Here is a 56,579-nt window from a genome sequence, read left to right as displayed (position 1 = left end):
CGCGGTGCCCGGTACGGCGTACGGGCGGGGCACGAGGTCGGGGCGCGCGTCGAGGCCGTCCTCGGTGAAGCGGGTGCGCAACGCCTTGGCCGCCTCGGGGTCGGCGCCGGTGAACAGCAGGCCGACGGTGGTGACGTTGCTCTGCGTGGCGTCGGTGTAGGTGGCCCGCAGCAGGCGCAGGCAGCCTGCGGGGCGCAGTGCCTCGTACAGGAGGGGGTCCAGGGCCTTGCGGCAGCCGCTGTCGGGGGCGACGCCGATCCGGGTCCAGGTGCGGTCGGCGCCGCCGGGTCCGGCGCCCTCGCCGTCGAGGGTGCGGGGGAAGAGCTGGTCCACGGGGATGCCGTGCCAGAGTTCGGCGGCGTCGCGGTAGGCGCTCCGCGCGGACACGGTGCCCTCGCCGTCGTCGCCGGTGAGCAGGGTGCCGGTGGCGGCGCCGCCGATCAGTCCGAGGCCGAGCACGAGGCAGGCCGCGGCAGCGGCGGCGCGCGGGCGCAGGCGGGCGCCGACGGGGCGCAGCCGGGTGGTGCTGTCGTCGTAGTGCTCGGGGCGCGCGAACCGCACGAAGGGCCGGCCGGCCGTGCCCGGCAGGGGGGTGAGGTCGACCGTGCCGGGGGCCCTGCGGGGGGCCAGGGGTGTCCTCGGCGGGGCCGGTGGGACGGGGCGCAGGCGGGTGGTGGTCTCGCTCGGGTGCGCGGGGGCGCCGTGGCCGCTCGCGCCGGTTCCCGTGCCGTGTGCGGGGCCGGTCTCGGGCGGCAGGGGCCGCCGGGACGGCGGCGGTGGGGTGTCCGGGAGGCGGGACGAGGGGGCCGGCGGGGGCGGGGTCGCGGGCAACGGCGGTGTCCCGGCCGGGGGTTGCGGGCCCGGCGCCTGCGCCGGGCGGGGCGGGACGGCCGGCGGCGGGGGCGTCGTGGGACGCGGCGGGACACGTCGGGCTTCCGTGCTCATGCCTCCCCGTTTCCTCAGCCTGCGTGCGCGTCACTCTAACGGGCGTGTCCACGGACCTGCCCCGGCGGTCCACGGGCTCGGCCGATCTGCCCGGAACGTCCCTCTACCCTGCGGTAATCGGGTCTGGCAGTCTTCGCTCATGACACCGCGCGCCGCCGACCGGGCCCGCTTCGACCGGGCCACCGCACACCTCGACGCCCCGCTGGCGATCGTGGATCTGGACGCCTTCGACGCCAACGCCGACGACCTTCTGCGCCGTGCCGCGGGGAAGCCGATCCGGGTGGCCAGCAAGTCCGTCCGGTGCCGGGCCCTGCTGGAACGGGTGCTGGCCAGGGACGGGTTCGCCGGGATCATGTCGTTCACGCTGGCGGAGTCCGTCTGGCTCGCGCGGTCCGGGTTCGAGGACGTGCTGCTGGCCTATCCGTCCGCGGACCGGGCCGGTTACGCCGAGCTGGCGCACGACCCCAAGCTGGCACGTGCGGTGACCGTGATGATCGACGACCCGGCCCAGTTGCGGCTGATCGACGACGCCAGGGACGGGGGCGGCGAGGAGATCCGGGTCTGTCTGGAGCTCGACACGTCGTGGCAGGTCCTCGGCGGGCGGGTGCGGATCGGCGCCCTGCGCTCCCCGCTGCGCACCCCGGCCCAACTGGCCGAGCTGGCACGGACGGTGGCGCGCAGGCCCGGGTTCCGGCTGGTCGGGATCATGGCGTACGAGGGGCACGTGGCCGGGGTCGGCGACGCGGTCGCGGGGCGTCCGGTGCGGTCGCGGGCGATCCGGCTGATGCAGGCCGCGGCCCGCAAGGAGCTGGCCGTGCGGCGCGGCGAGGTGGTGCGGGCCGTGCGTGCGGTGGCGCCCGACCTGGAGTTCGTCAACGGCGGCGGGACCGGCAGCGTGCAGCACACCGCCGCCGAGGAGGCGGTCACGGAGATCGCCGCCGGGTCCGGTCTGTACGTGCCGCGTCTCTTCGACAACTACACGTCGTTCAGCGGGCGTCCGGCCGCGCTGTTCGCCCAGCCGGTGGTGCGCAGGCCGGGGGTCGGGATCGTCACGGTCCTGGGCGGCGGGTATCCGGCGTCGGGCGCCGCGGGCCCGGACCGGCTCCCTGTCCCGTATCTGCCGGAGGGGTTGCGGTACGACGCCCAGGAGGGGCCCGGGGAGGTGCAGACGCCGCTGCTCGGGGCCGCGGCCGACGATCTGCTGCTCGGCGACAAGGTGTGGTTCCGGCACGCGAAGGCCGGTGAGCTGTGCGAGCGGTTCGAGGTGCTGCATCTCGTGTCGGGCGACACGGTGACCGGGACCGTGCCGACGTATCGCGGCGAGGGCTACACGTTCCTGTAGGCAGCGGTCGGCCGGTGATCAGGTCGGGCCGACGCTGCTGCCCACTCCCCCGCCGCCTGCCGTGGCGCCGACCGGTCGGATGCCCTTGACGATCGTGTCGAGGTCGGAGAGCGGTGGGGCCCCGGCGCTCGCGTCGAGGGTGCAGCGTACGGCGACGAGCGACTGGGAGCCGACGCTGGAGGGGAACACCACGGACTGCACGTAGCCGCCGGGCCCCTCGGCGGTCGTGACCTTCCAGCGCACGAGGTAGCCCGCGCGCCCGGCGACCGCGATCTGCCGCGCGACGAGGACCTTGTGGTCCGTCATGCCGCCGAACGGCCGCTGTCCGACGGCGTCGGTGTCGTACGCGAGGTCGGCGGCGTCGGCGACGTCCTGGGCGGCCAGGGTGCGTGTACTGGCTCCGGCCGCCACGCCCGTGAGGGTGCGCGTGGCGACGGTGCCGCTGCGGCACAGGCCGTCGTCGTACGGGCAGGTGTAGGTGCCCGGTGTGGTCAGGGCGATGTCGGCGGAGGCGACGTTCTCGGCCTTCTGCCAGCCGTCGACGACGGGCAGGGTGATGCCGTTGAGCTGGTCGGTGACGCGGGAGGGGTCCTCGGACGGTCTTGGCGCCACCGCGGTCGGGTCGGGGCCGGACGTGGTGGTGGGGGGTGCGGAGGGGCCGCCCCGCGCCTCGGTCCCCGCCGCGCTGTCGGTGTCTTCGCCCAGGACGACGACGGCACCGGTGACGGCGGCGGCCACGAGCGCGACCCCGGCCGCGGCGACGGCAACGGCCCTGGTGCGCCGGCCGCCCGGCTCGCGGGCCGGGCGCGCGGCAGCCGCCGGGACCGGCCTGCGGTCCTGCGTCCACGTGGTCCCGTCCCACCAGCGTTCGGTGGCCGGGGCGTGCGGGTCCGGGTACCAGCCCGGCGGCGTCATGCTCATCCCGGCACCGTAGGGCGGGCCCGGAAGCTCAGTACACCGCGTCGGTCTGGTCGGGCACGACCGAGCGGTCCCGCCTCAGCAGTGGTCCGAATCCGCCCTCGGGGAGGTTGTAGGCGGCGGTCGAGCACGGGTAGGTACCGGGCTTCTTCGGCAGCGGCTCGATGAACATCGGGTTGGCGACCCAGCGTCCGTCGGCGTTGTCGTAGGCGCGGCACATGATCTCGTTCTTGTTCCGGTTGAGCACGAGGTGGGCGCCCGTCGCGTCGCCGACGAACGTCACGTCGGTGTCGGCGTCACCGCCGCCGAGCGCGATGCGCCTGTCCCGGCTCTGCTTCTGCCAGGCCGCCTTTCCCTTGACGTGGAAGATCTCCTGGTTGATCCAGCAGCGCTTGCCGTCGATGTACGGGATGGCCTCGCCCTGGCTGGTCGGGACACCGCCGCAGCCCGTGTTGAAGGAGGTGATGCGGCCCTCGCGGTCGAGGACCGAGCGGATCGCGACGGTGTGGGCGCGGTCGATGCCGACGCCGCGCGACCAGACCTCGGTCACGGGCTCGGAACCGGCGGACACGATGTAGACGTCGAAGCCGGCCTTCTGGAGCGTACGGATCAGGTCGCGCTGCTGGGCGTAGTAGCGGACGTAGCCGGGGATGGTGTGCGTGCCCAGCTTCTGGGTGGCGCCGACGGGCGCGGCAAGAGCCTCCTTGCGGGCCGCGGCTGCGTACGACTCCAGTTCGGGGACGGTGTGCCCGGCGAACAACTGCGGCACCCAGGCGTACTGGGGCACGGTGCGCCGGTGGTTCCAGTGGCCCGCGAAGGCGGCGGCGCCGCTCATGGTCTTCCCGGACTCACGGATGTTGAAGATCTCGTCCGTGCAGTCGGTGTCCTTGGCGGTGGGCAGCGGGGCGCCGACGGGCACGGTCGTTCCGCAGGCGGCGGTGAGCGCCTTGTCGGCGTCGTCGGTCAGCCACTTGCTGGTCTTCTTCCAGCTCGCGGGGCGCAGGATCTTGTCGTGCTTGAGGGACCAGGCGATGGTCGCGTCGGTGACGTCGTTCTTGGAGACGGTGTTGTCCCAGTCGAACGCGGCGACGGGGCGCGGGCCGCGGTGGCCCGCGCAGCTTCCCCGTTCGTCGATCATCCGCTGGAGCCGGGCCCGGTTCTCGCCGTACCACGGCAGCTTCTTCGACAACTGCGGGCAGGCGCGGGCGGTGGGGGACGCGGACGTGGCGGCGGCCGCGGGGGAGACGAGAGCCGCGGCCACCAGGGTGGTGACCACGGCCGAGGTCAGCGCGGCAACATGACTGTTACGCATGTCAGGGGACCGTACACCGCCCTGGGGCGTCCCCTACAGAGGCGTGACGTAGGCGCCCGAGATGCCGCCGTCCACGAGGAAGTCGGTGGCGTTGACGAAGGCGGCGTCGTCGCTGGCGAGGAAGGCGACGGCGGCCGCGATCTCCTCGGCCTCGGCGAACCGGCCCACCGGGATGTGCACGAGGCGCCGGGCGGCCCGCTCCGGGTCCTTGGCGAACAGCTCCTGGAGCAGCGGGGTGTTCACCGGTCCCGGACACAGGGCGTTGACCCGGATCCCCTCCCGGGCGAACTGCACGCCCAGCTCACGGGACATGGCGAGGACGCCGCCCTTGGACGCGGTGTACGAGATCTGCGAGGTCGCGGCGCCCATCCGCGCGACGAACGACGCCGTGTTGATGATGGAGCCCCTGCCCTGGCGCCGCATGTACGGGATCGCTGCCTTGCAGCACAGGTACACGGAGGTGAGGTTGACGTCCTGGACGCGCTGCCAGGCCTCCAGGCCCGTGGTGAGGATGGAGTCGTCGTCCGGCGGCGAGATGCCCGCGTTGTTGAAGGCGATGTCGACGGAGCCGTACGTGTCGTGGGCCGTCCGGAACAGCGCCTCGACCTGTTCGGCGTCGACGACGTCGACCTGGACGAAGACCCCGCCGACCTCCTCGGCCGCCTTCTTGCCGGAGGCCGCGTCGAGGTCGCCGCACACGACGTTCGCGCCCTCCGAGGCGAGGCGGCGCGCGGTGGCGAGGCCGATGCCGCTGCCCGCGCCGGTGATGACGGCGGTGCGGCCGACGAGGCGGCGGCAGATGATGTCCGATGTCACTGGGATGGCCCCTCCGTGCTGAGGAAGACGTTCTTGGTCTCGGTGAAGGCGGTCAGGGCGTCGGGGCCCAGTTCACGGCCGAGGCCGGACTGTTTGCAGCCGCCGAACGGGGTGAAGTAGCGGACGGCGGAATGGGAGTTGACGGACAGGTTCCCGGCGCGGACGGCACCCGACACGCGCAGGGCGCGGCCCAGGTCCCGGGTCCAGATGGAGCCGGCGAGGCCGTACGGGGTGGCGTCGGCGAGGCGGATCGCGTCCTGCTCGTCGGTGAACGGCAGCAGGACCGCGACGGGCCCGAAGATCTCTTCCGTGGCCGCGGCGGAGTCGGCCGCCTCGCCGGTGAGGACGGTCGGCGGGAACCAGAAACCGGGGCCGGTGGGCGCGTGGCCCCGGATGCCGGGGGCGGTGGCGGGCACGAAGTCCCGTACGCGGTCGAGCTGTCGACGGGAGATGAGCGGGCCCATCTGGGTCTTCTCGTCCAGCGGGTCGCCCACGACGACGGCGCCGAGCGCCTCCGTGAGCCGCGCTACGCACTCCTCGTACACGGATTCCTGGACGAGGACGCGGGTGCGGGCGCAGCAGTCCTGGCCGGAGTTGTCGAGGAAGGAGAACGGGTCGAGGGCGCCGGACAGGTCCGCGTCGGCGAAGACGATGTTGGGGCTCTTGCCGCCGAGTTCGAGCGTGACGGGTTTGATCCGGGCGGCGCAGCGCTCCATGATCTCGCGGCCGGTCCGCGTGGAGCCGGTGAAGACGATCTTCGCGACGTCCGGGTGGTCGACGAGGGCGCGGCCCGCGACGCTCCCGTGCCCCGGCACGACCTGGAGAAGGCCCTCGGGAAGGCCTGCCTCCAGGGCGAGTTCGGCGAGGCGCAGCGCGGTGAGCGGGGTCGTCTCCGCGGGCTTGAGGACGACGGCGTTGCCGGCCGCGAGCGCGGGGGCCGCGCCCCAGGCGGCGATCGGCATGGGGAAGTTCCAGGGGGCGATGACGCCGACGACGCCGAGGGGTGCGTGGAAGGTGATGTTCCAGCCGCCGGGGGCCGGGATCTGCGCGCCGTTGAGGCGTTCGGCGCCGCCGGCCGCGTAGAGCAGGAGGTCGCGTACGTTGCCGGCCTCCCAGCGCGCGTTGCCGATGAGGTGTCCGGCCTCGCGTACCTCCAGGCGGGCCAGCTCCTCGATGTGCTGGTCGACGGTGTCGGCGAAGCGGCGCAGGAGCCGGGCGCGGTCGGCGGGGGCCGCGGCGGCCCAGGGGCGCTGGGCGCGTGCGGCGCGTACGACGGCGGCGTCGACGTCCTCGGCGGTGGCGGCGGGGACGGTCGCGACGACCTCTTCGGTCGCCGGGTTCAGTACCTGCAGGGACGGGTGCAACGGCGGGTCCTCACATCCGTTCGAAGGAGCGGCGCAGCTCCCAGTCGGTCACCGCGGCGTCGAACGCGTCGAGTTCGACCCGCGCCATGTTGCGGTAGTGGGCGACGACCTCGGCCCCGAACGCGGCCTCGGCGACGGGGCTGCTGCCCCACAGCTCGGCGGCCTCGCGCAGGGTGGTGGGGACGTGCGCGTACCCGGCGTCGTAGGCGTTGCCGGCGCAGGCGTCGGGCAGGTCCAGCTTGTGCTCGACGCCGTACAGGCCGGCGGCGATCAGGCCCGCGACGGCCAGATGCGGGTTGACGTCGCCGCCGGGGAGGCGGTTCTCGAAGCGGAGCGAGCGGCCGTGGCCGACGACGCGCAGGGCGCAGGTGCGGTTGTCGTGGCCCCAGGCGACGGCGGTCGGGGCGAAGGAGCCGCGCTGGAACCGCTTGTAGGAGTTGATGTGCGGGGCGTACAGGAGGGAGAAGTCGCGCAGGGCGGTGAGTTGTCCGGCGAGGAAGTGGCGCATGAGTTCGGACATGCTGCCGTCGGGTCCGGCCATCACGTTCGTGCCGTCGGTGTCGGTGAGCGAGAGGTGGATGTGGCAGGAGTTGCCCTCGCGCTCGTTGTACTTGGCCATGAAGGTGAGGGAGACGCCTTCCTGCGCGGCGATCTCCTTGGCGCCGGTCTTGTAGACGGCGTGCTGGTCGCAGGTGACGAGGGCCTCGTCGTAGCGGAAGACGATCTCGTGCTGGCCGGGGTTGCACTCGCCCTTGGCGGACTCGACGGTGAGGCCCGCGCCCGCCATCTCGTTGCGGATGCGGCGCAGGAGGGGTTCGATGCGGCCGGTGCCGAGGACGGAGTAGTCGATGTTGTACTGGTTGGCCGGGGTCAGGCCCCGGTAGTTCGCGTCCCAGGCCTGCTCGTAGGTGTCCTTGAAGACGATGAACTCCAGCTCGGTGCCGACCTGGGCGGTCAGTCCGAGCGCGGCGAGCCGGTCGAGCTGGCGGCGCAGGATCTGGCGGGGGGCGGCGACCACGGGTGAGCCGTCCTCCCAGGCGAGGTCGGCGATCATCATGGCCGTGCCCTCGTTCCACGGGACGCGGCGCAGGGTGGCCGGGTCGGGGCGCATGGCGAAGTCGCCGTAGCCGCGGTCCCAGGAGGACATCGCGTAGCCGTCGACGGTGTTCATCTCGGTGTCGACGGCGAGCAGGTAGTTGCAGCCCTCGGTGCCGTGGTGGAGGACTTCGTCGAGGAAGAAGCGGGCGGCGAACCGCTTGCCCTGGAGCCGCCCCTGCATGTCGGGGAAGGCCAGGACGACCGTGTCGATGTCGCCGCCCGCGACGAGTGCGTGCAGCTCCTCCACGGTGAGCGGGGGTGTGCGGTCTGCCACGGGAAAACCTCCTTGGGCCCCTGGGGTCCCTTGGGTCGGCCGAGAGCCTTAAGGTAGCGAGCCATAAGGTATTGCGGCGAACCATTGCTTGGGAAGGGGGCGGGGCCTCATGTCGCGGACGGACGCCGACGGCGGCCTCGGGACGGTGCTGCGTCCGGTCCGGGCGGGGAACGGTTTCGAGGAGGCGCTGGAGCAGATCCTCCAGGTCGTCCGGCTCGGCCTGGTGCCGGGGGGCGAACGGCTGCCGTCGGAGCGGGAGTTGGCGGACCGGCTCGGCATCAGCCGGGTCACGCTGCGCGAGGTCCTGAAGGTCCTCCAGGAGCAGGGTCTGGTGGAGTCGCGGCGCGGGCGCTACGGCGGCACGTTCGTGCTGCCGCGCCCCGGTGCGGCGGGCGAGGACGAGCTGCGCCGCCGCATCAGGGGCGTGGACGTCGAGGACGTGCTGCGCTTCCGCGAGGTCCTGGAGGTGGGCGCCGCCGGGCTCTGCGCGGCGCACGGGCTCGACGCGGAGCGGGCGGGGCGGCTGCGCACGGCGCTCGCCGGCACCCACGACGCACCGCTCGCCGACTACCGGCGCCGGGACACGCTCCTGCACCTGACCCTCGCCGAACTGTGCGGCTCCCCCTCCCTCGCCGCCCAGTACGCGGCGGTCCGCGCCACCGTGAACGACCTCCTCGACTGCATCCCGCTGCTCGTGCGCAACCTGGAGCACTCGCAGCGTCAGCACACCGCGCTGGTGGAGGCCGTGCTCGACGGGGACGCCGACGGCGCGCGGGAGATGATGCGCGAGCACTGCGGCGGCACGGCGGCGCTGCTGCGCGGCTTCCTCACCTGACACCCACCGCTCCCCCGGCTCCCGGCGGTTTCACCCCGATGTAACGCAGGGGTCTTGCGTTCCGCCCCCGCGCACCGCAAAGGTGTGGATCCATTCCATTGGACCGGAGCCGGGGAGCGGCCGCGCCATGACCATGGACACCGGAAACACCCGTACACCGGCGGAGGGCGACGACTACCTGGAGCGCCGGGCCCTGCGCCGCGGCAGCGCGGGCTGGCTGCTGCTGACCGGGCTCGGCGTCGCCTACGTCGTCTCCGGTGACTACTCGGGCTGGAACTTCGGCCTGGCGGAGGGCGGTTTCGGCGGTCTCGGCATCGCGATGGCCCTGATGGGCGTGATGTACGCCTGCATGGTGTTCTCGCTCGCCGAACTGTCGTCGGTACTGCCCACGGCGGGCGGCGGCTACGGATTCGCGCGCCGCGCGCTCGGCCCGTGGGGCGGCTTCCTGACCGGCACCGCCATCCTCATCGAGTACATCCTCGCGCCCGCCGCGATCGCCCTGTTCATCGGTGACTACGTCGAATCGCTCGGCCTGTTCGGGCTCACCTCCGGCCGGCCCGTCTATCTGGCCTGCTTCGTCGTCTTCCTCGGCATCCACCTGTGGGGCGTGGGCGAGGCGCTGCGCTTCAGCTTCGTCGTGACGGGCATCGCGGTGGCGGCGCTGCTGGTCTTCGCGGTGGTGGCGTTCACCGACTTCGACGCCGCGCGCCTCGACGACATCCCGGTGGACGCGGACGCGTTCGGCTCCAGCTCCTGGCTGCCGATGGGGGTGCTGGGTATCTGGGCGGCGTTCCCGTTCGGGATGTGGTTCTTCCTCGGCGTGGAGGGCGTTCCGCTGGCCGCGGAGGAGACGAAGGACCCGGCGCGCACCCTGCCGCGCGCAATCCGGTGGTCCATGGCCATCCTCGTCGTCCTGGCCGTGGTCACCTTCTTCGCGGCGGCGGGCGCGCGCGGCTCGGCGGCGATCCAGGACGCGGGCAACCCGCTGGTGGCGGCCCTCCAGCCGGACGGGAGGGCCACGGTGTGGAGCCGCATCGTCAACTACGCGGGCCTGGCCGGGCTCGTGGCCTCCTTCTTCTCCCTGATCTACGCGGGCTCGCGCCAGTTGTTCGCCCTGTCCCGGGCGGGTTACCTGCCCCGCTTCCTGTCCCTGACGAGCCGGCGCAAAGCCCCGTACCTGGGGCTGCTCGTACCGGGCGCGATCGGGTTCACGCTGGCCGCCGCGACCGGGGACGGTGCCCGCATGCTGAACGTCGCGGTGTTCGGCGCGACGATCTCGTACGCTCTGATGTCGCTGTCGCACATCGTGCTGCGGCGCCGGGAGCCCGGGCTCGCGCGGCCGTACCGCACGCCGGGCGGCGTGGCGACGTCGTCGGTGGCGCTGGTGCTGGCGTGCGCGGCGCTCGTGGCGACCTTCCTCGTCGACGTGACGGCGGCGCTCATCGCGCTCGGCGTGTACGCCGTCGCCGTCGGCTACTTCGGGGTCTACAGCCGCCACCGGCTCGTGGCGCGGGCCCCGGAGGAGGAGTTCGCGGCGCTGGCCGCGGCGGAGGCGGAGCTGGACCGGGACTGACCGCAGGAGCACGACCGAGGCTGGGGAGCACGGCACCATGGTGAGCAGGCCGCTGATCGGCATCAGCACCTATCTGGAGCGGCAGGCCAGGTGGGGCGTGTGGGAGCTGCCCGCGGCGCTCCTGCCGGTCGGCTACCACCGGCTCGTGCAGGAGTCCGGCGGGCTCGCCATGATGCTGCCGCCCGACGACGCGAGACACGCCCCGTCGGTGGTGGCCCGGCTCGACGGGGTGATCGTCGCGGGCGGCCCCGACGTGGAGCCCGCGCGGTACGGCGCCGAACGCGATCCGCGGACGGGACCGGCGGCCGTGGAGCGGGACACATGGGAACTGGCCCTGATCCGGGCCGCGATGACCTCCGGTACGCCGCTGCTCGGCATCTGCCGCGGCATGCAACTGCTGAACGTGGCGCTCGGCGGGACGCTGACGCAGCACCTCGACGGCCACCTCAAGGAGGTCGGCACCTTCGGGCAGCACACCGTGACGCCGGTACCGGGGACCCGGTACGGGAACCTGGTGCCCGAGGTGACCGAGGTCCCCACCTACCACCACCAGGCCGTCGACCGCCTGGGCAGGGGTCTGGTGGCCTCGGCCCACGCGACGGACGGCACCGTCGAGGCCGTCGAACTGCCGGGCATGACCTGGGTGATGGGCGTGCAGTGGCACCCCGAGATGGGCGAGGACGCGCGCGTCACGCGGGGCTTGGTGCGGGCCGCCGCCGACCCGCACGGTTTCTGACCCCGGTACGGGGAGCCGATCAGGCTCAGGCCGCCGAGCGGGTCAGCCCCAGCAGGTCCCGGGCGGGCCCGACCGGAAGATGTCCCGTGGGCCAGACCGCCCGCAGGTCCCGGGCGAGCCGCACCTCCTCCAGCGGGATCCGGACCAGGCGCCGCCCGGACAGTTCCTCGCCGACCGCCAGCTCGCTCAGGACCGAGGGCCCGGCGCCGCTCACGACGGCCGCCTTCACCGCGGTCGTCGAGGACAGTTCGATCAGCGGGCGGGCCAGGCCGCCGAGCGCCGCGTCCAGGACCTGCCGGGTGCCGGAGCCCTCCTCGCGGAGGATGAGCGGCGTCGCCGACAGCTCCGCCGCCGTGAGCGGCCGGCGCCTGCGGGCCCACGGGTGGGCCGGGGCCGTCACCACGATCAGGCGGTCGTGGGCGATGACGGTCGCGTCCAGGCCCGCGGGCACGGACAGGCCCTCCACGAACCCCAGGTCGGCCTCGCCCGCGAGCAGCCGCTCCGCGACGGCCGCCGAGTTCCCCGCGAGCAGCGACACCGCCGTGTCGGGCCGGGCCGCCCGCAGCGCGATCAGCCAGCGCGGCAGCAGGTACTCGGCGATCGTCATGCTCGCCGCCACCCGCAGCCGTGAGTCGCGCCGGTCGCGCAGCGCCTGCGTACCGGCGTCGAACTCCTCGGCCGCCTCCACGACGCGCCGCGCCCAGTCGGTGACCAGGGCGCCCGTGCCGGTGAGCCGGGAGCCGCGCGGCGAACGGTCGACGAGGGCGAGGCCGAGCTGCCGCTCCATCGAACGGATCCGGCTGCTCGCCGCCGGCTGGGTGATGCCCAGTTCGCGCGCGGCCCCGCCGAGGCTGCCCAGCCGGGCCACGGCCAGCAGCAGTTCGAGCGCGCCGAGGTCGGGGACACGGTGCGCGAGCATGCCGGGGGGCGGTTCCGCCGGGTTCGGGCCCCCCTTGGAACCTGTCGGCTCCGTCGACCCTGTCGGCTCCTTCGGCTCTCCCCGCTCCTCGCTCATAAATCCAGCTTATGCCCCCATAGTGACAACGTCCCTGGTGGGGGGCCAGGCCGCCCGCGACGCTGGAGCCATGGTCACCGCCGTCCCCTCCTCCCCAGCCCGCCCCGTTGCGGCGGTCCGAGCCGCCGCCGTGCGCCGTCTCGGCCCGAACTGGTACGCCTGCGTCATGGGCACCGCCGTCGTCGCGACCGCCGGTGCGACCCTGCCGGTGCGCGTCCCGGGCCTGCGGACGGCCTGCACGGCGGTGTGGGCGCTGTCGTGCGCGGCGCTGCTGGTGCTCCTCGTGGCGCGGGCCCTGCACTGGGCGCACCACCGCGACCAGGCGCGGGCGCATCTGCTGGACCCGGCGGTGGCCCCGTTCTACGGCTGCCTGTCGATGGCGCTGCTCTCGGTCGGCGGCGGCACGCTGCTGGTGGGCCGGGACTGGATCGGGCCCGGCGCGGCGCTCGCCCTCGACGCGGTGCTCTACGGCGCGGGCACCCTGACCGGGCTCGCCGCGGCCGTCGCCGTCCCGTACCTGATGGTGGTCCGGCACCGGATCGAGCCGGGTCAGGCGTCCCCGGTGTGGCTGCTGCCGGTCGTGGCGCCGATGGTGTCGGCCGCCGTCGGCCCCTCGCTCGTCCCTCATCTGCCGCCCGGGGCGTGGCAGCGGACGCTGCTCCTCGCCTGTCTCGCCATGTTCGGCATGAGCCTGCTCGCGACGCTCGTCATGCTGCCGCTGATCTTCTCGCGGCTCGTCACGGCGGGCCCGCTCCCCCTGGCGCTGACGCCGACCCTGTTCCTCGTCCTCGGCCCGCTGGGCCAGTCGACGACCGCCGTCAACAAGTTCGCCGACGTCGCGGACGGCGTCCTGCCCGCGACGTACGCCCACGGTTCCACGGCGTTCGCCGTCCTGTACGGCGTGCCGGTGATGGGATTCGCCCTGCTGTGGCTGGCGCTCGCCGCGGCCCTGGTGGCGCGGGCCCGGCGCCGGGGCATGGGTTTCGCGATGACCTGGTGGGCGTTCACGTTCCCCGTCGGCACCTGCGTCACCGGCGCGGAGGGCCTGGGCGCCCACACGGGCCTGCCCGCCTTCGACGTCCTGGCCGTCGCGCTCTACGTCGTGCTGGTCGCGGCCTGGGCGGTGGCCGCGGCGCACACGGCACGCGGCCTGGCCCGGCACGGCGCGGGCGGTTTCTAGGGCCTGTCCTGCGATGCCCTAGCGGTGCGCGGCGCGCAGTGCCGCCCCGAGCACCCCCGCCGCCTCCCCGAGCGACGGCCCGTACCAGGTGAGGTGGCGCCCGCTCACCAGGGCCGCGGGGATGTCGAACGCCTCCGGTCCGTCGTCGGCCGTGAACCGGTACGGCTCGTCGGGCAGCACCACCAGGTCCGCGCGGGCGGCGCGCAGGTCGTCGAGGGGGATGCGCGGGTAGCGCTCGGCGTGGCCCGCGTACACGTTCTCGACGCCGAGTCGTGCCAGCAGGTCCCCGGCGAACGTGGCGCGGCCGAGCACCATCCAGGGGCGCCGCCAGATCGGCACGAGCGCCCGCGACCGGCGCCGCGGCACGGCCAGTCCGGTCCACGCCGCCTCGGCCTCGTCCAGCCACCGGGGCCGCCAGGTCGCCCCGCACGCGCGCAGCACCCGGTCCAATTCGCTCAGCGCCTGGGGCAGTCGGCGGACCTCGGTGACCAGGACCTCGATCCCGGCGGCCCGCAGCGCCGCCAGGTCGGCCGGCCGGTTCTCCTCCTCGTTGGCGACGACCAGGTCGGGGCGCAGGGCCACGATCGCCGGCACGTCGGGGTTCTTGGTGCCGCCGATGCGGGGCACGTCGAGTCCCGCGGGGTGGGTGCACCAGTCGGTGGCGGCGGCCAGCACGCCCGGCAGGGTGACGGCGACGGCCTCCGTCAGCGAGGGGACCAGCGAGACGACCCGCACGGCGGACGCTACTTCGGTCCGGGTTCGTCGACCGCGTCGATGTGCTCGGCGACGGCGACCACGAGGACCCGCGCCTCCGCCACGGTCGCCCGCCACCGGTGCCGTACGCCACCGGTCAGGTACAGCGTGTCGCCGCGGACGAGGCGGTACGCGCGGCCCTCCGCCTCCACCTCGACGGCGCCTTCGGTGACGTGCATGAGGACGTCGTTGCGGAGCTGGAACTCGCGGCCGGGGTCGTGGTCGCCGACGAACTCCTGGGCGTGCATCTGGTGGTGACCGCGGACGAGGGAGCGTACGACGAAGCCCGTTCCGTCCTCGACGCTCGTGTCGTCCGCGCGCACCAGGTCCACGGTGCGGGCGGGGTCGGCGGCGGCGAGGAGTTCGACGGCGGTGGTGCCGAGGGCGTCGGCGACCTTCTCCAGGGAGCGGTGGCTGGGCCGGGCCCGCTCGTTCTCGACCTGGCTGAGGAAGGGGACGGACAGGCCGCTGCGCTCGGCGACGACGGACAGCGTGAGTTCGAGCGTCCGGCGCCGGCGCCGCACGGCCGCGCCCACGCGCAGTGTCTCCTTGTGCTCGTCCATGGGGTCCGCTCCTTCCCACCGCATTGCCCGGCTCGTCTGGAAGCACCCTACGCATGTTCGCCTGAGGGTTTCATGCGAGCGCGGTAAGCAGTGCGTCACGATCGGGCCCGTGAACGGCTGAGGGGTGGGTTCCGCCGCGGCTTTCGCCACGGCGGAACCCACCCCTCGCCCCGGACCACGGGGGCCCGCCGGATCAGGAGGCGGTCATCCGCCTCTCGACGTCCTGGTGCGTCTCGAGCCACGTGGAGACGGCCTTCTCCTCCTGGCCCTGACCCTGCTTCTTGATCTCGGCCTCCAGGCTGCCCAGCTCGTCCTCGCTCATTTTGAAGTTCTTGAACCACTTCGTGAGCTGCGGGTACTTACTGGGGAAGTCCTTGTTGGAGATGGTCCGGATCGTGTTGCCCTCGCCGAACTTCTTCTTCGGGTCGGCCAGCTTGGTCAGCTCGTACTCGCTGTAGGCCCAGTGCGGCGACCAGAGCACGACCGCGATCGGCTCCTTCTTGGCGTAGGCGCGCTTCAGCTCGGCCAGCATCGCCGGGGTGGAGCCGTCGACGACCTCGTACTCCTTGTCGAGGCCGTACCCGGGGAGCACCTCCTTCTTCAGGAGGTTCATCTCGCCGGTGCCCGGCTCGATACCGATGATCTTCCCGTCGAAGGTCTTGCTCTTGCCCTTGAGGTCCGCGAGGGACGTGACGCCCTTCACGTAGGACGGGACGGCGATCTCCAGTGAGGTCGGGCTGTACCAGCTCCCCAGGTCCTTCAGGTTCGCCTTGTTCTTCTCCCAGTAGTTGCTCTGCGCGTAGGGCAGCCAGGCGTCGAAGTTGACGTCGAGGTCACCACTGGCCAGGCCGGTGTAGACCGGGCCGACGTCCATCTGCTTGAGGTTGAGCTTGTAGCCGCGCTTGTGGAGGACGTTCTTCCACAGGTAGGTGACGGCGACGTCCTCGTCCCACGGGAACCAGGCGACGTTCACCGGCCGCTTGGTCTCGGCGGCGTTCGCCTTCTTGACCGGGGCCAGCTTGTCGACGACGCCCGGGTTCTTCTTCAGCCAGGTCTTCACCGCGTCCTGCTGCTTGCCCTTGCCGGTCTTGTTGATCTCGGCCTCAAGGCTCGTGAGCTGCTTCTCGCTCATCCGGAAGTCCTTGAGCCACTGCGCGACCTCGGGGAACTCGGTGCCGAACCCCTTGCGCGCCAGGGAGTGCACCCCGTCGCCCTTGCCCCAGGCGCCCTTCGGGTCCTTGAGCTTCTTCAGGTCGTAGTCGTTGTACGCCCAGTGCGGCGACCAGAGCGGGACGACGATCGGCTTCTTCTTGGCGTAGGCGCGCTTCAGCTCGGCCAGCATCGCCGGGGTGGAGCTGTCGACGACCTTGTACTCCTTGTCGAGGCCGTACGCCTTGAGGATCTTGCTCTTGAGCAGGGCCGTCTCACCGGCGCTCGACTCGATGCCGGTGATCTTGCCGCCGAACTTCGCGCCCTGACCCTTGAGGTCGGCGAGCGAGTCGATGCCCTTCATGTACGCGGGCACGGTCAGCTCGAGCGAGGTGGGGCCGTACCAGGAGCCCAGGTCCTCCAGCTCGGAGCCGTACTTCTTCCAGTACTGGGCGTGCGTCGTCGGCAGCCAGGAGTCGGTCTGGAAGTCGACGGCGCCCTGGGCGAGCGAGGTGTAGAGGGGGCCCGCGTCGAACTGCTTGGTCTCGACCTCGAAGCCGCGCTGCTCCAGGATCTCCTGCCACAGGAAGGTGGAGGCGACGCCCTCGTCCCAGGGGATGTAGCCGATGGAGATCTTCTTGCCCTGGCCCACGTCTCCGCTGCCGCCCGAGGCGGTCGTCGACGAGGAACCGCCGAAGACGCCCATGCCGCCCGCCACGAGCGCGAGGATCACGACGCCGACCACGGCCACGGCCGGGCGGGGGCGGTAGGACCAGATCTTCAGGTTCTGCCCGGCGCGCGCCTTGGCGAGCGCGCGGCGGCCGAGCGGCGAGACCTGGGTGCCCAGCGAGCTGGTCATGCGGTCGAGGTAGATCGCCAAAATGACGATCGAGATGCCGGCCTCGGCGCCGAGGCCCACGTTGAGCTGGCCGATGGCCTCGTTGACGGCGCCACCGAGACCGCCGGTGCCGACCATGCCCGCGATGGCGGCCATGGACAGGCCCAGCATGATGACCTGGTTGACACCGGCCATGATCGTCGGCAGGGCGAGCGGGAGCTGCACGCGCAGCAGGGTGTTGCCGGGTTTCGTGCCGAACGCGTCGGCGGCCTCGACCAGCTCCTTGTCGACCTGCCGGATGCCCAGCTCCGTCATGCGCACGCCCGGGGGCAGCGCGAAGATCAGCGTGGCGACGATGCCGGCGGGGGCGCCCGAGCCGAAGAACAGGATGGCCGGGATCAGGTAGACCATCGCGGGCAGCGTCTGCATCAGGTCGAGGACCGGCCGGAACAGGCCGCTGACCCGGTTCGACCGGGCCGCCCAGATGCCGAGCGGTACGGAGATGACGAGCGCGATGATCGTCGACACGAGGACGAGCGACAGCGTGAGCATCGCGTCGTCCCACAGTTCCAGGTTGTCGATGAACCAGAACCCGACGAAGGCGAGCACGCCCGCGGCCGTCCCGCGCAGCCAGAACGCGATGACGGCGAAGATGCCCGCGAGGAGCAGGGGTTCGGGGGCCTGGAGGACGTCGGCGATGCCGTCGTAGAGGCCGTCGAAGACCGTCTTGCAGAAGTCGAAGAGCCACGACATGTGGTTGAGCAGCCACTCGACCACATCGTTGACCCAGTCGCCGAAGGGGATCCTAGGCACCGGCGTTCACCTTCTCCACCGGCTCGTCGCCCTCGCCGCGCGGCGAGGGCACCGCGTCCCGCGGGGCCGGGTCGTCGCTCTCCACTGACTTCATCGGCTCGCCGAGCACGGCGAGCAGGCGCTCCCGCGGTACGACACCGACGACCTCGCCGTCCGCGCCGGTCACGGCGACGGGTACGGCACTGGTCGAGCAGGGCGTGAACAGCTCGATGATCGGGGTGTCCTCGGTGACCCGCGCCGGGGCGTCGGCCGCCGTGTAGGTCGGCTCGGGCGTGGCCATGATGGCGCCCGCGGTCAGCACGCGGGAGCGGTCGACGTCCTGCGTGAAGGAGGCGACGTACTCGTTGGCCGGGGTGACGAGGATGTCCTCGGCGGTGCCGATCTGGACGATGCGGCCGTCGCGCATGACGGCGATGCGGTCGCCGAGGCGCATGGCCTCGTTGAGGTCGTGCGTGATGAAGACGATGGTCTTCTTCAACGTCTTCTGGAGGTCGAGCAACTGGTCCTGCATGTCGCGCCGGATCAGCGGGTCGAGCGCGCTGAACGACTCGTCCATGAGCAGCAGGTCCGCGTCGGTCGCCAGGGCGCGGGCCAGGCCCACGCGCTGCTGCATACCGCCGGACAGCTCGTCGGGGAAGGACTTCTCCCAGCCCTCCAGGCCGGCCAGGCGCAGCGCCTCGGTGGCCCGGGTCTCCCGGTCGGCGCGGGGGACGCCCTGCACCTCCAGGCCGTACGCGGCGTTCTCCAGGACGGAGCGGTGCGGGAAGAGCGCGAAGTGCTGGAAGACCATGCTGATCTTCTTGGAGCGGACCTCGCGCAGTTCGCGGGGCGACAACTGTGTCAGGTCGTCGCCGTCGAAGCGGACGTGCCCCGCGGTGGGCTCCAGCAGTCCGTTCAGCATCCGCAGGAGCGTGGACTTGCCGGAACCGGAGAGACCCATGACGACGAAGATCTGGCCGGGCTCGACGGTGAAGGACGCGTCGATCACGGCGGCGGTCGTGCCGTCGGCGCGCAGTTCCTCGCGGTCGGCTCCGCGGCGGAGTTTCTCCACCGCCTCATCGGGTCGTCTGCCGAACACCTTGTACAGGTCTTCGGCTTCAAGCCTGGACACATACACCTCTCGGGTCGAACCAAGACGGCCCGCCTCCCCCGCCGGCGGGCCGTGGTGCGGTGCGGGGTCGGCCCGCGTGAACCGTCCAGGCGTTCAATAGTTGAACGTATGACCGGGTCCGCTCCGAGGCGGTGCCTGCCCGGACTGGTGCGAAGCAAACGGAACAGTGGCTCAGTTCACACCGCGTACACGAAAGACGCCGGAACCCGCACGCTCGGTGACTGTCAGTGGTGTGCGGCATGATGCGGGACGTGACCCAGGAAACCTCGGCCCACCAGCGCCTGATGCTGCTCGACACCGCGTCCCTGTACTTCCGGGCCTACTTCGGGGTGCCGGACTCCGTGAAGGCCCCGGACGGCACTCCGGTCAACGCCGTGCGCGGGCTCCTCGAATTCATCACCCGGCTCGTCCACGACCACCACCCCACCCACCTGGTGGCATGCATGGACGCGGACTGGCGCCCGCAGTGGCGCGTCGACCTCATCCCCTCCTACAAGGCGCACCGGGTCGCCGAGGAGACGGCGGCGGGGACGCCGGACGAGGAGGAGATCCCCGACACCCTCTCGCCGCAGGTGCCGATCATCGAGGCCGTGCTCGACGCGGTGGGCATCGCGCGCGTGGGCGTGGCCGGGTACGAGGCGGACGACGTGATCGGCACGTACACCGGGCGGGCGACCGGACCGGTCGACATCGTCACCGGGGACCGGGACCTGTTCCAGCTCGTCGACGACGAGCGGGGGCGGCGCGTCCTCTACCCGCTGAAGGGCGTGGGCTCGTTGCAGGTCACGGACGAGGACCTGCTGCGCGAGAAGTACGGGGTGGACGGCTCCGGTTACGCGGACATGGCGCTGCTGCGCGGCGATCCGAGCGACGGCCTGCCGGGGGTGCCCGGCATCGGGGAGAAGACCGCCGCGAAGCTGCTCGCCCAGTTCGGGGATCTGGCCGGGATCATGGCCGCGGTCGACGACCCGGGGTCGAGGCTGACGCCGACGCAGCGCAAGCGGCTGGCCGAGTCGCGCCCGTATCTGGCGGTGGCGCCGAAGGTGGTGCAGGTCGCGGGCGACGTCCCGCTGCCCGAGGTCGACACGGCCCTGCCGCGCGAGCCGCGCGACCCGGAGCTGCTCGACCAGTTGGGGGCGCGCTGGGGATTGGGCGGTTCTTTGCACAGGCTTCTCACCACCCTCTCAGGATGAGGTGTTAGCTTAGGGTTACCTAAGTGGCGTGGCGCTGATCGTCGGCGTGGACCGGTGGATCACGCGGACCGCTCACGTCCGTCGATGGATCAAGGGAGACCGCACATGGCCGAGCGTCCCGCACGCAAGCCCCGCAAGGCCCGCTCGGCTCAGGTCGTGCGCACCGTGCCGCTGACCCCGCACATGCGGCGGGTGGTGCTCGGCGGGGACGGCCTCGCGGACCTGCCCGACCTCGAATTCACCGACCACTACGTGAAGTTGCTGTTCGCCCCGGCGGGCGTGAGCTACGCCGAGCCGTTCGACGTGGAGCGGATCCGGGAGGAGCTGCCGCGCGAGCAGTGGCCCGTGACGCGGACGTACACGGTGCGCGCCTGGGACCCCGCGGCGCGCGAACTCACCCTCGACTTCGTGATCCACGGCGACGAGGGCCTGGCAGGTCCGTGGGCGGCGAGCGTCGAACCCGGCGCGACGATCCACTTCATGGGTCCGGGCGGCGCCTACGCGCCCGACACCTCCGCGGACTGGCATCTGCTCGCCGGTGACGAGAGCGCGCTGCCCGCCGTGGCCGCCGCCGTGGAGTCGCTGCCGGAGGGTGCGCGCGCCCATGTCTTCCTGGAGGTCGAGGGGCCCGAGGAGGAGCAGAAGATCGACTCCCCCGTCGAGGTGACCTGGCTGCACCGGTCGGGCCGCCCGGTCGGCCAGGCGCTGATCGCCGCCGTCACCGGTCTCGACTTCCCGCAGGGCCGGCCGCATGTGTTCGTGCACGGCGAGGCGGGCTTCGTGAAGGAGCTGCGCCGCCATCTGCGGGTCGACCGGCAGCTCCCCCGCGAGGACCTGTCGATCTCCGGCTACTGGCGCCTCGGCCACAACGAGGACGGCTGGCAGGCCTCGAAGCGGGAGTGGAACGCGCAGGTGGAGGCCGAGCAGGAGACCCCCGCGGCCTCCGGCTGACGCGACGGACGGGGGCGCGGGAGGCACACCTCGAACCCCCGTACGCTGACCCTCGATGAGACACCGCAGGCGCCGCACCCCGCCCTCCCCGCTCCCCCAGCGAGACGGCATCGATCCCGTACGCGTCCGGCTGCCCGTGGACGGGGCCGGGACCTGGGACACCGTGCGGGACCATCTGGTGGCCCGTCTCGCCGCCCCTGGGGGCACGGTCGACTCGATGATCGCCGAGGGCGGGATCGTCGGCCCGGACGGCGCCCCCGTCACCCCGCTCACGCCCTACGTCCCCGGCAGTCACGTCTGGTTCCACCGGGACCTGGCCCCCGAGACCCCCGTCCCGTTCCCCGTCGACATCGTCCACCGCGACGACCACGTCCTCGTCGCCGACAAGCCGCACTTCCTCGCCACCACGCCCCGCGGCAGCCACATCGCCGAGACCGCGCTGGCCCGGCTGCGGCGGGCGTCGGGCATCGAGGCGCTGAGCCCGGCCCACCGCCTCGACCGGCTGACCGCGGGGCTCGTGCTGTTCGTCGTACGGCCCGAGGAGCGGGGCGCGTACCAGACCCTGTTCCGGGACCGGCTGGTCGACAAGGAGTACGAGGCCGTGGCCTGCCACGACCCGGACGTCGCGCTGCCCGCCACCGTCCGCAGCAGGATCGAGAAGGACCGGGGCGTCCTCACCGCGCACGAGGTCCCGGGCGGCGAACCCAACGCGGTCAGCGACATCCGGCTGGAGGACACCAGGGGGCGCCTCGGCCGCTACCGCCTCAAGCCCCGCACCGGCCGCACCCATCAACTGCGCGTGCACATGAGCGGCCTGGGCCTGCCGATCCTCGGCGACCCTCTCTACCCGCGGATCGCCGACCCGGCCGCGCCCGACGACTTCCGCAGGCCCCTGCAACTGCTCGCCCGCTCCCTGGAGTTCAGGGACCCGGTGACCGGTGAGGAGCGCCGGTTCGTGAGCGGGCGACGGTTGGGGGCCTGGGAGTCGTACGAGAGCTGGGATCAGTAGCCGCGCCACCACCGAAGGAAGCGCTGCCAGGCACCGGGGGCCCGCACCCCGTCGGTGCCGGCGGGAGCCCCGACGGGCTCGGCCTGCGCGGGCACGTCCGGCGTCGCGGTCGCGGCCGGCGCCGGGGCGGGCACGGGCGAGGGCGCGGCCGAGGAGACCTGCCAGTCGGGCCGCGGCGGCGGCACCATGCTGGGCTTGGTGATGATGTCCTGCTGCGCCCGCGGCGTGAACGACACGGGCAGCGCGACGAGGTGCTGCGACAGGATGGTCGACCGCCACGTCAACTGGCTCTCGTCCACCGAGAGTTCGGCGTCGGGCAGCCGCATGAGGAACGCGTCGACGCCGATGTCGGCGATGGCGCGCCCGATGTCCTGGCCGGGGCACTCGTGCGGGCCGCCGCCGAACGCGAGGTGGGAGCGGTTGCCCATCATGTGCTCGGTGGGATCGGGCCGCACGGCCGGGTCGACGTTCCCCGGCGCGATGCCGAAGATCAGGCCGTCCCCGGCGCGGATGTGCTGGCCGCCCAGCTCGGTGTCGACCTTGGCGAAGTAGCCGACCATGGCGCTGAAGGGCGGCTCGTCCCACAGCGACTGCTCGACGGCCTCGGGCACCGTCATCTGCCCGCCGTTGAGCTGGGCGCGGAAGCGCGGGTCGGTGAGCACGGTGCGCAGCACGTTGGCGATGAGGTTGGCCGTGGCCTCGTACGCCGCGATGAGGACGAGCCGCAGGTGCTGGCCCACCTCGTCGTCGGTGAGGGCGGCGGGGGCGGCGATGAGGCGGCTGGTGAAATCGTCCTCGGGGGTGGCCCGGCGGCGGGCGGTGAGCTCCATGAGGACGCCCATGATGTATTCGTTGCTGGCGATCGCCGTCTCGGTGCCCTTGATCATGTCGCGGGCGGCCTGCACGAAACGCTCGCTGTAGGCCTCGGGGGCGCCGAGGATGTCCAGCATCACCTTCATCGGCAGATGCTCGGCGAACTCGCTGACGATGTCGCACTCGCCGCGCTCGGAGAAACGGTTGATGATCTCCTGGCACGCCTTGTTGATGACGCGCCGCAGACTGCGGTGATCGATGATCTCCAGGGCCTGGGTGACGGCGCCGCGCAGCCGCAGGTGCTCCGGGCCCTCGGCCATGGAGCAGATCGGCTGCCAGCCGAAGACCGGGGCGAGCGGGTGGGTGGGCTTGACGGTGCCGTTCTTCAGGGCGGTCCAGTTGCGGGCGTCCCGGTTGAAGTGCGCGGTGGAGCGCACCATGTGCAGGTTCTCGCCGTGGCCGAGCACCGCCCACATGCGAACGTCGTCATGGATCAGCGCCGGGGCCACCGGGCCGTGTTCGGCGCGCAGCTTCTCGTAGACGGCCGGAAGATCCGCATCGGCCTCGGGGCCGTAGAGCCGGCGCAGCCCGTCGGGGCCGAGGGCGTGCGCGGGGCAGCCCGGCGGCGGGCCGAGCGAGGGGTCCCCGGGAGCGTCGAGGCCGGTGGACGGCTGGGAGGGCTGGGAGGGAGGCGTCACGGTGCTGCTCCGGTGGTGGGGGTCGACTGGTCGAGCGGTTCGCCGGCTGCTCAGGCGCGCTGGAGCGCCATCTCGTGCAGGTACCGCATGAGGGTCACGAGGACGTCGCGGCTGGAGGCCCTGCGGCGTGCGTCGCATTCGATGATCGGGACGTGCGCGTCGAGGTCGAGCGCCTCGCGCAGTTCGTCCGTGGGGTAGGTGGGGCCGTCGGGGAAGGTGTTGTTGGCGATGACGAACGGGACGCCGCGCTCCTCCAGGCGGCCGATGACGTCGAAGCTCACTTCGAGCCGACGCGTGTCGATGAGGACGACGGCGCCGAGCGCACCCTCGAACAGCCCGTTCCACAGGAACCAGAAGCGCTCCTGGCCCGGCGTCCCGAACAGGTAGAGGACGAGCTCGTCGGTGATGCCGATGCGTCCGAAGTCCATCGCCACGGTGGTGGCGGTCTTGGTCTCGGAGCCGTAGTTGTCGTCGACGCCGATGCCCGCCTGCGTCATGGTCTCTTCGGTGGTGAGCGGGCGGATCTCGCTGACGGAGCCCACCATCGTGGTCTTGCCGACGCCGAAACCGCCCACGATGACGATCTTCACCGCGGAGGTGACCGTCTCGGGCATCCGGTCCTCGGCCCGCGGGCCGGGGATGTGCACGCCGCCCGCCGCCATGTCCGTGGCGCCGATGGCGTCAGAGCTTCTGTAGTCCATGCATCACCGCTTCGAGGAGGGAACGGTCCGCGACGGCGCCCCGGATCACCGGCGCGCGCGACTGGACGAGTTCGGCCGCGAGGAGCTCGCCGAGCAGCACGGTGACCACGCTGAACGGCAGATTGAGGTAGGCCGAGATCTCGGCCGTGGACAGGGGCGTCCGGCACATGCGCAGGACGGCGGCCTGCTCGGGTGGCGCCGAGGCCGGAGGGTCGGCCCGCGCCACGATCAGGGTGACCAGGTCGAGCGTCGCGCGCTCGGCGCCGTCGGTGCCGCCGGTGATGACGTAGAGCCGCTCGGGGTCCCGGGGGTCCTTGGGCCCCTCGCCGCCTCTGCTGTCTCCGCCGTCTCCACTGTTCCTGGCGCCCTTGCCGTCCTGCGGGTTTCCGGGATGCCGGGCCTCCTTGGGGGCCTTGGCCGAGCGGCGCGCGCGCCGGGGAGGCGGTTCTTCTTCTCGGAACGGGGGTTCGAGGGGGCGAGGAGTCATACGGTCTGGCCATTGCGTCGGGGCGGACTGGTCAGGTGGGCGCCGATCCGGATGACGAGGTCGCGCATCTGGTGGCTGATGAGCCCCGCGTCGACGTACGGATCGGCGAGGACGGCGAGATACGCGCCCTTGCCCGCGGCCATCAGGTAGAAGAAGCCGCCGTCGACCTCGATGATGACCATGTTCATCTTGCCGTTGCTCTCCGGGATCTCGGAGGCGACGGCGGACGCGAGGGACTGAAGTCCCGCGCAGGCGGCGGCGATCCGGTCGGCGCCGTCGGGCTCGCCGCCGAACCGGGCGATGCGCAGCCCGTCGGCGGAGAGCACCACCACCTGGCGCACATTGGGCACGCCGTCGGCGAGCTCCTTGAGCATCCAGTCGAAATTGGCGCGTTGCTGGATCACTGGTGGTCTCCCTCGTCGACCTGCTGGTTGTACGCGTCGTCGTGCGGCTTGTCCGCGCCCGCTGCCGGGCCGCCGCCCTCCTCGGGCTTGAGGCCGTTCATGAACGCCTCGACCCACAGGCCGGGTTCGGGCTGCGCCGGACGCTCGTGCTCCGGCTCGGCGCCGGGCCCCGGCACGGGGGCGGCGGGCGCCGGGGCGCTTCGGCCGGTGCCGGACCCGGGGGGCGTCGTCAGATCCGGATGGCGCGGCGTCACGATGATCTGGTTCTCGATGACCTTCGTGTCGACCTTCCTGCGACGCTGGGGCAGCCCGTTGGCCCGCCACTCCGTGACCACGGGGACGTCGTCCTCCATCGCGACGAGCGGGTCGGAGGGGCGCGGTCCCGTGGTGGGACGGCGCGTCTTCTTCAGCCGCGGCTCTTCCTTGATCGGTACGCCGTTGTGGTCGACGCGCGGGACGGCGGAGGCGCCGATGCCGTGGGCGAGGCCGGGCGCGGGGCCGGTGCTCATCATGTCCCGGGGCACGACGAGGACGGCGCGCACACCTCCGTACGCGGACTGGCGCAGCGAGATCTGCATGTCGTACATCGAGCAGAGCCGGCCGACGATGGCGAGACCGAGGCGCGGGTTCTCCCCGAGGTCGTTGAGGTCGATGCCGGACTTGGCCTTGTCGAGCATCCGCTCCGCCCTGGCGCGCTGCTCCTCGCTGAGGCTGACGCCGCCGTCCTCGATCTCGATGGCGATGCCGGTCTGCACCTCGACGGCGGTGACGTGCACGCGGGTCTGCGGCGGCGAGTAGCGGGTGGCGTTGTCCAGGAGTTCGGCGCAGGCGTGGATGAGGGGCTCGACGGAGACGCCCCTGATGGCCACGTCGCAGATGGCGTGCAGATCGATGCGCGGGTACTCCAGGATGCGCGACATGGCGCCGCGCAGCACGCTGTAGAGCCGGACGGGCTGGGGCCACTGGCGGCCGGGGCGGGCGTTGCCGAGGACGGTGACGGAGTCGGCGAGGCGGCCGATCAGGGCGGTGCCGTGGTCGATGCGCAGGAGGTCGTCGAAGACCTCGGGGTTGCGGCCGTGGTCCTCCTCCATCTCACGCAGTTCCTGGGCCTGTTTGTGCACGATGGCCTGGACGCGGCGGGCGACGGAGACGAAGGCCCGCTGCGCGGCGTCGCGCATGGACTCCTCGGTGTCGATCTCCTTCAGGGCCATGCGGACGAGTTCGCGCTCGCCCTGCGTGATGTCGCGGAAGGCCGGCTCGGACTCCCAGGCGTTGCGGACCGCCTCCTTGGGGTTGTCACCCGTGCGCATCCGGTACAGGGCGTGCGGCAGGAACTCCTTGGCGACGCGCATGGTCCGCTGTTCCTGGGCGGCGATGCGGGCCTCCAGGTCGGCGACGTGCCGCGCGTACTGGGCGCGCAGCCCCTTGACGAGGCGACCGCGCCGGACGGCCTCGGCCGCGACCGCGACCACCAGGAGCGTGCCGAGCGCGCCGCACAGGGTGACGGCGAGCCGCGCGGGCTCGGTGACCAGGGCGACGGCCGCTCCGGTGGCGGCGGCCATGACCATGGCGGGCAGCAACAGCACGCGTGTGTAGGGGACTTCTCGGCCACCGGGAGGCGATTGAACACTCACCATGTATGCCCTCTGAACGGTCGGGTCGGGGAAGTTTGCGACGGTTCGCAGCGCTTGGTTCCGGGGATCAATGCGAATCATCGACGCATGGGGGAACAAGCGCCCGAATACATCTCAACTCGGTGCGCTGCGGGCGAGCTTAGTCCGACCGGATCATCGCCGAGTCATATTCGGCAACCCTCTGAAATCGCTCCCGGAGAGGCATACACTCGCTCCCATTTGCACGCTGGGCTCCGATTCGAACACGTGGAGTGAGCGCGTCCGGACATCCGAACTCCCGCGCGACGACAGCACGAGAAAGGGCCCGGGACCATCCGGTCCCGGGCCCTGCTCCCTCTGCTCCTGTGCCGTCTCAGCCGACCGACGAGTAGGCCACGACCCCGCGCAGCAGGCCGTCCACGGCCTTGCGCGCATTGCGGGCCACCGTCGAGGACCCGTCGCGGGGCGCCGCCGCCGCGATCTGCCCCAGGACGTCGATGACCTGCTTGCACCAGCGGACGAAGTCACCGGCCGGCATCTCCGCCTCCCGCAGCACCTCGTCGAGGCCCTTGCCGGACGCCCACTGGTACGCGGCCCAGGCGAACCCGAGATCGGGCTCGCGCTGGCCGACCCCCTCGGCCTGGCTGATCCGGAACTCCTCCTCCAGGGCGTCGAGCCGACCCCAGATCCGCACCATCTCGCCCAGCGCCGCCTTCGCCTTGCCCGAGGGCACCTTGGGCGCGAGCGCGTCGTCGGAGGCCCGCGCCTCGAACACCAACGCCGAGACGCACGCGGCCAGTTCGGCCGGGTTCAGGTCCTCCCAGACGCCGTCGCGCAGGCACTCGCTCGCCAGCAGGTCCAGCTCGCCATAGAGCCGCGCGAGCCGCTTGCCGTGCTCGGTGACCTCGTCGCCGCGCAGGTAGTCCATCTCCGTCAGCAGCTTCACGATCCGGTCGAAGGTGCGCGCGATCGTGTTCGTGCGGCCCTCGATCCGGCGCTCCAACTGCGCGGTGTCCCGGCGCAGCCGGTGGTAGCGCTCGGCCCAGCGGGCATGGTCCTCGCGCTCGGAGCAGCCGTGACAGGGGTGGGCCCGCAGCTCGGCGCGCAGCCGCGCGATCTCCCGGTCGTCGGCGGCCGGCGCCCGGCCCTTCCTGTGCCGGTCGGGCACGATGTGGCCGGCCTTGGTGCGCAGCGCCGACGCCAGGTCGCGGCGGGACTGCGGGGAGCGCGGGTTGAACGACTTCGGGATCCGCATCCGCTCCAGCGCCTCCACGGGCACCGGGAAGTCGATCGACGCCAGCCGCTTGACCTGCCGCTCCGCGGTCAGCACCAGGGGCCGGGGTCCGTCATGGTGCTCGAACCCGCGGTGCCCGTTGGACCGCCCGGCCGGGATCCCGGGGTCGAGCACGAGCGCGAGCCCCGCGAACTTGCCCGTCGGTACGTGGATGACGTCACCGGGCTTCAGCTTCTCCAACGCCGCGGCCGCCTGCACCCGACGCTGCGCCGCGCCCTGCTTGGCCAGCTCCGTCTCGCGGTCCTTCAGCTCGCGCCGCAGCCGCGCGTACTCCTCGAAGTCGCCGAGGTGGCAGGTCATGGACTCCTTGTAGCCCTCCAGACCCTCCTCGTTCTTCTGGACCTGCCGCGAGATCCCGACCACCGACTTGTCGGCCTGGAACTGTGCGAACGAGGTCTCCAGAAGCTCGCGCGAGCGGTGCCGGCCGAACTGCTCGACCAGGTTGACCGCCATGTTGTACGACGGCTTGAAGCTCGACCGGAGCGGATACGTACGCGTCCCCGCGAGCCCCGCCAGGTGCTCCGGGCTGAAACCGCGCTGCCACAGCACGACGGCATGGCCCTCGACATCGATGCCACGGCGCCCGGCGCGCCCCGTCAACTGCGTGTACTCGCCCGGGGTGATGTCGGCGTGCTGCTCCCCGTTCCACTTGACGAGCTTCTCCAGCACCACCGACCTGGCCGGCATGTTGATCCCGAGGGCGAGCGTCTCCGTGGCGAAGACGGCCTTCACGAGGCCGCGCACGAACAGCTCCTCCACGATCTCCTTGAAGGTCGGCAGCATGCCCGCATGGTGGGCGGCGATGCCGCGCTCGGCCCCTTCGAGGAACTCGTAGTACCCGAGGACGTGCAGGTCCTCGTCGGGGATGGAGGCCGTGCGCGCCTCGACGATCCGGCGGACCTCGGCCCGCGCGTCCTCGTCGTTGAGCCGCAGCCCCGCGAACAGGCACTGCTGCACCGCCGCCTCGCACGCGGCGCGGCTGAAGATGAAGGTGATGGCGGGCAGCAGCCCCGCGGCGTCGAGCCGCTCGATGACCTCGGGGCGGCCCGGCGTCCAGATCCGGGAGCGCTGGCGCCGCTCTCGCTCGCGGTCGGCCTCGCGCATGGCGCGCCCGCGCCGCCGGTCCTGGTACGAGGGGCGGCTCGCCTCCATGCGCGCCATCCGCGTCAGGTCGGGGTTGACCGCCTTCTTGCTGCCCTCGCCCTCCTCGAAGAGGTCGTACATGCGGCGTCCGGCGAGCACGTGCTGGAACAGCGGCACGGGCCGGTGCTCGGAGACGATCACCTCGGTGTCGCCGCGCACGGTGTCGAGCCAGTCGCCGAACTCCTCCGCGTTCGACACCGTGGCCGACAGGGAGACCAGCGTCACGGACTCCTGGAGGTGGATGATCACCTCTTCCCACACGGCGCCCCGGAAGCGGTCGGAGAGGTAGTGCACCTCGTCCATGACCACGTAGCCGAGATTGACCAGCGACTGCGAGCCCGCGTACAGCATGTTGCGCAGCACCTCGGTGGTCATCACGACCACGGGCGCGTCACTGTTCACACTGTTGTCGCCGGTCAGCAGGCCGACCTTGTCGGCGCCGTAGCGCTTGGCGAGGTCCTGGTACTTCTGGTTGGACAACGCCTTGATCGGCGTCGTGTAGAAGCACTTCTTGCCCTGCTTCAGGGCGAGGTGGACGGCGAACTCGCCGACGATCGTCTTGCCCGATCCGGTGGGCGCGGCCACCAGGACGCCCTTGCCCGCCTCGAGCGCCTGGCACGCCTCGATCTGGAAGGGGTCGAGGCCGAAGTCGTACATCTCGCGGAAGTCAGCGAGCGCGGTGGCCTGCTCTGCGGCCCGCCGACGGGCTGCCGCATACCGCTCGGCCGGGGAGAGGTCCTCTGTCATCGTGCTTTCGAGCCTACCGGCCCCCACTGACAACGGACGATCATTATCCGCTAAGCCCCCCGGCGAGGGGCCGGTGCCCCGCATCGGGGACACCGGCCGCTCCCGCGATCCCTACCAGTTCCGCGGACACGCCTCACGTCGGTGCGCGGGACCCCGCACACGACTCTGCCTACGTGAAGTCGTCGTAATTGTCGGCCCGGCCGCGCTCGCTGGTCGCCTGCTGCGGGACCCCCGGGCTCGCGCGAACCGGCTCGACCTCGGCGATCTCCTCGGGAGTCAGGTCCAGCTCGGAAGCCTCGTCATCGGCGGGCCCTGCCGCCTCGATGCGCGCACGCCGTCGGTCGTTGATCAACGCGATGCCCGTGGCACCGAAGTACATGATCCAAATGGGGCCCGCGAGCGCCAGCATGGAGATGGGGTCGGTGCTGGGCGTGGCGATCGCCGCGAACAGCGTGATGGCCATGATCATGCCGCGCCACCAGCCGGCCATCTTCTTGCCCGAGAGCACGCCGCCGAAGTTCAGCATGACCAGGACCAAGGGCAGCTCGAAGGCGAGTCCGAAGACGACGATCATCCGCATGATCAACTGCAGGAGTTCGTCGAGAGGCAACTGGTTGTCGCTCCCGATGATCGAGAACTCCAGCATCACCTTGGCCATCTTCGGCAGCGACCAGTACGCGAAGTACGACCCCATGAGGAACAGCGGGAAGCCCGCGGCCACGAAAGCGAGGCTGTACTTCTTCTCGTGCCGGTGGAGACCCGGAGCGATGAAACCCCAGAGCTGATACAGCCAGATCGGTGCCGCCAGCACCACACCCGATGACAGCGAGACAGTGAGTGCGAGGGTGAACGGACTCAGGAGGCCGTTCTGCACGATGCGCGCACATTGACTGTCGCTGGTGTTCAGTTCGGCGAAGCTGTGCTCACAGCCCACGGCCTGGAGGATGGGGTCCGTGAAGAACTGGATGATGTCCTTGTAGAAGAAGGCCGCGATCACTGTCGTGACGATGATGGCCAGAAGGCTCTTGACGAGCCGGTTGCGCAGTTCACGCAGGTGCTCCGCGAGCGGCATCCGCCCCTCGGGGTCCTTTTCCTCTTTGCGGGCAGGCTTGAGCAACCCACGTCCTCATCTCGTGCGACAGGCCGCCATGGCGGGACGACCTTGGATCAGCTCTTGATCAGCCCTGCGTGGTCCGACTGGTCTGCTCCGTCGAGGGGCGCGAGCTGGTCACATCGCCCGGGGCCGCCTGGATGGTGCGCGGCGCGGGCGGCTGCTCGTCCTGTCGCGGCGGGTCGGCCGGGGCGGCGGAGGTGTCCTTGCCTTCACTCTTCATCGCCTTGGCCTCGCTCTTCAGGATGCGAGCGGACTTGCCGAGCGAGCGCGCCATGTCCGGAAGCTTCTTCGCGCCGAACAGCAGGATGATGACGACGAGGATCAGAATGATCTCGGGTGCGCCGAGCTTTCCGAACATATGCGTTTACCTTCTCACTGAGGCGGCAGGGGCGGGACTGCCGGTACCGATCGGACTTCGGACTGTTGTCCGACCACCGTGCTGGCAGCGATCGTATCCCGTGGGGGTGAACAGGGGGCAATCCCTCTGCGTACTCCCCGTTGCGACCGGCGCCTCACTCCCGGGCCGCCTAAGGGAGCGTACCCGCCCGGCCCCGGCGTCGGACAGGCCACGGCGGTAAAGCGCTTTCCATCCCGTAGCGCACGACGGCGACCTATTCACAGGGTTTCGCCGCCCGCCTTCGCGACGCTCACCGCGGCCCGCTCCAGCTCCTCGGCCGCGCGGTTGATCTGCTGGGTGGTGGCGGCGACTTGACGCCCGAGACGCTGTGCCTCGACGAACACCTTGATCGCGAAGACGGCCAGTACGGCAAGTCCCACGAAACCCAACGCCACGGCCAGCATCGCCCAGAACATGCGCCGAGCCTAGACGGTCTGGTGGAGGCGGAGCGTGCGGACCCCGCCACCGGTGAGGAGTTCGACGATGCGCTCGCCCGCGGGCTTGCGGACGGCGGCGTCGCACTCGGGGCAGGTGAAGGAGTAGAAGGTGGTGCGCCTGCTGGCGCCGATCGCCAACCGGATCGCGGACGCGGCCAGTTCGAAGCGGGCGCGGCAGTCCGGGCAGGCGGCCTTGAAGACGACGGGCGCCGGGGCGGCGACCCGGGCGGACATCGCGGCGATATCAGTGAAACCGGCCACACTTGTCATTCTGTCCACCTCGCACCTTTCATCCGTTATGCGCCGTACATCCCCATCAGGGGTGTCCCGCTCCGTCACGCGGCCCCGTCGTACGCGGCCAGTGCCTCGCGCGCCGCGTCCCGCGCGCTCGCGGCCAGCTCGGCAGGGGAGACGATGTGCCCGTCCCTGCCGAGGCGCAGCGCGAGCCGGCGCAGCGAGGACGGCTCGGGCGTGCGCAGGGTGATCCGCAGTCCGCCGTCCGGCAGTTCCTCCGCGCTGTCGTGCGGGTAGTACTCGGCGACCCAGCGCCCGCCGGGCCCGACCTCGACGACGACCTCCGGGTCCTCGGCCGCGGGCTGCACCAGCCCCTCGGACAGATCGCGCAGTTCCACCTGGGGCGGGGCGGCGGCCTCGTCCAGGACCCGGATCTCGGCGACCCGGTCGAGCCGGAACGTGCGCCGCGCCTCGGACCTGCGGCACCACGCCTCGACGTAGGTGTGGCCGACGCTGACCAGCCGGATCGGATCGATCTCCCGCTCGGTGACCTCGTCACGCGCGGGCGAGTAGTAGCGGATCCACAGGCGGCGCCGCTCGGAGATCGCGCGGTCGACGTCCGCGAAGACGCCGCCCTCGGACTCGAAGGTGACGTTCAGGCGGGCGCTCGCGCTCGCCACCTCACCGGCCGCCGTCTCCAGCTTCGCGGTCGCGCGCAGCAGGGCGAGGCGGTCGCTCTCGCGCAGCCCCGGCAGCGTGGCCACCGCGCGGGCGGCCACCAGGAGCGCGGTCGCCTCGTCGGCGGCGATCCGCAACGGCTCGGCGACGTCGTCGGGGTTGTGCCACCAGATGCGGTCCCCGTCGGTGTCGATGTCGAGGAGGTCGCCGCCGCGGAAGCTCGTGCCGCACAGCGGCAGGACGTCCAGGTCGGAGATCAGCTCGTCCTCGGTGATGCCGAAGGCCCGGGCGACGTCCTCGACACGGGCGCCGGGGCGCTCGCGCAGATACGTCACCAGCGACAGCATCCGGCGGGTCTGGTCAATGGCGTTGGAAGCCATGCTCCTGCGTTCTCCCCCTCAGCCCTTGGCCACGGCGCGCAGCCGGTCCACGACATCGGCCCGCAGCTCCGCGGGCTCCAGCACGACCACGTCGGGGCCGAACTCCACGAGCCAGGCGTCGAGCCCGTGCCCGTACGGGATCTCCAACTCGTCCCAGCCGTCGCCCAGTTCCCGTACGGAGACGGCCTTGGCGCGCAGCGGGTAGCCCGCGCCCGTGCGCAGCCTGATCAGCGCGGAGCGCGTGGCGCTCTCCCCCGCCCAGCTCGCGACGGTCTCCCGCACGGTCACCACGTCCGGCACCGGCGCCGTGAACGTGCCGGCGCGCGAGCGGACCTTGCCGGTGATCCGGGACAGCCGGAAGACGCGCTCGGCCTCCCGGTCGCGGTCCCAGCCCGCCAGGTACCAGTGGCCGCGCCAGCACTCCAGCGCCCAGGGCTCGACGTGCCGGGGCGCGGGCCGTGCGGCGGTCGCCTTGCGGTAGTCGAAGACGACGGGGCGCCGGTCGCGGCAGGCCAGCATCAGCGGCTCGAAGGAGGCCTCGTGGACGGGGATACGGGGTTCGAGCGCGCCGTGGCTCTCGTACGGGTCCACGTCCTCCGGCATCCCGGCGGCGCGCAGCTTCTGGAGCGCGCCGCTGGCGGCACCGGCCAGCCGGGCCTGCTGCCAGACCTTCGCGGCGAGACCGAGCGCGGCGGCCTCCTCGCCGTCGAACGTGACGGGCGGCAGGCGGTTGCTGTCGCGGCGGGCGAGGTAGCCGACCTCGCCGTCCAGGTTCTCCACGGTCTCGATGACCAGGCCGAGCTCGCGCAGGTCGTCCTTGTCGCGCTCGAACATGCGGTTGAAGGAGTCGTCGCTGCCCGCCTCCAGGTAGGCCTCGATGGACTCCCGCAGCTCGCGCTTGCTGAGTGGCCGCCGGGTCCCGAGCAGACACAGCGCCAGATTCATCAGCCGCTCGGCCTTGGCAATGGCCATCGACGCCCTTTCCTCATGTTGCTCCCGACGGATGACCGTACCGCTCGGGGGTGTACCGGCAAAAGCCGAGGGCCCATGCCTGGCAGGCACGGGCCCTCGGATGACCGCTTGCGGTCGATGTGCGACGGTCTCAGACGGAGATCAGGTCACAGACGAAGATCAGCGTCTCGCCGGGGGCGATGCGGCCGCCGCCGGCGCCGCGGTCGCCGTAGGCGAGGTGGGCGGGGATGGTCAGCCGGCGACGGCCGCCGACCTTCATGCCCTGGAGGCCCTTGTCCCAGCCCTGGATGACCTGGCCGCCACCGAGCTGGAACTGGAGCGGGGTGCCGCGGTTCCAGGAGGCGTCGAACTCCTCACCGGTGGAGAAGGCCACGCCCACGTAGTGCACGGAGACGGTGTCGCCCGCCTTCGCCTCGGGGCCGTCGCCCTCCCAGAGGTCCACGATCTCCAGGTCCGTGGGGGCCGGGCCCTCGGGGAAGTCGATCTCCGGCTTGTCGATGCTCACGTGTAGTGCTCCTGCTTGTTGACGGTTGGGCAACCGGGACAGTCTGCCATTTCTCCGGCGGTCAGTGCGCGGCGAGGATGTCGACCACGAAGACCAGCGTCGAGTTGGCCGGCAGGGTCGCGCCCTTGGCCTCCTTGCCGTACGCCTGGTCGGCCGGGATCACCAGGAGGACCCGGTCGCCGACGTGCTTGCCGACGATGCCGGTGTCCCAGCCCTTGATGACCTGGCCCTGGCCGATGGCGGTCGAGAACGGCTGGCCCGTCTTCCAGGAGGAGTCGAACAGCTCGGCCTTCTCCTTGCCCTCGTTCGGCTTCCACGCGGCACCGCTGTACTGCATCGTGACCCGCTGGCCGCTCTTGACCTCGGCGCCCTTGCCCTTGATCAGGACCTGGTCGACGAGCTTCTTCGGCGGGTCGTTCTTGGGCACGGAGATCGTGGCCGGCTCCTCCTTGTCGGCCTTGATCTGCGGAAGGTTCGAGGGGATCGGGGCCTGCGTGCCCTCGGCCTTCTTCGGGATCACCTTGCCGACGTCGACGGCGAAGACGAGCGTGTCCGTGGCACCGATGCCGACCTGCGGGTTGCCCTGGGCACCGAAGCCCGCCGCCGGGGGCGCCACGACGAGGACCCGGCTGCCCTCCTTCTGCCCGATCACGGCCTGCGCGAAGGCGGGGAGCTGGCCCTTCCCGCCCGCGGTCACCATCTGGTCGCCGCCGCCCTGCTTGCCGTAGGTGTCGCCGAGGTCCTTGCCGCCCTTCCAGAGCTTGCCGGTGAAGTTCATCGACACGAGGTCGTTCTTCTTCACCTGCGCGCCGTCGCCCTCGGAGAGCGTGTGCACGACGAACTTGCCGCTCGGGTCGCCCTTGGGGAGCGTGATCGTCGCCTTCTTGCCGACGGGGCCGCTCACCTTCGGCATCGGGTTCGCGGCGTCGACCGGCTCGGGCACCTCGGCCGCCTTGGGCGACGCGGACGAGGAGTCCGCCTTGTCCGTCGCGTCCTTCTTGCCGTCGTCGCTGCCGCAGGCCGTCGCGGTCAGCGCCAGTGCCGGCACGATCAGTAGAGCTGCAAGTCGGCGTCGCACAATGATCCTCAAGTCGCTCGAGTACGGTTCGGCCACTCTAGGCCCTCCTCCCGCTTTTCCGAGGACGGCCGAAGGGCCTCGTACGAATGATTCGTACAAGGCCCTTCGCGGGATGGGTGGAACCGACAGGAGTGCGCGGACCGCCCCTACATCCCGGCGATCAGCTTCTCCACCCGGTCGTCGACGCTGCGGAACGGATCCTTGCAGAGCACGGTGCGCTGCGCCTGGTCGTTCAGCTTCAGATGGACCCAGTCGACCGTGAAGTCACGGCGCTGTTCCTGGGCCCGGCGGATGAAGTCGCCGCGCAGCCGCGCGCGCGTGGTCTGCGGCGGCACGGACTTGCCCTCGAAGATCTTCAGGTCATTGCAGATCCGGGCGGCCTGTCCCTTCTTCTCCAGCAGGTAGTAGAGGCCCCGGCGGCGGTGGATGTCGTGGTACGCGAGGTCTATCTGCGCGACCCTCGGGTGCGACATGGTCATGTTGTGCTTGGCGCGGTAGCGCTCGATGAGCTTGTACTTCATGACCCAGTCGATCTCGGTGCCGATGCGGTCGAGGTCCTCCGCCTCGATCGCGTCGAGCGTGCGGCCCCACAGTTCGAGGACCTGGTCGACGGTGCCGGTGCGAATGCCCCGGCGCTCCACGAAGTCGACGGCCTTCTCGTAGTACTCGCGCTGCACCTCAAGGGCCGAGGCCTCGCGGCCGCTGGCCAGGCGCACCTTGCGCCGGCCCGTGATGTCGTGGCTGACCTCGCGGATCGCCCGGATCGGGTTCTCCAGGGTCAGGTCGCGCATCACCGTGCCCGCCTCGATCATGCGCAGCACCAGATCGGTGGCGCCGACCTTGAGGAGCATGGTCGTCTCCGACATGTTCGAGTCACCGACGATGACGTGCAGTCGGCGGTAGCGCTCGGCGTCGGCGTGCGGCTCGTCGCGGGTGTTGATGATCGGCCGGGAGCGCGTCGTCGCGGAGCTGACGCCCTCCCAGATGTGCTCGGCGCGCTGGCTCACGCAGTACACGGCACCGCGCGGCGTCTGCAACACCTTGCCCGCGCCGCACAGCAACTGACGGGTGACCAGGAAGGGAATGAGAATGTCCGCGAGGCGCGAGAACTCCCCGTGCCGTGCCACCAGGTAATTCTCGTGGCAGCCGTAGGAGTTTCCCGCCGAGTCGGTGTTGTTCTTGAACAGGTATACGTCGCCTGCGATGCCCTCCTCGTGCAGGCGGCGTTCGGCGTCGACGAGCAGGCCTTCCAGAATGCGCTCGCCCGCTTTGTCGTGGGTGACCAACTCGGTCACGTTGTCGCATTCCGGTGTTGCGTATTCCGGATGCGATCCCACGTCAAGGTAGAGGCGGGCGCCGTTCCGCAGAAAGACATTGCTGCTGCGGCCCCATGACACGACACGGCGGAAGAGGTACCGCGCCACCTCGTCAGGAGACAGGCGGCGCTGTCCCCTGAACGTGCATGTGACGCCGTACTCGTTCTCCAGCCCGAAAATGCGGCGGTCCATGTCTGAACATTACGCCCGATCCACCGAGCTGAAACGGGGTTCGACAGCACGGTTTGGATCATTTTCCGAAGCGGCCTCCCCGGGCCCGGACGTGCGAGGGGCCCGCAGAACCCGCCCGGTGGCCAGGAGTACGAGCAGGGCGAGCGCCCCGGTGGCCGCCGGTACGGCGAACCCCCACCGCGTGCCGCCCCACTCGACGACCGGTCCGGCGACCGCCGTGCCCGCGCTGGCGCCCACCGTGAACGTCGTCACGAGCCAGGAGAACGCCTCCGTCACCGTCCCGCGCGGCGCGTGCCGGTCGACGACGATGAACGCGCAGGCGAGCGACGGCGCCAGGAAGACACCCGCGACCGCGGTGAGCGCCACCATCGCCACCGGTCCCGGCATGAGCGTCAACGGCAGGTAGAACAGCGCCAGCAGGGCCACCAGCAGGCGCAGCCGCTTCTCCGGGGTGCCGCTCCACTGACGCGCGCCGTACACGGAGCCGCCGACGAGCGCGCCGAGCCCGAGCGCCGCCATCATCCAGCCGTAGACCGCGTCGCCGCCGTTGCCGTCCGCGTAGGAGACCCCGGCGACCGTGATGGAGCCGAGTGCGAGCCCGATGAACAGGAACGCGGCGAGCAGCGCGAGCAGGCCCGGTGAGCGCAGCGCGCCCAGCCAGTGGGCCTCGCGCGGCGCGGAGCGCCACGCGCGGGAGGGCCTGGACAGGACGACGGAGAGGGCGCCGAGCACGCCGATGACGTTGAGCACGACCAGCGCGGCCTGCGCCGACCACAGCGACACGCACACGGTCACCAGCAACGGGCCGACGGTGAACATGACTTCCTGCGCGATCGCGTCCATCGCGTACGCCGTGTGCACCTGCTCCTCGCGCGGCAGCACGTTCGGCCACAGCGCCCGCAGGCCGCCTTCCAGCGGCGGCGTGAACAGTCCGGACGCGGCCACCGCGGTGTACGCCCACACCGGTGTGTCGGTGCCGACGCACGCGAAGAGGGTCATGGCGAGCGCCGACAGGACAGCGGCCGGAAGCTGCACCTTCGGCTGGCCGCGCAGGTCGACGAGGCGCCCGAGCAGCGGCTGCCCGATCGCGTTGGCGACGCCGTAGACCGCGGCGAGCGCGCCCGCCAGGCTGTACGAGCCGCCCTCGTCCCGGATGAACAGCACGATGGCGATGGCCGCCGTGGCGTTCGGCAGCCTGCCGACGAGCGTGCCCGTGAGCAGCCGCATCGCGTGCGGCGCCCGGAGGATCTCCGCGTATCCCGCGGCCATCGCCCCGCCTCCCCTCCTGAAGTTTTACGTATAACGTCGAGGCGTTATACGTATCACGTGCGCCGTACCGGGAGCCACCCGATAACGTCGACCGTCCCGGGCCCGGACAGACGGAGGCAGCAGTGACCAGCGGAACGGACGGGGCGGCGACCACCCGCCCCACCAGCCGGGACGTGGCGCGCGCCGCCGGCGTCTCACAGGCCGCCGTCTCCCTCGTCATGGGTGAGAAGTGGCGCGGCCGGGTCGCCCCCGCCACCGCCGAGCGCGTCCGCGCCGCCGCCCGCGACCTCGGCTACCGCCCCAACCTCGCGGCCCGCAACCTGCGCCTCGGCCGCACCCGCACCGCCCTGCTCGTCGTCCCCGCGCTCACCAACGAGTTCTTCGCGGGCGTCTACACCGGGGCCGCCCGCATCGCCGCCCAGCACGACTTCGGCGTCGTCCTCTACCCCTCCCCCGACGGCATCGGCCCGGCCCGCGACCCGTTCCCCTCGGCCCGCGCCGCCCTGGACGGCATCCTCGCCTCCTCCATGGCCGCCGACACCCTCACGGCGCTGCGCGGCGACGACCTCCCCCTCGTCATGCTCGACAGCGACCCTGGCGGCAGCCTCGGCGCCACGACCGTGAACCTCGACCTCGCCGACGGCATGCGGCAGATCACCGACCACCTGCTCACCCTCGGCCACCGCCACTTCCTGCACCTCGCCTCGGCGGTGCGGTCCTGGACCTTCGACGTTCGCGCCCGCGAACTGGCCACCGCCGCCGCCCGGTTGCCCGGCACCACCGTCCGCACCGTCCGCTCCGCCCTCACCGTCGAGGACGCCGTGGCCGCCACCGAACGAGCCCTGCACACCAGCGGCCTGATCCAGCCCACCGCGATCGTCTGCGACGACGACAAGCTCGCCACGGGCGCCTACAAGGCCGCCCGGCGCATGGGACTGCGCATCCCCGAACACTTCTCGGTCACCGGTTTCGACGACCTCTCCCTCGCCACCGCCGTCGAACCCGAACTCACCACCGTGCGTCTGCCGGCCGAGGAGTTCGGCGAGCGGGGCATGGCCGCGCTGCTCGCCGTCCTGGAGGGCCGCGCCCCCGAAACCGCGCCGCTCCCCGTCCAGTTGGTGGTCCGCGGCTCGACAGCGCCACCGCCGCGCACCGGGCCCTGACATGAGGATGCCCCGGCCGGTTCACCAACCGGCCGGGGCATCCCCACGACGAACTGCTTGGATCAATCCTCGGCGGAGTCGTCGGAAGTGTCGTCGGAGACCGCGTCGGACGCGGCCTTCGAGGTCTCGGCAGCGCCCTCGGCGGTGAGCAGCCGCGACAACTGACGCCCCGTGATGCGCTTGAACTTACGCTGCTGCGGACGCGTACGGTCGAGCACCGCCACCTCGAGACGCTCGGCGGGGATCTCCCGCTCGCTCCCGTTGGTGTCGCGCGACAGCGCCTGCACGGCCAGCTTCAACGCCTCGGACAGCGTCATCCCGTCCTGGTGACGCTGGTCCAGATAACCGCTGATCTGCTCCGCGTTGCCGCCGACCGCGACCGAGCCGTGCTCGTCCACGATCGAGCCGTCGTGCGGCAGCCGGTAGATCTGGTCGCCCTCGGGGGTCTCGCCGACCTCCGCGACGACCAGCTCCACCTCGTACGGCTTCTCGGCCGCGCTGGAGAAGATGGTGCCCAGCGTCTGCGCGTAGACGTTCGCCAGGCCACGGGCCGTCACGTCGTCGCGGTCGTACGTGTAGCCACGCAGATCCGCGTAACGCACGCCCCCGATACGCAAGTTCTCGTACTCGTTGTACTTGCCGGCGGCCGCGAAGCCGATCCGGTCATAGATCTCGCTGAACTTGTGCAGGGCACGGGACGGGTTCTCGCCGACGAACACGATGCCGTCGGCGTACTGCAGCACGACCAGGCTGCGACCGCGGGCGATGCCCTTGCGCGCGTACTCCGCGCGGTCGGCCATCGCCTGCTGGGGTGAGACATAGAACGGCGTCGACACCGGCTATCCGTCCCTTTCTGTCAGTGACGCGTCAGTGGGGAAAGAAGAGCGAACGGACAGCTCACAGCAGAGCGGCTCGCGGACCGTCCGGCTGCTCCAGACGCCGCTCCAGGATCGCCCGGGCGATCTCCGACGACTCGTCGTCCGTCAGCCTGCGGAACCCGTCCTGCGAGATCACCGTGACGATCGGGAAGATACGGCGCGCCATGTCCGGCCCGCCCGTCGCCGAGTCGTCGTCGGCGGCGTCGTACAGCGCCTGCACGACCAGCGTCGTCGCCTGCTCCTCCGTCAGGTCCTCGCGGTAGAGCTTCTTCATCGACCCGCGCGCGAAGACCGAACCCGAACCGGTGGCGGCGAAGCCGTGTTCCTCGCTGCGCCCGCCCGTGACGTCGTAGGAGAAGATGCGCCCCTTCTCCCGGTCGACGTCGTACCCGGCGAACAGCGGCACCACGGCCAGCCCCTGCATGGCCATGCCGAGGTTGGAGCGGATCATCGTGGAGAGCCGGTTCGCCTTGCCCTCCAGGGAGAGTTGGGCGCCCTCGACCTTCTCGAAGTGCTCCAGCTCCAACTGGAAGAGCTTCACCATCTCGACGGCCAGACCGGCCGTGCCGGCGATACCGACGGCCGAGTACTCGTCCGCCGGGAAGACCTTCTCGATGTCGCGCTGCGCGATCACGTTCCCCATCGTCGCGCGGCGGTCGCCGGCGAGGACGACGCCTCCGGGGAACGTCACGGAGACGATGGTCGTGCCGTGCGGGGCCTCGACGACGCCCTGCGTCGGCGGCAACTGCCGGTTCCCCGGCAGGATTTCCGGCTGGTGCTCGGCCAGGAAGTCCATGAAGGACGACGATCCGGGCGTCAGGAAGGCAGCCGGCAGACGCCCGGTGCTACGAGGGTTGGCTTCCACGCGTTTCCTTCCAGGTAAGCGGCGGCCCGCCGCATCACGTCGGGCCGGTCCTTGAACTGCCCCAAGGCTGCATCGCAGCTGAAGCACAGTACGCCACGGACCCTACCCGTCTCGCGGCAGTGATCCACCTGTTCGGCCGGAGCAGTAGGACAGCGTCCGGCGCGGGCTCGTGCCCCGGCGGACGCTGCTCGCGACAGCGACTTCCAGCGTCGCGAGCAGCGTCGGAGATCCGAGGCGAACACCCGCGATCAACCTTTGGTTCCGAGGTGATCGCGGCTTACTGCCCACCCTTTTGAACGAATGACCGCACGAAGTCCTCCGCGTTCTCCTCAAGGACGTCGTCGATCTCGTCCAGAACCGAGTCGACGTCGTCGCTCAGCTTCTCCTGGCGCTCCTTGAGGTCCTCGGTCGACTGCTCGTCGACCGCCTGCTCCTCGACCTCCTCGGTGGAACGCGTCGCCTTCTGCTGTCCGCCGCCGGTGTCCTTGGTCGCCATATCCAGCTCACCCCGCTCGGTTCGACATACACGTCATACGTGTCGTACAGGCTGCTCGTGATCAGAACCCTACAAGTCAGGTCCGACATCGGCCCCGCAGTTGCCGCAACGTACGGGACCCACCTCTGTGATTCCCCCGCCGCGGGCCTTTCAGCCGCGGATCAGCCACCGGACAGTACGCGCACCAGATCCTCGGCCGTCCGGCACCGGTCGAGCAGCTCCTTGACGTGATTACGCGTTCCGCGTAGGGGCTCCAGGGTGGGGACCCGTTGCAGGGAGTCACGGCCGGGCAGGTCGAAGATGACCGAGTCCCAGGAGGCCGCGGCGACGTCGTCGGCGTACTGCTCGAGGCAGCGCCCGCGGAAGTAGGCCCTGGTGTCCTCAGGCGGCGCCGTACGGGCCCTCTCGACCTCGTCCTCGGTCAGCAGGCGCTTCATCTTGCCGCGGGCCGCGAGACGGTTGTAGAGGCCCTTGTCGGCCCGTACGTCGGCGTACTGGAGGTCGACCAGGTGCAGCCGCGCCGCGTCCCAGTCGAGGTCGTCGCGGCGCCGGTAGCCCTCCATGAGCTCGCGCTTGGCCACCCAGTCCAGCTCGCCGGAGAGGCTCATGGGGTCGCTCTCCAGGCGGCCTAGCACGTCCTCCCAGCGGGTCAGGACGTCCTTGGTCTGCTCGTCCGCGTCGGCGCCGAATCGTTCCTCGACGTACTTCCTGGCCAGCTCGAAGTACTCCATCTGGAGCTGGACGGCGGTGAGGGTCCGACCGCTGCGCAGCGTGATCAGGTGCTGGAGCGTCGGGTCGTGGGAGACCTGGTGGAGGGTGCGGACCGGCTGGTCCACGGCCAGGTCGACGGCGATGAAGCCGTCCTCGATCATGGAGAGGACCAGGGCCGTCGTACCGAGTTTCAGATACGTCGAGATCTCGGAGAGGTTGGCGTCACCGATGATCACGTGCAGGCGGCGGTACTTCTCCGCGTCCGAGTGCGGTTCGTCGCGGGTGTTGATGATCGGGCGCTTGAGGGTCGTCTCCAGTCCGACCTCGACCTCGAAGTAGTCCGCGCGCTGGCTGAGCTGGAAGCCGTGCTCGTGCCCGTCCTGACCGAGGCCCACGCGGCCCGCGCCGGTGACGACCTGACGGGAGACGAAGAAGGGCGTCAGATGGCGCACGATGTCCGAGAAGGGGGTCTCCCGCTTCATCAGGTAGTTCTCGTGCGTCCCGTAGGAGGCGCCCTTGTTGTCGGTGTTGTTCTTGTAGAGGTGGATCGGCTGGGCGCCGGGGAGCTGGGCCGCGCGGTCGGCCGCCTCCGCCATGATGCGCTCGCCGGCCTTGTCCCACAGGACGGCGTCGCGGGGATTGGTGATCTCCGGAGAGCTGTACTCGGGGTGCGCGTGGTCCACGTAGAGGCGGGCGCCGTTGGTGAGGATGACATTGGCCAGGCCGATGTCCTCGTCGGTGAGCTGGCTGGAGTCGGCGGCTTCCCGCGCGAGGTCGAAGCCCCGGGCGTCGCGCAGCGGGTTCTCTTCCTCGAAGTCCCAGCGGGCGCGGCGGGCCCGGTGCATCGCCGCCGCGTACGCGTTGACGATCTGGGACGAGGTGAGCATGGCATTGGCATTGGGGTGGCCGGGGACGGAGATCCCGTACTCCGTCTCGATGCCCATTACTCGCCGTACGGTCATGCGGCCCTCCTTGCCCGGCGGCGCCCTCGGTCGGGGGCGCCGCTCAAGTACCGCTGGTTCTCCGATGCGCGTGCGGTGCCCGTCCCCGCACGGCGCGACTCGGCGGTATGAAAGAGCCTAGAACGCCTCCGCGCTGGTGGGGAGATCATTTGCGTCATTGCTTCGCTCCGGCGTCGAGCGGGTGGTCGGCGAGGTAGTTGCCCGGAAAAACAGTGGGCTGCGGGTGCCCGGTCCGGGCACCCGCAGCCACCCTGTCTTTTACAGGTACTGACCGGTGTTCGCCACCGTGTCGATGGAACGTCCGGTGTCCGCGCCCTGCTTTCCGGTGACGAGGGTGCGGATGTAGACGATCCGCTCGCCCTTCTTGCCGGAGATCCGGGCCCAGTCGTCCGGGTTGGTGGTGTTGGGCAGGTCCTCGTTCTCCTTGAACTCGTCGATGCAAGCCTGGAGGAGATGCGAGACCCTGAGGCCCTTCTGGTTCTGTTCGAGGAAGGCCTTGATGGCCATCTTCTTGGCGCGTCCCACGATGTTCTCGATCATCGCGCCGGAGTTGAAGTCCTTGAAGTACAGGACTTCCTTGTCGCCGTTGGCGTACGTGACTTCGAGGAAGCGGTTCTCCTCGGATTCCGCGTACATGTGCTCCACGGCGGTCTGGATCATGTTGGCCACCGTGGCCGCCCGGTCGCTGCCGTGCTCGCCGAGGTCGTCGGCGTGCAGGGGCAGGCGCTGGGTGAGGTACTTGCCGAAGATGTCCTTGGCGGCCTCGGCGTCCGGGCGCTCGATCTTGATCTTCACGTCGAGTCGTCCGGGCCGCAGGATGGCCGGGTCGATCATGTCCTCACGGTTGGAGGCACCGATCACGACCACGTTCTGCAGGCCCTCGACGCCGTCGATCTCGGCGAGGAGCTGGGGGACGATGGTGTTCTCCACGTCCGAGCTGACGCCCGAGCCACGGGTACGGAACAGGGACTCCATCTCGTCGAAGAAGACGATGACGGGGGTGCCCTCGCTGGCCTTCTCGCGGGCACGCTGGAAGACGAGGCGGATCTGCCGCTCGGTCTCGCCGACGTACTTGTTGAGAAGCTCGGGACCCTTGATGTTGAGGAAGAAGCTCTTCCCCTGGCCCTGTCCGGTCACCTCGGCGACCTTCTTGGCAAGGGAGTTGGCCACCGCCTTGGCGATCAGGGTCTTGCCGCAGCCGGGAGGCCCGTACAGCAGGACGCCCTTGGGCGGCCGCAGTTCGTGCTCCCGGTACAGGTCCGGGTAGAGGTAGGGCAGCTCGACCGCGTCGCGGATCAGTTCGATCTGGTTGCCCAGGCCGCCGATCTGCTCGTAGCCGATGTCCGGCACCTCTTCGAGGACCAGTTCCTCCACTTCGCTCTTCGGTACGACTTCGTAGACATAGCCGGAACGGGGTTCGAGAAGCAGCGCGTCGCCGGGCCGGATGACGACGTCGAGCAGCGGTTCGGCGAGCCGGACCACCCTCTCCTCGTCCGTGTGGCCGGTGACCAGGGCGCGCTCGCCGTCCTCAAGGATCTCCTTGAGGGTGACGATGTCGCCGACGCTCTCGAACTCCATGGCCTCGACCACGTTGAGCGCTTCGTTGAGCATGACTTCCTGGCCGCGCCTGAGCTCGTCGAGCTCGACGCTGGGGCTGACGTTCACCCGGAGTTTTCGGCCGCCGGTGAAGATGTCGGCGGTGCCGTCCTCATTGGCCGTGAGGAAGACTCCGAAGCCGGCCGGCGGCTGCGCGAGCCGGTCGACCTCCTCCTTGAGGGCCACGATCTGGTCGCGGGCCTCGCGGAGGGTGTTCGCCAGTCGTTCGTTCTGAGCGGACACGCCGGCCAGATTGGTCTGCAGCTCGACGATCCGCTCTTCGAGAATCCTCGTATGACGCGGAGAGTCGGCGAGCTTGCGCCGCAGGACGGCGATTTCCTGCTCGAGATAGGCAATCTGCCCGGCGGGGTCGTCGGACCCTCGTCCCGGGCGGATGCCGCGGTTGATGTCGTCGTCGTGGGCTGCCACGGTCCTCACCTCCTCCAAGGGGAGCTGGACGCTTCCAGACCCTACCTGGGTGGGTGTTGATTGAAACCCCTAGATCACAAAGACGGTCGAGGTGTGTCCGATCTTCACCCTTGCGCTCTCCCTCACGCCAGGGGAATACCCACCCAACAACATCGGAAAGCGGGCGGTTGTAGGGTCGAACTGTTCAACACCCGTCAGGCCCGGCCCGACTTGCTCTTGTGAAGTCGGATTTCCGGGGCCACGACGCAGGAAACGGCAGGAGACATGAGCGTGCGGCAAGAGGCCGGATCCACCACCGACAGCAGCGTTCCGCTGGAGGTGTGGATCGACCAGGACCTGTGCACCGGCGACGGGATCTGCGCTCAGTACGCCCCGGAGGTGTTCGAGCTGGACATCGACGGGCTCGCATATGTGAAGAGCCCCGACGACGAGCTGTTGCAGGACGCGGGTGCCTCAACACCCGTACCGCTGCCTCTCCTCACGGATGTGGTGGCGTCCGCGAAGGAGTGCCCGGGCGACTGCATCCATGTACGCCGCGTTTCGGACAGGGTCGAGGTGTACGGGCCCGACGCGGCCTGACACGGGACGAGGGGCCCCGCTCACCGGAGAACCGGGTGCGGGGCCTTTCGTGTCGCCTCAGACGCTGTGGGCGCCGGCCGGGGTGGACCGGACGAACGTGCCGCCGCGCCACTGCCACTTGGCCTGCTCGTGGACGTCCGGGCGGTAGCGCGGCACCGCGTCGGAGGAGTAGCCGGCGAGGGTGGCGGTGACGGCTCGGTCCCTTACGGCGAGGTCGGTGACGGAGAACTGGTCCTTAGGGTCGACGAGCGTGGCGACGATGCGGGGCTTGTCGGCGCCCCTCGGCCGGATGAGGACATAGACGCCGCTCGGCGGAGTACCGGAGCCCGCGTCGCAGCGGACGACGGCGACCGTCTCGGGGCGTCCGTCGCCGTCGAGGTCGCCGGAGGCCTTCTTCTGGACGAGCAGCTCGACCGGTCCGCAGTCGACGGGGAAGTGGACGGCGGCCGGGTCGGGCGGTGCGACGGCGCGGGCCGTGGCGCCGGGCGTCCTGGGCTCGGGCTGGGCCGCGGTGGCCGCGCCCGGCTGGAGGAAGCCGGAGGCCGCGACGACGGCGGCGAGGGCCGCGGCCGTGGCCAGCCAGTGGATGGGTCGGGTGGTGGTGTGCGCCAGCTCCGGGACGGCGGGTTGCTGCACGAGGAGTGTCTCCTGTGAGGGCTGTGCCGGTGGGGTGGCCAGCATCGTGCCATACGTCACAGTGCGGGGGAACGGCGGGGTCCGCCGGGTCCGCGGTGGCTCCTGGTGCGGGTGCTGCCGCCGGGTCAACGAACGGACACCGCCGCCCGGTTCCCGTTCGCGGCGGTGAACTGGGCGGCGGCGCCGTCATGTTGTGCGGTCCCGCGGTGCCGGGCAGCGGCGGGTCGCCGGCTCAGCGACCGCGGCTGCCGCCGTCCGCGTTCGGCCCGTCGTAGTCCTCGCCGTACGCGCCCTTGGCGGGGCGGCGGCGGCGCATGGGCGGCTCGACGCCGTCCGCGAGGCGGCGGGCGGTGAGCAGGAAGCCGGTGTGGCCGATCATCCGGTGGTCGGGGCGGACGGCGAGGCCCTCCACGTGCCAGTTGCGGATCATCGACTCCCACGAGGTCGGCTCGTTGAAGCAGCCGATCTCGCGAATGGACTCGACGGTGCGGGCGAGCTGGGTGGTGGTGGCCACGTAGCAGCAGAGGATGCCGCCGGGGACGAGCGCCTTCTTGACGACGTCCAGGCACTCCCAGGGGGCGAGCATGTCGAGGATGACGCGGTCGACGTCGCCGTCGGTGAGGTTGTCCTGGAGGTCGCCGACGGTGAGCTGCCAGGCGGGGTGCGGGCCACCGAAGTAGCGCTCCACGTTCGCCCGCGCGATCTCGGCGAAGTCCTCGCGGCGCTCGTACGAGTGCAGCATGCCCTGGTCACCGATGGCGCGCAGCAGGAAGCTGCTGAGCGAGCCGGAGCCCACGCCCGCTTCGACGACGCGGGCGCCGGGGAAGATGTCGGCGAAGGCGAGGATCTGCCCCGCGTCCTTGGGGTAGACCACGGCGGCGCCGCGGGGCATGGACAGGACGTAGTCGGGGAGCAGGGGGCGCAGCGCGAGGTAGGCGACGTTTCCGGTGGTGCGGACAACGCTGCCCTCGGGTGCGCCGATCAGCTCGTCGTGCGGGAAGGAACCCTTGTGGGTGTGGAAGTTCTTTCCCTCTTCGAGCGTGAACGTGTAGTGGCGGCCCTTGGGGTCGGTCAGCTGTACCTGGTCCCCGACCTTGAAGGGCCCGCGTCGGCGGGCGGCACCGGTCGGTTCGGACATGTGACCAGCCTACCGGCCCCGGCGGTGGCCGCCGACCATGTGGGTGGCGGGTGCTCTACGAGGGCCGGGCCATGGCCTTGACGAAGGCGCGCTCCACGTCGGCGGCGGAGAGGACGCCGTAGATGGCGCCGTCCTCCTCGACGACGAGGTACTCGGTGGCGGGGGTGGCGCGGAGGGTGTCGAGGAGGTCTTCCCCGGCCAGTTCGGCGGAGACGCGCATGCCGTCCGTGAGGTCCTGGGCGAGGCCGCCGACGGTGACCCAGGGGCGGCGGTGCTCGGGGACGCCGACGATGGCGGCCTCGCGGACCAGGGAGCGGGGGTCGCCGTCGGCGTCGACGACGACGAGGGCGCGGGCGCCGGACTCGTTGGCGCGGCGCAGGGCCTCGGAGAGCGGGGTCGTGGCGGCCACGGGGACGGCGCGGCGGGTGAGGGTGCGGGCGCGCAGGTCGGGGAGGTGTTCGCGGAGCCGGGCCATGCGCAGGCTGTTGCCGGCGCCGGTCCAGATGATCGCGGCGAGGATGGCGGCCAGCAGGGCGTCGGTGACGGTGTCCATGCCGCTGACGTCCTCGGTGTTCTCGCCGAGTGCGCCGGACTGGGTGAGCAGGGGCAGGCCGATGAGGACGGTGACGGCGAGGGCGCGGCCGACCCAGGCGGCGGCGACGGTGCCGCTCATCGGTTTGCCGGTGATCTTCCAGACGACGGCGCGGAGCATCCGGCCGCCGTCGAGGGGCAGGCCGGGCAGCAGGTTGAAGACGGCGACGATGAGGTTGGAGACCATCAGGCCGGCGAGCAGGACGCCGGGGACGGTGCCGGGTTCGACGGCCGTCATGCCGAGGTAGAAGACGCCGGACAGGACGAGGGAGAGCAGGGGTCCGACGAAGGCGAGGACGAACTCGCGGCCCGGGGTCTCGGACTCCTTCTCGATCTCGGAGACGCCGCCGAAGAACTGGAGCTGGATGCGGCGGACGGGGAGCTTGAAGCGCAGGGCGGCGACGACGTGGGCCAGTTCGTGGACGAGCACGGAGGCGTAGAAGGCGACCGCGAAGAAGAGGGAGACCAGGTAGCGGGCGGCGCCGAGTGCGGGCAGGACGCGGTCGAGCTGGCCGCCGAAGACCCAGGTGATGAGCGCGGCCACGAGGAACCAGCTCGGGGCGACGTAGACGGGGACGCCGAAGGGGCGCCCCATGAGGATGCCGCCGCGGGGGCTGGGGGGCTTGGCGGGGCCCTTGCGCTTGCCGGAGGTGGCGGCGGCCCGGTCGGGGTGGGTGTCGTGGGCGCGGGCGGGCGGGGCGGCGGGGCTGCCGTCCCGGTCGGCGGGCGCCTGGTGCGGGGCCGGGTCCCGCGGGTCCTGCGGGGGTTGCTGCGAGGAGGACGCCGCGGCGCTCTCCTGGGTGGGGGTGGAGGGCGCGGCGGAGTCCGGCCGGGCCTGCGCGGGGTGCCCCCCGGTGTCCTCCGCCGGCGGCGTCGCCTCGCCGGTGCCGGACTGCGGCTGCCCGCTCTCGTCCACGGTGATCCCTCGGTCCCCTCGTTCGAAGCGTTTCCCGCCGGGCGGGACGTTCTGGCGTCGATGGTATGCGGACGGTGTCCGGCGGCCCCCGTCGACTCCCCCGGGGCCACGCTACGCAAGACGCGGGGGACGCGCAGGTGCCTGACTGTCGGTGGCGGGCCGTATCGTCGTGGGACATGGAGACCAGTACCGAGACGGGCCCGGAGTCCGGGCCCGTGACCGCCGCCGTGACCGCCGCCGTGGCCGCTGTCGCGCCGGCGTCGCTGTCGCCGTCGCGCGCCGGTGATTTCATGCAGTGCCCGTTGTTGTACCGGTTCCGGGTGATCGACAAGTTGCCGGAGAAGCCGAGTGAGGCCGCGACGCGGGGCACGCTGGTCCATGCCGTGCTGGAGAGACTGTTCGACGCCCCGGCCGGGGAGCGGACCGCGCCGCGGGCCAAGTCGCTGATCCCGGGCCAGTGGGACCGGCTGCGGGAGTCGAGGCCGGAGCTGGGGGAGCTGTTCGCCGACGACGCCGGGGGCGAGCGGATGGCGCGGTGGCTCGGTGACGCGGAGCGCCTGGTCGAGCGGTGGTTCACGCTGGAGGACCCGACGCGTCTCGAGCCCGCCGAGCGGGAGCTGTTCGTCGAGGCGGAGCTGGAGTCGGGGCTGCGGCTGCGCGGGATCATCGACCGGGTCGATGTGGCCCCCACCGGTGAGGTGCGCATCGTCGACTACAAGACGGGCAAGGCGCCCCGGCCGGAGTACGCCGAGGGCGCGCTGTTCCAGATGAAGTTCTACGCGCTGGTGGTGTGGCGGCTGAAGGGTGTCGTGCCGCGGCGGCTCCAGCTCGTCTATCTGGGCAGCGGCGATGTGGTGACCTACGACCCGGTCGTCGCCGATCTGGAGCGGGTGGAGCGCAAGCTGCACGCGCTGTGGGACGCGATCAAGCTGGCCACCGAGACCGGTGAGTGGCGACCGCGGCCGACGAAGCTGTGCGGCTGGTGCGACCACCAGGCCGTCTGCCCGGAGTTCGGCGGGACTCCCCCGCCGTATCCGCTGCCGGTGCGCTCGCCCGCCGGTGATCCGGCCTGATCCGGACCCTCCGCGCCCGGCAGGGCAGAATGGGGCGGGACTATCGAAGGAGAGTTTCGTGGCCATCCGCGTCCTATTGGTCGATGACCAGCCGCTGCTGCGTACGGGCTTCCGCATGATCTTGGAGGCCGAGCAGGACATCGCGGTCGTCGGCGAGGCCGGCGACGGCCTCCAGGCTCTGGACCAGGTGCGGGCGCTCCAGCCCGATGTGGTGCTCATGGACATCCGGATGCCGCGGATGGACGGGGTGGAGGCGACCCGGCAGATCAGCGGTCCCGGCAAGGACGGTCCGGCGAAGGTGCTCGTCCTGACGACGTTCGATCTCGACGAGTACGTGGTGGAGGCGTTGAAGGCGGGGGCCAGCGGTTTTCTCCTCAAGGACGCCCCGGCCAATGAGCTGGTGCAGGCGATCCGGGTGGTCGCGGCGGGTGAGGCGATGCTCGCGCCGAGCATCACGCGTCGGCTGCTCGACAAGTACGCGGATCATCTTCCGTCGGGTGACGAGCCGGTGCCGGACACCTTGCACACGTTGACCGAGCGTGAGGTGGAGGTGCTGAAGCTGGTGGCGCGGGGTCTGTCGAACGCGGAGATCGCCGCCGATCTGTTCGTGAGCGAGACGACCGTGAAGACCCATGTCGGGCATGTGCTCACGAAGTTGGGCCTGCGCGACCGGGTGCAGGCGGCCGTGTACGCGTACGAGAGCGGTCTCGTGCGGCCGGGCGCTCAGTAGAGACACGGACGCGCGAAGGCGGCGGTCACCCGGTGGGTGGCCGCCGCCTTCGTGTCGAGCGGGGCTGTCAGCCCTTGCTGATCTCCCAGAAGCGGAAGACGGTCGACGCGTCGAGGCAGTTCTCCAGGCCGTAGACGTTGTCGCGGGCGACGGCGTACTGCTTGGCCTGCCACACCGGCAGGATCGGCAGTTGCCTGGCGACGATGTCCTGGAGCTGCTCGTACTGCTTGCTGGTGGCGGCGCGGTCGCTCTGGGCGCCGGTCTGCGGGATGATCGTGCCGGTGATGGCGCTGTTGGCGTAGTTGTTGCCGAGGACGTTGTCCTTGCCGAAGAACGGCTGGGTGAAGTTGTCCGGGTCCGGATAGTCGGGCACCCAGCCCTTGACGTAGACGCCGTACTTGCCGGACTTGATGTCCCGCTCGTACTGGGCGAACGCCACGGACTTGACGTCCGCGTCGAACAGGCCGCTCGCGTTGAGCTGCTTGGCGATGGCGGTCAGCTCGGCGTCGGTGGCCGGTCCGTAGCGCGACGGCGTGGACCAGAGCGTCAGCTTGACCTTGGCCGTGATGCCGTCGGCGCGCAGCGCGGCCCGGGCCTCGCTCGTGGAGGGGCGGGCGCCGTAGGTGTCGAAGAAGGCGGTGGTGTGGCCGGTGATGCCCGCCGGGATGATCGAGTACAGCGAGGTCGCGGTGTTGTCGTAGACCTCGTCGATGAGGGCGTCGCGGTCGATCAGACGGGCGATGGCCTTGCGGACGGCGAGTTTGCCGGCGACCGGGTCCTTCATGTTGAAGACGAGGTGCTGGACCTCGGCGCTGGTGCCCTCGACGACATCGAGCTGGCTCGCCGCGTCGGCGTCCTTGCCGCCGGCCGCCTGGATGTCGGCGATGTCCTTGGCGGCGAGGCCGCGGTAGGCGAGGTCGACGTCCCCGTCGAGCAGGGACTTCTTCAGGCCCGTCTGGTCACCGTGGAAGAACTTCAGGGTGACGCCGGTGTTCTTGACCTTGGCGGTGCCGCGGTACTTGTCGTTGACGGAGAACGCCGCTTCGTTCTTGTCGAACGAGTCGAGCCGGTACGGGCCGGAGCCGACGGCCTTGCCGTCCTTGCGCAGGGCGTCGCTCGGGTACGCGGTGTGGTCGACGATCGATCCGGCGCCCGAGGCGATCTTACTGGGGAAGGTGGCGTCGGGGTACGTGAGCCGGAACACGACGGTCCTGGCGTCGGGCGTCTCCACCTTGTCCAGCATGGGGAACATGATGGCGGGGCCGGCGTCGTCGTTGATCTTCATCATGCGGTCGAAGGAGAACTTGACGTCCTTCGAGGTGAGCGCGTTGCCGTTGCTGAACCTGAGGCCGGGGCGCAGGGTGCACGAGTAGACCTTGGTGGCGGAGTCGCTGAAGTGGCACTCCTTGGCGGCCTCGGGCTCCGGCTCGGTGCCTCCGTTGGGGAAGCTGAGCAGGGACTGGAAGACGTTGTTGAACAGCAGCCACGAGCCGGGGTCGTAACCGGACGCAGGGTCGGTGGCCTGGATGTCGTCGGACATGCCCATGACCACGGTGTCGCCGGTGGAGCCGGAACCGCCCTGGTCCGAACCGCAGCCGGTCAGCAGTGCCGCGGCGAGTCCCACGCCGAGGGGCAGGGACAACCATTGGTCGCGCATTCTCACGTACATGCCTTGTCGTTGGTCGTACGGTGACGGGCGGGGCCGGCCGCGGCTGCGGGACCGGCCCCACGGAGGGTTCAGCCGCTGACGCCGCGGCTCAGTTCCCAGAGCTGGAGGACCGAGGAGGAGGACAGCGCCCACTCCACGCCGGTGATGTCGTCGCGGGCGGCGACGTACTGCTTGCCCTGCCACAGCGGCAGGACGGGCACGTCGTCGGCGACGGTGTTCTGGATCTGCTGGAGGCTCTTGGCGGCGGTGAGCCGGTCGGCCTCACGGCGCTCGGCCGGGATCAGGTCGCCCCGGATGCGGCCGTTCGCGTAGGGGGACGCGAGGAAGTTGTCCTTGTCGAGGAAGGGCGCGAGGAAGTTGTCGGCGTCGGGGAAGTCGGGGAACCAGCCCATGCCGTAGACGTCGTACTTGCCCTTGAGCTGCGCCGCGCGGTAGGTGTCCCAGATGTCGCCCTTGATGTCGACGTCGAACAGGCCGCTGGCGTTGAGCTGCTTCTGAAGGACCTCGAACTCCTTCTTGGTGGCCGAACCGTAGTGGTCGCTCGTGTAGTGCAGCGTGAGCTTGACCGGCGTGGTGATGTCGGCCCCGCTCAGCGTGGCGGCGGCCTTCGCCCTGTCCGGGTCGCCGTACTTGTTGAAGAAGGAGTTCTGGTGGCCCGTGATGCCCGCGGGCACCAGCGAGTACAGCGGCTCGGCGGTGGTGCCGTACACGCTCGACGCGAGTTCGCCGCGGTCCACGAGCTGTGCCATGGCCTGGCGGACGGCCTTGGTGCGGACGCTGTCGGCCGTGGTGGTGAAGCCGAGGTAGCGGATCTCCATGCCCGGCATCTCGACCAGGTTGATGTTCTCGGGCGGGGTGGTCGAGTACTTCTTGATCTGCTCCGGGGACATGGTGCGCGTCATCATGTCGACGTCGCCCTTCTCCAGCGCCTCGCCCATGGCGTCGGCGCCCGCGAAGGAGACCAGCTCCACCTTGTCGTTCTTCGGCTTCAACTGCCCCTTGTAGTGGGGGTTCTTGGTGAAGACGGTCTTGACGACGGTCTTGCCGTCGACCTCGGCCTTCATCGTGTACGGGCCGGAGCCGTCCACCTCGAAGCCGTCGCGCAGCTTGTTCTTCGCGTAGTCGTCGGGGTTGACGATGCCGGCGGTGGGCGTGGCCAGCTTGTACGGGAAGGTGGCGTCCGGGGTGTTGAGGTGGAAGACCACCTCGCGGTCGCCCTGCGTCTCGATCGTGTCGATCGTGGAGAGCAGGCCGTACGACATGCTGCTGCTCTTGATGGCGCGGACGCGGTCGATGGAGTACTTCACGTCGGCCGCGGTGACGGGGTCGCCGTCGGCGAACTGCAGGTCCTTGCGCAGCTTGCAGACGTAGCGCTCGCTGCCGCTGTCGGTGAAGATGCAGCTCTCGGCGGCCTCGGGCACCGGGTCGCCGCTGCCGCTGCGGGGCATCGCCATCAGCGTCTGCACGGTCTGGCGCAGCACGTTCCAGGACCCGGCGTCATAGGCGTACGCGGGGTCGAACGGGGCGGGGACCGCCTTCGACGCGATGAACCGGTCGGTGGTGCCCACGGCGATCGCGTCGCCGCCCTTGTCCCCGCTGTCGGACCCGCCACAGGCGGCGAGCACAGGGGCAAGCAGACCGATGACGGCCGGCAGCACCAAAGTCTTGCGGTTCATGCTCGTGTTTCTCCAGAGCTGTCGAACCCGTGGCCGGGGCAGGGGTGGTGCACGCGGGGCACGGGAGGGTTACGGCGATGTTCTCGCGACGACATTAATGGGCTCGCCGTCGCGGTCCGCAGGCGCTGGAGCCACTCGTCCATCACGCAGCGGAACCAGGCGTGGACGCACCGAAAACACCTCAGGAGGAAGGTTCGGCGCACGGAGCCACCAATCAGGACACAAGGTCACCTCCCCAAGCACGCGCAGTGATGCCGCAGCATGGTCGGCCAGGCCTGTCGAGCCCCGGTGGAGTGGGAAAGGTCACACGGGCAACTGGATTGGCGTGCGCGGCGATTCGGCCATCCCTCGCGTGTCAGGGCGTCATCAGGCCATGCAGAAAAGGCAGGTTGACGTGTTCGAGGGAGGGGACGACCGTACGCCGGCGGGCCGGCTCGATGGGCGTGAGGGAGGGGACGGCGACGACATGGCAGCCCGCGGCCTCGGCGGCGGCGACGCCCGTCGCGGTGTCCTCGATGACGGCACAGCGCGTGGGGTCGGCGCTCAGCCCGGAGGCGGCGATCAGATACGGGTCGGGGTACGGCTTGGTGCGGGTGACCTCGTCACCGGCGACGCTGAGCCGGAAGTGCTCGGCGCCGAGCGAGTGCAGGACGCGGTCGATGATGCGCCGGTGGGAGGCGGAGACGAGCGCGGTCGGCACCTGGTGGGCGGAGAGTTCGGCGAGGAGTCTCGCGGCGCCCGGCATCAGCGGCAGCGACTGGGCGATGCGCCGCTCGAAGGCGTCGTTGAGCAGGACGGTGACCTCAGGGAGGGTGATGTCGGCGCCGGTCGCCTCGATGAGGAAGCCCGCGCTGCGGGTCATCGGGCCGCCGACGACGACCTGCTTCCAGGCCGGGTCCAGGGTGTGGCCGAGGGCGGCGAAGACGGCGCTCTCGGCGTCCCACCAGAAGCCCTCGGTGTCGACGAGGGTGCCGTCCATGTCGAGGAGTACGGCCTGGAGCGTGGAGCCTTCGGCCGTTCGGGTACCGAGCGCGGGAACCGTACTGGTCATCCGAGTACACCTCCATGAGGGACGAGAAGGCCGGTCACCCTCCCTGCGCGGGAGGGCGACCGGCCTGTGCTGGACCGACCAGTGTACGACTGTCGCGGATTACCGCGCGTTGAAGTACTTCGCCTCGGGGTGGTGGATGACGATGGCGTCGGTGGACTGCTCGGGGTGGAGCTGGAACTCCTCGGAGAGGTGGACGCCGATCCGCTCGGGTTCGAGCAGCGCGGCGATCTTGGCGCGGTCCTCCAGGTTGGGGCAGGCGCCGTAGCCGAGGGAGAAGCGGGCGCCGCGGTACTTCAGGTCGAACATGTCCTGCATCGCGTCCGGGTCCTCGCCGCCGAAGCCGAGCTCGGAGCGGACGCGGGCGTGCCAGTACTCGGCGAGCGCCTCGGCCAACTGCACGGACAGGCCGTGGAGTTCGAGGTAGTCGCGGTAGGAGTCGGCGGCAAAGAGTTCGGCGGTGGCCTCGCCGATCCTCGAGCCGACGGTGACGACCTGGAGGCCGACGACGTCCCTCTCGCCCGACTCCTCGGGGCGGAAGAAGTCGGCCAGGCACAGCCGCCGGCCGCGGCGCTGGCGCGGGAAGGTGAACCGGGTCCGCTCGTTGCCCTGCTCGTCCAGGATGATCAGGTCGTCGCCCTTGGACACGCACGGGAAGTAGCCGTAGACGACGGCCGCCTCCAGCATGTTCTTGGTGTGCAGTTCGTCGAGCCAGCCGCGAAGGCGCGGTCGGCCCTCGCTCTCCACCAGCTCCTCGTAGGTGGGCCCGTTACCGGTACGCGCCTGCTTCAGGCCCCATTGGCCCTTGAACAGGGCGCCCTCGTCGAGCCAGGAGGCGTACTCCTTGAGCTGGATGCCCTTGATGACGCGGGTGCCCAGGAACGGCGGGGTGGGGACCGGGTTGTCGGTGGCGACGTCCGAGCGCGCGGGTCCCTCGTCGGGCTGCTCCTCGACCACCGTGGTGCTCGCCTTGACCCGGCGCTGTTTGAGTTCGGGCAGGGTGGCGCCGGGGACACCGCGTTTGACCGCGATGAGGGCGTCCATCAGGCGCAGTCCCTCGAACGCGTCACGGGCGTAGCGGACCTCGCCCTCGTAGATCTCGTGGAGGTCTTGTTCGACGTAGGCGCGGGTGAGGGCGGCGCCGCCGAGGATGACGGGGTAGT

The 56,579-nt window shown here is 71.0% G+C and carries 51 protein-coding genes and 1 pseudogene (1 of these 52 running past the window's edge); 12 read left to right on the top strand and 40 right to left on the bottom strand.

Annotated elements, in window-relative coordinates; translation table 11 throughout:
• Window positions 1-945, bottom strand: partial view of a hypothetical protein gene (locus ACIRF8_RS29120; protein ID WP_404219476.1) — the 5' portion only. 261 nt of this gene lie to the left of the window's left edge; 945 of the gene's 1,206 nt are visible here — the first part of the coding sequence; it begins with the start codon at window positions 943-945; its stop codon lies off the left edge, out of view.
• 139 nt (window positions 946-1,084) lie between these two features.
• Between ACIRF8_RS29120 and ACIRF8_RS29115 the strand changes: the two genes are divergently transcribed.
• Window positions 1,085-2,287: an amino acid deaminase/aldolase gene (locus ACIRF8_RS29115; protein WP_404219474.1), complete on the top strand. Its 1,203-nt coding sequence runs from the start codon at window positions 1,085-1,087 to the stop codon at window positions 2,285-2,287.
• A gap of 18 nt (window positions 2,288-2,305) precedes the next feature.
• Here ACIRF8_RS29115 and ACIRF8_RS29110 read toward each other — a convergent pair whose 3' ends face one another.
• From ACIRF8_RS29110 to ACIRF8_RS29090, 5 genes are read right to left on the bottom strand one after another with little or no spacing between them, the layout of a single operon-like run.
• Window positions 2,306-3,208 (bottom strand): DUF2510 domain-containing protein, encoded by a 903-nt coding sequence (locus ACIRF8_RS29110; protein WP_404219472.1) that lies wholly within the window; start codon window positions 3,206-3,208, stop codon window positions 2,306-2,308.
• A gap of 28 nt (window positions 3,209-3,236) precedes the next feature.
• Window positions 3,237-4,517, bottom strand: a complete 1,281-nt coding sequence (locus tag ACIRF8_RS29105; RefSeq protein ID WP_404219470.1) for a haloacid dehalogenase-like hydrolase — start codon at window positions 4,515-4,517, stop codon at window positions 3,237-3,239.
• Between the two features lie 33 nt (window positions 4,518-4,550).
• Window positions 4,551-5,333, bottom strand: a complete 783-nt coding sequence (locus ACIRF8_RS29100) for a 3-oxoacyl-ACP reductase (protein ID WP_404219468.1) — start codon at window positions 5,331-5,333, stop codon at window positions 4,551-4,553.
• Complete coding sequence (locus ACIRF8_RS29095) at window positions 5,330-6,697, bottom strand: aldehyde dehydrogenase family protein (protein ID WP_404219466.1); 1,368 nt, start codon at window positions 6,695-6,697, stop codon at window positions 5,330-5,332. The genes ACIRF8_RS29100 and ACIRF8_RS29095 overlap by 4 nt, the downstream gene beginning before the upstream one ends.
• Window positions 6,698-6,707: 10 nt before the next feature.
• Complete coding sequence (locus ACIRF8_RS29090) at window positions 6,708-8,069, bottom strand: glutamine synthetase family protein (protein ID WP_404219464.1); 1,362 nt, start codon at window positions 8,067-8,069, stop codon at window positions 6,708-6,710.
• 109 nt (window positions 8,070-8,178) lie between these two features.
• On the opposite strand from ACIRF8_RS29090, the gene ACIRF8_RS29085 reads away from it, so the two are divergent.
• The 3 genes from ACIRF8_RS29085 to ACIRF8_RS29075 all read left to right on the top strand — a co-directional run bounded on the left by ACIRF8_RS29085 (window position 8,179) and on the right by ACIRF8_RS29075 (window position 11,213).
• Window positions 8,179-8,904: a FadR/GntR family transcriptional regulator gene (locus ACIRF8_RS29085; RefSeq protein WP_404219462.1), complete on the top strand. Its 726-nt coding sequence runs from the start codon at window positions 8,179-8,181 to the stop codon at window positions 8,902-8,904.
• Between the two features lie 133 nt (window positions 8,905-9,037).
• Window positions 9,038-10,477, top strand: a complete 1,440-nt coding sequence (gene eat / locus ACIRF8_RS29080; RefSeq protein WP_404219857.1) for an ethanolamine permease — start codon at window positions 9,038-9,040, stop codon at window positions 10,475-10,477.
• Between the two features lie 37 nt (window positions 10,478-10,514).
• A complete protein-coding gene (locus ACIRF8_RS29075) occupies window positions 10,515-11,213 on the top strand; it encodes a gamma-glutamyl-gamma-aminobutyrate hydrolase family protein (RefSeq protein ID WP_404219460.1) in 699 nt (232 codons plus the stop codon).
• A gap of 25 nt (window positions 11,214-11,238) precedes the next feature.
• Here ACIRF8_RS29075 and ACIRF8_RS29070 read toward each other — a convergent pair whose 3' ends face one another.
• On the bottom strand, window positions 11,239-12,132 hold the full coding sequence (locus ACIRF8_RS29070; RefSeq protein ID WP_404219855.1) for a LysR family transcriptional regulator: 894 nt from the start codon (window positions 12,130-12,132) through the stop codon (window positions 11,239-11,241).
• Between the two features lie 166 nt (window positions 12,133-12,298).
• On the opposite strand from ACIRF8_RS29070, the gene ACIRF8_RS29065 reads away from it, so the two are divergent.
• A complete protein-coding gene (locus tag ACIRF8_RS29065; protein WP_404219458.1) occupies window positions 12,299-13,408 on the top strand; it encodes a TDT family transporter in 1,110 nt (369 codons plus the stop codon).
• A gap of 18 nt (window positions 13,409-13,426) precedes the next feature.
• On the opposite strand, the gene ACIRF8_RS29060 is transcribed toward ACIRF8_RS29065, so the two are convergent.
• The 4 genes from ACIRF8_RS29060 to ACIRF8_RS29045 all read right to left on the bottom strand — a co-directional run bounded on the left by ACIRF8_RS29060 (window position 13,427) and on the right by ACIRF8_RS29045 (window position 18,635).
• The gene (locus tag ACIRF8_RS29060; protein ID WP_404219455.1) at window positions 13,427-14,143 is read right to left on the bottom strand and encodes a helical backbone metal receptor; all 717 of its coding nucleotides are present in this window, start codon (window positions 14,141-14,143) and stop codon (window positions 13,427-13,429) included.
• An 8-nt stretch (window positions 14,144-14,151) separates the two neighbouring features.
• Entirely contained in the window at window positions 14,152-14,724 is a 573-nt protein-coding gene (locus tag ACIRF8_RS29055) for a helix-turn-helix domain-containing protein (RefSeq protein WP_404219453.1), read from the bottom strand.
• Between the two features lie 193 nt (window positions 14,725-14,917).
• Complete coding sequence (locus ACIRF8_RS29050) at window positions 14,918-17,524, bottom strand: ABC transporter permease/substrate binding protein (protein WP_404219451.1); 2,607 nt, start codon at window positions 17,522-17,524, stop codon at window positions 14,918-14,920.
• On the bottom strand, window positions 17,517-18,635 hold the full coding sequence (locus tag ACIRF8_RS29045; protein ID WP_404219449.1) for a glycine betaine/L-proline ABC transporter ATP-binding protein: 1,119 nt from the start codon (window positions 18,633-18,635) through the stop codon (window positions 17,517-17,519). The genes ACIRF8_RS29050 and ACIRF8_RS29045 overlap by 8 nt, the downstream gene beginning before the upstream one ends.
• Before the next feature lie 242 nt (window positions 18,636-18,877).
• On the opposite strand from ACIRF8_RS29045, the gene ACIRF8_RS29040 reads away from it, so the two are divergent.
• From ACIRF8_RS29040 to ACIRF8_RS29030, 3 genes are all read left to right on the top strand, one after another.
• Entirely contained in the window at window positions 18,878-19,828 is a 951-nt protein-coding gene (locus ACIRF8_RS29040; RefSeq protein WP_404219853.1) for a 5'-3' exonuclease H3TH domain-containing protein, read from the top strand.
• Window positions 19,829-19,933: 105 nt separating this feature from the next.
• Window positions 19,934-20,779, top strand: a complete 846-nt coding sequence (locus ACIRF8_RS29035) for a siderophore-interacting protein (RefSeq protein ID WP_404219447.1) — start codon at window positions 19,934-19,936, stop codon at window positions 20,777-20,779.
• A gap of 55 nt (window positions 20,780-20,834) precedes the next feature.
• Window positions 20,835-21,788 (top strand): pseudouridine synthase, encoded by a 954-nt coding sequence (locus ACIRF8_RS29030; protein ID WP_404219445.1) that lies wholly within the window; start codon window positions 20,835-20,837, stop codon window positions 21,786-21,788.
• On the opposite strand, the gene ACIRF8_RS29025 is transcribed toward ACIRF8_RS29030, so the two are convergent.
• From ACIRF8_RS29025 to ACIRF8_RS28950, 16 genes are all read right to left on the bottom strand, one after another.
• The gene (locus tag ACIRF8_RS29025; protein ID WP_404219443.1) at window positions 21,782-23,299 is read right to left on the bottom strand and encodes a cytochrome P450; all 1,518 of its coding nucleotides are present in this window, start codon (window positions 23,297-23,299) and stop codon (window positions 21,782-21,784) included. The genes ACIRF8_RS29030 and ACIRF8_RS29025 overlap by 7 nt on opposite strands.
• 50 nt (window positions 23,300-23,349) lie before the next feature.
• Window positions 23,350-24,000 carry a GTP-binding protein gene (locus ACIRF8_RS29020; RefSeq protein WP_404219441.1) on the bottom strand — a complete coding sequence of 217 codons (651 nt, stop codon included), beginning with the start codon at window positions 23,998-24,000 and terminating at the stop codon, window positions 23,350-23,352.
• Entirely contained in the window at window positions 23,981-24,487 is a 507-nt protein-coding gene (locus tag ACIRF8_RS29015; RefSeq protein ID WP_404219438.1) for a DUF742 domain-containing protein, read from the bottom strand. The genes ACIRF8_RS29020 and ACIRF8_RS29015 overlap by 20 nt, the downstream gene beginning before the upstream one ends.
• Window positions 24,484-24,891 (bottom strand): roadblock/LC7 domain-containing protein, encoded by a 408-nt coding sequence (locus tag ACIRF8_RS29010; RefSeq protein WP_404219436.1) that lies wholly within the window; start codon window positions 24,889-24,891, stop codon window positions 24,484-24,486. Before ACIRF8_RS29010 ends, ACIRF8_RS29015 begins: the two co-directional genes overlap by 4 nt.
• Window positions 24,888-26,528: an ATP-binding protein gene (locus ACIRF8_RS29005; RefSeq protein WP_404219433.1), complete on the bottom strand. Its 1,641-nt coding sequence runs from the start codon at window positions 26,526-26,528 to the stop codon at window positions 24,888-24,890. Before ACIRF8_RS29005 ends, ACIRF8_RS29010 begins: the two co-directional genes overlap by 4 nt.
• Before the next feature lie 349 nt (window positions 26,529-26,877).
• The gene (locus ACIRF8_RS29000; RefSeq protein ID WP_404219431.1) at window positions 26,878-29,688 is read right to left on the bottom strand and encodes a DEAD/DEAH box helicase; all 2,811 of its coding nucleotides are present in this window, start codon (window positions 29,686-29,688) and stop codon (window positions 26,878-26,880) included.
• A 169-nt stretch (window positions 29,689-29,857) separates the two neighbouring features.
• Window positions 29,858-30,805 (bottom strand): twin-arginine translocase subunit TatC, encoded by a 948-nt coding sequence (gene tatC, locus ACIRF8_RS28995; protein WP_404219429.1) that lies wholly within the window; start codon window positions 30,803-30,805, stop codon window positions 29,858-29,860.
• Window positions 30,806-30,866: 61 nt separating this feature from the next.
• Window positions 30,867-31,160 carry a Sec-independent protein translocase subunit TatA gene (tatA, locus tag ACIRF8_RS28990; RefSeq protein WP_404219427.1) on the bottom strand — a complete coding sequence of 98 codons (294 nt, stop codon included), beginning with the start codon at window positions 31,158-31,160 and terminating at the stop codon, window positions 30,867-30,869.
• Between the two features lie 257 nt (window positions 31,161-31,417).
• Window positions 31,418-31,615 (bottom strand): hypothetical protein, encoded by a 198-nt coding sequence (locus ACIRF8_RS28985; RefSeq protein WP_404219425.1) that lies wholly within the window; start codon window positions 31,613-31,615, stop codon window positions 31,418-31,420.
• A gap of 9 nt (window positions 31,616-31,624) precedes the next feature.
• The gene (locus ACIRF8_RS28980) at window positions 31,625-31,870 is read right to left on the bottom strand and encodes a hypothetical protein (RefSeq protein WP_404219851.1); all 246 of its coding nucleotides are present in this window, start codon (window positions 31,868-31,870) and stop codon (window positions 31,625-31,627) included.
• 101 nt (window positions 31,871-31,971) lie between these two features.
• Window positions 31,972-32,928 carry a helix-turn-helix transcriptional regulator gene (locus tag ACIRF8_RS28975; RefSeq protein WP_404219423.1) on the bottom strand — a complete coding sequence of 319 codons (957 nt, stop codon included), beginning with the start codon at window positions 32,926-32,928 and terminating at the stop codon, window positions 31,972-31,974.
• 18 nt (window positions 32,929-32,946) lie between these two features.
• The gene (locus tag ACIRF8_RS28970; protein ID WP_404219421.1) at window positions 32,947-33,900 is read right to left on the bottom strand and encodes a helix-turn-helix transcriptional regulator; all 954 of its coding nucleotides are present in this window, start codon (window positions 33,898-33,900) and stop codon (window positions 32,947-32,949) included.
• A gap of 130 nt (window positions 33,901-34,030) precedes the next feature.
• Window positions 34,031-34,405, bottom strand: a complete 375-nt coding sequence (locus ACIRF8_RS28965) for an FKBP-type peptidyl-prolyl cis-trans isomerase (RefSeq protein ID WP_404219419.1) — start codon at window positions 34,403-34,405, stop codon at window positions 34,031-34,033.
• Window positions 34,406-34,466: 61 nt separating this feature from the next.
• Window positions 34,467-35,483 (bottom strand): FKBP-type peptidyl-prolyl cis-trans isomerase, encoded by a 1,017-nt coding sequence (locus ACIRF8_RS28960; RefSeq protein ID WP_404219416.1) that lies wholly within the window; start codon window positions 35,481-35,483, stop codon window positions 34,467-34,469.
• Window positions 35,484-35,629: 146 nt separating this feature from the next.
• The gene (gene pafA, locus ACIRF8_RS28955; protein ID WP_164558827.1) at window positions 35,630-36,991 is read right to left on the bottom strand and encodes a Pup--protein ligase; all 1,362 of its coding nucleotides are present in this window, start codon (window positions 36,989-36,991) and stop codon (window positions 35,630-35,632) included.
• 9 nt (window positions 36,992-37,000) lie between these two features.
• A complete protein-coding gene (locus ACIRF8_RS28950; RefSeq protein ID WP_404219414.1) occupies window positions 37,001-38,260 on the bottom strand; it encodes an MFS transporter in 1,260 nt (419 codons plus the stop codon).
• A 122-nt stretch (window positions 38,261-38,382) separates the two neighbouring features.
• Here ACIRF8_RS28950 and ACIRF8_RS28945 point away from each other — a divergent pair, with 122 nt between their 5' ends.
• Entirely contained in the window at window positions 38,383-39,423 is a 1,041-nt protein-coding gene (locus ACIRF8_RS28945) for a LacI family DNA-binding transcriptional regulator (RefSeq protein ID WP_404219412.1), read from the top strand.
• Between the two features lie 62 nt (window positions 39,424-39,485).
• On the opposite strand, the gene prcA is transcribed toward ACIRF8_RS28945, so the two are convergent.
• The 6 genes and pseudogenes from prcA to arc form a co-directional block, all read right to left on the bottom strand.
• Window positions 39,486-40,259: a proteasome subunit alpha gene (gene prcA, locus ACIRF8_RS28940; RefSeq protein ID WP_404219409.1), complete on the bottom strand. Its 774-nt coding sequence runs from the start codon at window positions 40,257-40,259 to the stop codon at window positions 39,486-39,488.
• Window positions 40,260-40,320: 61 nt separating this feature from the next.
• Window positions 40,321-41,166 (bottom strand): proteasome subunit beta, encoded by an 846-nt coding sequence (gene prcB / locus ACIRF8_RS28935; protein WP_404219407.1) that lies wholly within the window; start codon window positions 41,164-41,166, stop codon window positions 40,321-40,323.
• A pseudogene (locus ACIRF8_RS28930) lies at window positions 41,118-41,318 on the bottom strand (endonuclease domain-containing protein); the annotation flags it as partial. The gene prcB and the pseudogene ACIRF8_RS28930, both read right to left, overlap by 49 nt.
• 125 nt (window positions 41,319-41,443) lie before the next feature.
• Complete coding sequence (locus tag ACIRF8_RS28925; protein WP_164302263.1) at window positions 41,444-41,662, bottom strand: ubiquitin-like protein Pup; 219 nt, start codon at window positions 41,660-41,662, stop codon at window positions 41,444-41,446.
• A gap of 161 nt (window positions 41,663-41,823) precedes the next feature.
• Window positions 41,824-43,335, bottom strand: a complete 1,512-nt coding sequence (dop, locus tag ACIRF8_RS28920) for a depupylase/deamidase Dop (RefSeq protein WP_404219405.1) — start codon at window positions 43,333-43,335, stop codon at window positions 41,824-41,826.
• A 258-nt stretch (window positions 43,336-43,593) separates the two neighbouring features.
• Entirely contained in the window at window positions 43,594-45,360 is a 1,767-nt protein-coding gene (arc, locus tag ACIRF8_RS28915; protein ID WP_404219403.1) for a proteasome ATPase, read from the bottom strand.
• A 264-nt stretch (window positions 45,361-45,624) separates the two neighbouring features.
• Here arc and ACIRF8_RS28910 point away from each other — a divergent pair, with 264 nt between their 5' ends.
• Window positions 45,625-45,939: a ferredoxin gene (locus tag ACIRF8_RS28910; RefSeq protein ID WP_404219401.1), complete on the top strand. Its 315-nt coding sequence runs from the start codon at window positions 45,625-45,627 to the stop codon at window positions 45,937-45,939.
• Between the two features lie 57 nt (window positions 45,940-45,996).
• Here the strand turns inward: ACIRF8_RS28910 and ACIRF8_RS28905 are convergent, their stop codons facing one another.
• The 3 genes from ACIRF8_RS28905 to ACIRF8_RS28895 all read right to left on the bottom strand — a co-directional run bounded on the left by ACIRF8_RS28905 (window position 45,997) and on the right by ACIRF8_RS28895 (window position 49,220).
• Window positions 45,997-46,575, bottom strand: coding sequence for a hypothetical protein (locus ACIRF8_RS28905; RefSeq protein ID WP_404219399.1), 579 nt, complete (start codon window positions 46,573-46,575; stop codon window positions 45,997-45,999).
• Window positions 46,576-46,807: 232 nt separating this feature from the next.
• Window positions 46,808-47,713, bottom strand: a complete 906-nt coding sequence (locus tag ACIRF8_RS28900) for a tRNA (adenine-N1)-methyltransferase (protein WP_404219397.1) — start codon at window positions 47,711-47,713, stop codon at window positions 46,808-46,810.
• 55 nt (window positions 47,714-47,768) lie between these two features.
• Window positions 47,769-49,220, bottom strand: coding sequence for a site-2 protease family protein (locus ACIRF8_RS28895; RefSeq protein ID WP_404219395.1), 1,452 nt, complete (start codon window positions 49,218-49,220; stop codon window positions 47,769-47,771).
• 176 nt (window positions 49,221-49,396) lie between these two features.
• Here ACIRF8_RS28895 and ACIRF8_RS28890 point away from each other — a divergent pair, with 176 nt between their 5' ends.
• Both ACIRF8_RS28890 and ACIRF8_RS28885 read left to right on the top strand, forming a co-directional pair.
• A complete protein-coding gene (locus tag ACIRF8_RS28890; RefSeq protein WP_404219393.1) occupies window positions 49,397-50,293 on the top strand; it encodes a RecB family exonuclease in 897 nt (298 codons plus the stop codon).
• Between the two features lie 58 nt (window positions 50,294-50,351).
• Window positions 50,352-51,023: a response regulator transcription factor gene (locus ACIRF8_RS28885; RefSeq protein WP_255971157.1), complete on the top strand. Its 672-nt coding sequence runs from the start codon at window positions 50,352-50,354 to the stop codon at window positions 51,021-51,023.
• 67 nt (window positions 51,024-51,090) lie between these two features.
• Here ACIRF8_RS28885 and ACIRF8_RS28880 read toward each other — a convergent pair whose 3' ends face one another.
• The 4 genes from ACIRF8_RS28880 to ACIRF8_RS28865 all read right to left on the bottom strand — a co-directional run.
• On the bottom strand, window positions 51,091-52,686 hold the full coding sequence (locus ACIRF8_RS28880; protein ID WP_404219849.1) for an ABC transporter substrate-binding protein: 1,596 nt from the start codon (window positions 52,684-52,686) through the stop codon (window positions 51,091-51,093).
• Window positions 52,687-52,760: 74 nt separating this feature from the next.
• Window positions 52,761-54,368, bottom strand: coding sequence for an ABC transporter substrate-binding protein (locus ACIRF8_RS28875; protein WP_404219390.1), 1,608 nt, complete (start codon window positions 54,366-54,368; stop codon window positions 52,761-52,763).
• 355 nt (window positions 54,369-54,723) lie between these two features.
• Complete coding sequence (locus ACIRF8_RS28870) at window positions 54,724-55,419, bottom strand: HAD family hydrolase (RefSeq protein WP_404219388.1); 696 nt, start codon at window positions 55,417-55,419, stop codon at window positions 54,724-54,726.
• 99 nt (window positions 55,420-55,518) lie between these two features.
• Window positions 55,519-56,579 (bottom strand): vitamin B12 dependent-methionine synthase activation domain-containing protein (locus ACIRF8_RS28865; RefSeq protein ID WP_404219386.1); only part of this gene is annotated, 1,061 nt, incomplete at its 5' end.

The organism is Streptomyces sp. NPDC102406, from assembly GCF_044765725.1.
Lineage (GTDB): Bacteria > Actinomycetota > Actinomycetes > Streptomycetales > Streptomycetaceae > Streptomyces.
The sequence above is the reverse complement of the archived record's forward strand: the minus strand, read 5'-3'. Positions and strand labels throughout refer to the sequence as shown.

Bases quoted from the DNA above. Each gene is read 5' to 3' on its own strand.
- ACIRF8_RS29115 (WP_404219474.1), top strand. From the start codon at position 1,085: ATGACACCGCGCGCCGCCGACCGGGCCCGCTTCGACCGGGCCACCGCA.
- ACIRF8_RS29110 (WP_404219472.1), bottom strand. From the start codon at position 3,208: ATGAGCATGACGCCGCCGGGCTGGTACCCGGACCCGCACGCCCCGGCC.
- ACIRF8_RS29105 (WP_404219470.1), bottom strand. From the start codon at position 4,517: ATGCGTAACAGTCATGTTGCCGCGCTGACCTCGGCCGTGGTCACCACC.
- ACIRF8_RS29085 (WP_404219462.1), top strand. From the start codon at position 8,179: ATGTCGCGGACGGACGCCGACGGCGGCCTCGGGACGGTGCTGCGTCCG.
- eat (WP_404219857.1), top strand. From the start codon at position 9,038: ATGGACACCGGAAACACCCGTACACCGGCGGAGGGCGACGACTACCTG.
- ACIRF8_RS29075 (WP_404219460.1), top strand. From the start codon at position 10,515: ATGGTGAGCAGGCCGCTGATCGGCATCAGCACCTATCTGGAGCGGCAG.
- ACIRF8_RS29070 (WP_404219855.1), bottom strand. From the start codon at position 12,132: ATGCTCGCGCACCGTGTCCCCGACCTCGGCGCGCTCGAACTGCTGCTG.
- ACIRF8_RS29065 (WP_404219458.1), top strand. From the start codon at position 12,299: ATGGTCACCGCCGTCCCCTCCTCCCCAGCCCGCCCCGTTGCGGCGGTC.
- ACIRF8_RS29055 (WP_404219453.1), bottom strand. From the start codon at position 14,724: ATGGACGAGCACAAGGAGACACTGCGCGTGGGCGCGGCCGTGCGGCGC.
- ACIRF8_RS29040 (WP_404219853.1), top strand. From the start codon at position 18,878: ATGCGGGACGTGACCCAGGAAACCTCGGCCCACCAGCGCCTGATGCTG.
- ACIRF8_RS29035 (WP_404219447.1), top strand. From the start codon at position 19,934: ATGGCCGAGCGTCCCGCACGCAAGCCCCGCAAGGCCCGCTCGGCTCAG.
- ACIRF8_RS29030 (WP_404219445.1), top strand. From the start codon at position 20,835: ATGAGACACCGCAGGCGCCGCACCCCGCCCTCCCCGCTCCCCCAGCGA.
- ACIRF8_RS29020 (WP_404219441.1), bottom strand. From the start codon at position 24,000: ATGGACTACAGAAGCTCTGACGCCATCGGCGCCACGGACATGGCGGCG.
- ACIRF8_RS29015 (WP_404219438.1), bottom strand. From the start codon at position 24,487: ATGACTCCTCGCCCCCTCGAACCCCCGTTCCGAGAAGAAGAACCGCCT.
- ACIRF8_RS29005 (WP_404219433.1), bottom strand. From the start codon at position 26,528: ATGGTGAGTGTTCAATCGCCTCCCGGTGGCCGAGAAGTCCCCTACACA.
- ACIRF8_RS29000 (WP_404219431.1), bottom strand. From the start codon at position 29,688: ATGACAGAGGACCTCTCCCCGGCCGAGCGGTATGCGGCAGCCCGTCGG.
- tatA (WP_404219427.1), bottom strand. From the start codon at position 31,160: ATGTTCGGAAAGCTCGGCGCACCCGAGATCATTCTGATCCTCGTCGTC.
- ACIRF8_RS28985 (WP_404219425.1), bottom strand. From the start codon at position 31,615: ATGTTCTGGGCGATGCTGGCCGTGGCGTTGGGTTTCGTGGGACTTGCC.
- ACIRF8_RS28980 (WP_404219851.1), bottom strand. From the start codon at position 31,870: ATGTCCGCCCGGGTCGCCGCCCCGGCGCCCGTCGTCTTCAAGGCCGCC.
- ACIRF8_RS28975 (WP_404219423.1), bottom strand. From the start codon at position 32,928: ATGGCTTCCAACGCCATTGACCAGACCCGCCGGATGCTGTCGCTGGTG.
- ACIRF8_RS28970 (WP_404219421.1), bottom strand. From the start codon at position 33,900: ATGGCCATTGCCAAGGCCGAGCGGCTGATGAATCTGGCGCTGTGTCTG.
- pafA (WP_164558827.1), bottom strand. From the start codon at position 36,991: ATGGACCGCCGCATTTTCGGGCTGGAGAACGAGTACGGCGTCACATGC.
- ACIRF8_RS28950 (WP_404219414.1), bottom strand. From the start codon at position 38,260: ATGGCCGCGGGATACGCGGAGATCCTCCGGGCGCCGCACGCGATGCGG.
- ACIRF8_RS28925 (WP_164302263.1), bottom strand. From the start codon at position 41,662: ATGGCGACCAAGGACACCGGCGGCGGACAGCAGAAGGCGACGCGTTCC.
- dop (WP_404219405.1), bottom strand. From the start codon at position 43,335: ATGACCGTACGGCGAGTAATGGGCATCGAGACGGAGTACGGGATCTCC.
- ACIRF8_RS28910 (WP_404219401.1), top strand. From the start codon at position 45,625: ATGAGCGTGCGGCAAGAGGCCGGATCCACCACCGACAGCAGCGTTCCG.
- ACIRF8_RS28900 (WP_404219397.1), bottom strand. From the start codon at position 47,713: ATGTCCGAACCGACCGGTGCCGCCCGCCGACGCGGGCCCTTCAAGGTC.
- ACIRF8_RS28890 (WP_404219393.1), top strand. From the start codon at position 49,397: ATGGAGACCAGTACCGAGACGGGCCCGGAGTCCGGGCCCGTGACCGCC.
- ACIRF8_RS28875 (WP_404219390.1), bottom strand. From the start codon at position 54,368: ATGAACCGCAAGACTTTGGTGCTGCCGGCCGTCATCGGTCTGCTTGCC.
- ACIRF8_RS28870 (WP_404219388.1), bottom strand. From the start codon at position 55,419: ATGACCAGTACGGTTCCCGCGCTCGGTACCCGAACGGCCGAAGGCTCC.